General features: G+C 48.3%; 54 protein-coding genes, 2 tRNA genes and 1 pseudogene (2 of these 57 cut by a window edge). 27 read left to right on the top strand and 30 right to left on the bottom strand.

Annotated features, from left to right (window positions below):
* Together sspA and AC4IE7_RS05915 are read left to right on the top strand one after the other, a co-directional pair.
* Positions 1-294, top strand: the end of a protein-coding gene (gene sspA, locus AC4IE7_RS05920; RefSeq protein WP_490775889.1) for a stringent starvation protein SspA. 330 nt of this gene lie to the left of the window's left edge; 294 of the gene's 624 nt are visible here — the last part of the coding sequence; its start codon lies off the left edge, out of view; it ends in the stop codon at positions 292-294.
* 50 nt (positions 295-344) lie between these two features.
* On the top strand, positions 345-743 hold the full coding sequence (locus AC4IE7_RS05915) for a ClpXP protease specificity-enhancing factor (RefSeq protein ID WP_490775888.1): 399 nt from the start codon (positions 345-347) through the stop codon (positions 741-743).
* A 1-nt stretch (position 744) separates the two neighbouring features.
* Here AC4IE7_RS05915 and AC4IE7_RS05910 read toward each other — a convergent pair whose 3' ends face one another.
* Entirely contained in the window at positions 745-1092 is a 348-nt protein-coding gene (locus AC4IE7_RS05910; protein WP_490775887.1) for a DUF3301 domain-containing protein, read from the bottom strand.
* Positions 1093-1169: 77 nt separating this feature from the next.
* Between AC4IE7_RS05910 and AC4IE7_RS05905 the strand changes: the two genes are divergently transcribed.
* Both AC4IE7_RS05905 and AC4IE7_RS05900 read left to right on the top strand, forming a co-directional pair.
* Positions 1170-1685, top strand: a complete 516-nt coding sequence (locus AC4IE7_RS05905; protein WP_490775886.1) for an O-acetyl-ADP-ribose deacetylase — start codon at positions 1170-1172, stop codon at positions 1683-1685.
* Between the two features lie 86 nt (positions 1686-1771).
* Positions 1772-1996 (top strand): RND transporter, encoded by a 225-nt coding sequence (locus AC4IE7_RS05900; protein WP_490775885.1) that lies wholly within the window; start codon positions 1772-1774, stop codon positions 1994-1996.
* A 50-nt stretch (positions 1997-2046) separates the two neighbouring features.
* On the opposite strand, the gene AC4IE7_RS05895 is transcribed toward AC4IE7_RS05900, so the two are convergent.
* The 5 genes from AC4IE7_RS05895 to thiS form a co-directional block, all read right to left on the bottom strand.
* Positions 2047-2850: an ABC transporter permease gene (locus AC4IE7_RS05895; RefSeq protein ID WP_490775884.1), complete on the bottom strand. Its 804-nt coding sequence runs from the start codon at positions 2848-2850 to the stop codon at positions 2047-2049.
* On the bottom strand, positions 2847-3443 hold the full coding sequence (locus tag AC4IE7_RS05890; RefSeq protein WP_490775883.1) for an ABC transporter ATP-binding protein: 597 nt from the start codon (positions 3441-3443) through the stop codon (positions 2847-2849). Before AC4IE7_RS05890 ends, AC4IE7_RS05895 begins: the two co-directional genes overlap by 4 nt.
* The gene (gene trmB, locus AC4IE7_RS05885; protein WP_490775882.1) at positions 3443-4135 is read right to left on the bottom strand and encodes a tRNA (guanosine(46)-N7)-methyltransferase TrmB; all 693 of its coding nucleotides are present in this window, start codon (positions 4133-4135) and stop codon (positions 3443-3445) included. Before trmB ends, AC4IE7_RS05890 begins: the two co-directional genes overlap by 1 nt.
* Positions 4136-4268: 133 nt before the next feature.
* Entirely contained in the window at positions 4269-5063 is a 795-nt protein-coding gene (locus tag AC4IE7_RS05880) for a thiazole synthase (RefSeq protein ID WP_490775881.1), read from the bottom strand.
* Positions 5064-5137: 74 nt separating this feature from the next.
* Positions 5138-5338: a sulfur carrier protein ThiS gene (gene thiS, locus AC4IE7_RS05875; RefSeq protein WP_490775880.1), complete on the bottom strand. Its 201-nt coding sequence runs from the start codon at positions 5336-5338 to the stop codon at positions 5138-5140.
* Positions 5339-5479: 141 nt separating this feature from the next.
* Between thiS and AC4IE7_RS05870 the strand changes: the two genes are divergently transcribed.
* The 3 genes from AC4IE7_RS05870 (at position 5480) to AC4IE7_RS05860 (ending at position 7635) form a co-directional block, all read left to right on the top strand.
* Positions 5480-7297, top strand: a complete 1818-nt coding sequence (locus AC4IE7_RS05870; RefSeq protein ID WP_490775879.1) for an AMP-dependent synthetase/ligase — start codon at positions 5480-5482, stop codon at positions 7295-7297.
* A gap of 17 nt (positions 7298-7314) precedes the next feature.
* Positions 7315-7518 carry a hypothetical protein gene (locus AC4IE7_RS05865; protein ID WP_490775878.1) on the top strand — a complete coding sequence of 68 codons (204 nt, stop codon included), beginning with the start codon at positions 7315-7317 and terminating at the stop codon, positions 7516-7518.
* Positions 7519-7561: 43 nt separating this feature from the next.
* Positions 7562-7635 (top strand) — tRNA-Gly (locus AC4IE7_RS05860).
* Between the two features lie 35 nt (positions 7636-7670).
* On the opposite strand, the gene AC4IE7_RS05855 is transcribed toward AC4IE7_RS05860, so the two are convergent.
* Positions 7671-7922 (bottom strand): hypothetical protein, encoded by a 252-nt coding sequence (locus tag AC4IE7_RS05855; RefSeq protein ID WP_490775877.1) that lies wholly within the window; start codon positions 7920-7922, stop codon positions 7671-7673.
* Between the two features lie 314 nt (positions 7923-8236).
* Between AC4IE7_RS05855 and AC4IE7_RS05850 the strand changes: the two genes are divergently transcribed.
* The 6 genes from AC4IE7_RS05850 (at position 8237) to AC4IE7_RS05825 (ending at position 12816) form a co-directional block, all read left to right on the top strand.
* Positions 8237-8641, top strand: coding sequence for a hypothetical protein (locus tag AC4IE7_RS05850; protein WP_490775876.1), 405 nt, complete (start codon positions 8237-8239; stop codon positions 8639-8641).
* Positions 8642-8771: 130 nt separating this feature from the next.
* Positions 8772-9098 carry a putative signal transducing protein gene (locus AC4IE7_RS05845; protein ID WP_490775875.1) on the top strand — a complete coding sequence of 109 codons (327 nt, stop codon included), beginning with the start codon at positions 8772-8774 and terminating at the stop codon, positions 9096-9098.
* Between the two features lie 3 nt (positions 9099-9101).
* The gene (locus AC4IE7_RS05840) at positions 9102-11243 is read left to right on the top strand and encodes an AsmA family protein (RefSeq protein ID WP_490775874.1); all 2142 of its coding nucleotides are present in this window, start codon (positions 9102-9104) and stop codon (positions 11241-11243) included.
* On the top strand, positions 11240-12373 hold the full coding sequence (mutY, locus tag AC4IE7_RS05835) for an A/G-specific adenine glycosylase (protein ID WP_490775873.1): 1134 nt from the start codon (positions 11240-11242) through the stop codon (positions 12371-12373). Before AC4IE7_RS05840 ends, mutY begins: the two co-directional genes overlap by 4 nt.
* A complete protein-coding gene (locus AC4IE7_RS05830; protein ID WP_490775872.1) occupies positions 12370-12639 on the top strand; it encodes an oxidative damage protection protein in 270 nt (89 codons plus the stop codon). The genes mutY and AC4IE7_RS05830 overlap by 4 nt, the downstream gene beginning before the upstream one ends.
* A 101-nt stretch (positions 12640-12740) precedes the next feature.
* Positions 12741-12816 (top strand) — tRNA-Phe (locus AC4IE7_RS05825).
* Between the two features lie 701 nt (positions 12817-13517).
* Here AC4IE7_RS05825 and AC4IE7_RS05820 read toward each other — a convergent pair.
* Both AC4IE7_RS05820 and AC4IE7_RS05815 read right to left on the bottom strand, forming a co-directional pair.
* Positions 13518-13640, bottom strand: a complete 123-nt coding sequence (locus AC4IE7_RS05820) for a hypothetical protein (RefSeq protein WP_490775871.1) — start codon at positions 13638-13640, stop codon at positions 13518-13520.
* Between the two features lie 5 nt (positions 13641-13645).
* Positions 13646-13813, bottom strand: a complete 168-nt coding sequence (locus AC4IE7_RS05815; protein ID WP_490775870.1) for a response regulator — start codon at positions 13811-13813, stop codon at positions 13646-13648.
* Positions 13814-14435: 622 nt separating this feature from the next.
* On the opposite strand from AC4IE7_RS05815, the gene AC4IE7_RS05810 reads away from it, so the two are divergent.
* Positions 14436-14993, top strand: a complete 558-nt coding sequence (locus AC4IE7_RS05810; RefSeq protein WP_490775869.1) for a hypothetical protein — start codon at positions 14436-14438, stop codon at positions 14991-14993.
* Positions 14993-15349, top strand: coding sequence for a hypothetical protein (locus AC4IE7_RS05805; protein WP_490775868.1), 357 nt, complete (start codon positions 14993-14995; stop codon positions 15347-15349). Before AC4IE7_RS05810 ends, AC4IE7_RS05805 begins: the two co-directional genes overlap by 1 nt.
* Positions 15350-15608: 259 nt before the next feature.
* Here the strand turns inward: AC4IE7_RS05805 and mazG are convergent, their stop codons facing one another.
* The 3 genes from mazG to AC4IE7_RS05790 all read right to left on the bottom strand — a co-directional run bounded on the left by mazG (position 15609) and on the right by AC4IE7_RS05790 (position 18787).
* Positions 15609-16406, bottom strand: a complete 798-nt coding sequence (gene mazG, locus AC4IE7_RS05800; protein WP_490775867.1) for a nucleoside triphosphate pyrophosphohydrolase — start codon at positions 16404-16406, stop codon at positions 15609-15611.
* A gap of 336 nt (positions 16407-16742) precedes the next feature.
* Positions 16743-17531 (bottom strand): class I SAM-dependent methyltransferase, encoded by a 789-nt coding sequence (locus AC4IE7_RS05795; RefSeq protein ID WP_490775866.1) that lies wholly within the window; start codon positions 17529-17531, stop codon positions 16743-16745.
* 62 nt (positions 17532-17593) lie between these two features.
* The gene (locus tag AC4IE7_RS05790; RefSeq protein ID WP_490775865.1) at positions 17594-18787 is read right to left on the bottom strand and encodes a BtaA family protein; all 1194 of its coding nucleotides are present in this window, start codon (positions 18785-18787) and stop codon (positions 17594-17596) included.
* Between the two features lie 335 nt (positions 18788-19122).
* Here AC4IE7_RS05790 and AC4IE7_RS05785 point away from each other — a divergent pair, with 335 nt between their 5' ends.
* Positions 19123-20916, top strand: a complete 1794-nt coding sequence (locus AC4IE7_RS05785) for an alkaline phosphatase D family protein (protein ID WP_490775864.1) — start codon at positions 19123-19125, stop codon at positions 20914-20916.
* Between the two features lie 503 nt (positions 20917-21419).
* Positions 21420-21956: a hypothetical protein gene (locus tag AC4IE7_RS05780; RefSeq protein WP_490775863.1), complete on the top strand. Its 537-nt coding sequence runs from the start codon at positions 21420-21422 to the stop codon at positions 21954-21956.
* A gap of 995 nt (positions 21957-22951) precedes the next feature.
* On the opposite strand, the gene AC4IE7_RS05775 is transcribed toward AC4IE7_RS05780, so the two are convergent.
* The 9 genes and pseudogenes from AC4IE7_RS05775 to AC4IE7_RS05735 form a co-directional block, all read right to left on the bottom strand.
* Entirely contained in the window at positions 22952-23560 is a 609-nt protein-coding gene (locus AC4IE7_RS05775; RefSeq protein ID WP_490775862.1) for a hypothetical protein, read from the bottom strand.
* Between the two features lie 354 nt (positions 23561-23914).
* Complete coding sequence (locus AC4IE7_RS05770; RefSeq protein ID WP_490775861.1) at positions 23915-24589, bottom strand: DUF502 domain-containing protein; 675 nt, start codon at positions 24587-24589, stop codon at positions 23915-23917.
* 7 nt (positions 24590-24596) lie between these two features.
* Positions 24597-25517 carry a polyphosphate kinase 2 gene (gene ppk2, locus AC4IE7_RS05765; protein ID WP_490775860.1) on the bottom strand — a complete coding sequence of 307 codons (921 nt, stop codon included), beginning with the start codon at positions 25515-25517 and terminating at the stop codon, positions 24597-24599.
* A 526-nt stretch (positions 25518-26043) separates the two neighbouring features.
* The gene (locus AC4IE7_RS05760; protein WP_490775859.1) at positions 26044-27084 is read right to left on the bottom strand and encodes a glycosyltransferase family 2 protein; all 1041 of its coding nucleotides are present in this window, start codon (positions 27082-27084) and stop codon (positions 26044-26046) included.
* Positions 27077-27742, bottom strand: coding sequence for a phosphatase PAP2 family protein (locus tag AC4IE7_RS05755; protein WP_490775858.1), 666 nt, complete (start codon positions 27740-27742; stop codon positions 27077-27079). Before AC4IE7_RS05755 ends, AC4IE7_RS05760 begins: the two co-directional genes overlap by 8 nt.
* Entirely contained in the window at positions 27729-28685 is a 957-nt protein-coding gene (locus AC4IE7_RS05750) for a lysylphosphatidylglycerol synthase transmembrane domain-containing protein (RefSeq protein ID WP_490775857.1), read from the bottom strand. Before AC4IE7_RS05750 ends, AC4IE7_RS05755 begins: the two co-directional genes overlap by 14 nt.
* Positions 28686-28689: 4 nt before the next feature.
* Positions 28690-29490, bottom strand: coding sequence for a phosphatase PAP2 family protein (locus AC4IE7_RS05745; protein WP_490775993.1), 801 nt, complete (start codon positions 29488-29490; stop codon positions 28690-28692).
* Positions 29491-30397: 907 nt separating this feature from the next.
* Positions 30398-30904, bottom strand: a pseudogene (locus AC4IE7_RS05740) (ArnT family glycosyltransferase); the annotation flags it as partial.
* Between the two features lie 462 nt (positions 30905-31366).
* Positions 31367-32155: a hypothetical protein gene (locus AC4IE7_RS05735; RefSeq protein ID WP_490775856.1), complete on the bottom strand. Its 789-nt coding sequence runs from the start codon at positions 32153-32155 to the stop codon at positions 31367-31369.
* A gap of 482 nt (positions 32156-32637) precedes the next feature.
* Between AC4IE7_RS05735 and AC4IE7_RS05730 the strand changes: the two genes are divergently transcribed.
* On the top strand, positions 32638-32937 hold the full coding sequence (locus AC4IE7_RS05730) for a DUF1840 domain-containing protein (protein ID WP_490775855.1): 300 nt from the start codon (positions 32638-32640) through the stop codon (positions 32935-32937).
* Positions 32938-33050: 113 nt separating this feature from the next.
* Here AC4IE7_RS05730 and AC4IE7_RS05725 read toward each other — a convergent pair whose 3' ends face one another.
* From AC4IE7_RS05725 to AC4IE7_RS05705, 5 genes are all read right to left on the bottom strand, one after another.
* Positions 33051-33431 (bottom strand): hypothetical protein, encoded by a 381-nt coding sequence (locus tag AC4IE7_RS05725; RefSeq protein ID WP_490775854.1) that lies wholly within the window; start codon positions 33429-33431, stop codon positions 33051-33053.
* Positions 33432-33784: 353 nt separating this feature from the next.
* Positions 33785-34375 (bottom strand): hypothetical protein, encoded by a 591-nt coding sequence (locus AC4IE7_RS05720; RefSeq protein ID WP_490775853.1) that lies wholly within the window; start codon positions 34373-34375, stop codon positions 33785-33787.
* Between the two features lie 192 nt (positions 34376-34567).
* Positions 34568-34720, bottom strand: a complete 153-nt coding sequence (locus AC4IE7_RS05715; RefSeq protein ID WP_490775852.1) for a hypothetical protein — start codon at positions 34718-34720, stop codon at positions 34568-34570.
* A 224-nt stretch (positions 34721-34944) separates the two neighbouring features.
* On the bottom strand, positions 34945-36315 hold the full coding sequence (locus AC4IE7_RS05710) for an ATP-binding protein (RefSeq protein WP_490775851.1): 1371 nt from the start codon (positions 36313-36315) through the stop codon (positions 34945-34947).
* Positions 36299-37033, bottom strand: a complete 735-nt coding sequence (locus AC4IE7_RS05705; RefSeq protein ID WP_490775850.1) for a response regulator — start codon at positions 37031-37033, stop codon at positions 36299-36301. Before AC4IE7_RS05705 ends, AC4IE7_RS05710 begins: the two co-directional genes overlap by 17 nt.
* A gap of 181 nt (positions 37034-37214) precedes the next feature.
* Between AC4IE7_RS05705 and AC4IE7_RS05700 the strand changes: the two genes are divergently transcribed.
* Together AC4IE7_RS05700 and AC4IE7_RS05695 are read left to right on the top strand one after the other, a co-directional pair.
* Positions 37215-37604 carry a hypothetical protein gene (locus tag AC4IE7_RS05700; protein ID WP_490775849.1) on the top strand — a complete coding sequence of 130 codons (390 nt, stop codon included), beginning with the start codon at positions 37215-37217 and terminating at the stop codon, positions 37602-37604.
* 51 nt (positions 37605-37655) lie between these two features.
* Positions 37656-38153 carry a DUF4405 domain-containing protein gene (locus AC4IE7_RS05695; protein ID WP_490775848.1) on the top strand — a complete coding sequence of 166 codons (498 nt, stop codon included), beginning with the start codon at positions 37656-37658 and terminating at the stop codon, positions 38151-38153.
* Here AC4IE7_RS05695 and AC4IE7_RS05690 read toward each other — a convergent pair.
* The 3 genes from AC4IE7_RS05690 to AC4IE7_RS05680 are packed head-to-tail and all read right to left on the bottom strand — an operon-like array spanning position 38137 to position 42830.
* On the bottom strand, positions 38137-38346 hold the full coding sequence (locus AC4IE7_RS05690) for a DUF2452 domain-containing protein (RefSeq protein WP_490775847.1): 210 nt from the start codon (positions 38344-38346) through the stop codon (positions 38137-38139). The genes AC4IE7_RS05695 and AC4IE7_RS05690 overlap by 17 nt on opposite strands.
* A gap of 42 nt (positions 38347-38388) precedes the next feature.
* Positions 38389-39378: an amidohydrolase family protein gene (locus AC4IE7_RS05685; protein WP_490775846.1), complete on the bottom strand. Its 990-nt coding sequence runs from the start codon at positions 39376-39378 to the stop codon at positions 38389-38391.
* Positions 39378-42830, bottom strand: coding sequence for an acyl-[ACP]--phospholipid O-acyltransferase (locus AC4IE7_RS05680; RefSeq protein ID WP_490775845.1), 3453 nt, complete (start codon positions 42828-42830; stop codon positions 39378-39380). Before AC4IE7_RS05680 ends, AC4IE7_RS05685 begins: the two co-directional genes overlap by 1 nt.
* A 136-nt stretch (positions 42831-42966) precedes the next feature.
* On the opposite strand from AC4IE7_RS05680, the gene AC4IE7_RS05675 reads away from it, so the two are divergent.
* The 6 genes from AC4IE7_RS05675 to AC4IE7_RS05650 all read left to right on the top strand — a co-directional run bounded on the left by AC4IE7_RS05675 (position 42967) and on the right by AC4IE7_RS05650 (position 55173).
* Positions 42967-43716 (top strand): helix-turn-helix domain-containing protein, encoded by a 750-nt coding sequence (locus AC4IE7_RS05675; RefSeq protein ID WP_490775844.1) that lies wholly within the window; start codon positions 42967-42969, stop codon positions 43714-43716.
* A 133-nt stretch (positions 43717-43849) separates the two neighbouring features.
* Positions 43850-44203, top strand: a complete 354-nt coding sequence (locus tag AC4IE7_RS05670; RefSeq protein ID WP_490775843.1) for a helix-turn-helix domain-containing protein — start codon at positions 43850-43852, stop codon at positions 44201-44203.
* Complete coding sequence (locus tag AC4IE7_RS05665) at positions 44204-45508, top strand: type II toxin-antitoxin system HipA family toxin (RefSeq protein ID WP_490775842.1); 1305 nt, start codon at positions 44204-44206, stop codon at positions 45506-45508.
* A 169-nt stretch (positions 45509-45677) separates the two neighbouring features.
* The gene (locus AC4IE7_RS05660; RefSeq protein WP_490775841.1) at positions 45678-49316 is read left to right on the top strand and encodes an EAL domain-containing protein; all 3639 of its coding nucleotides are present in this window, start codon (positions 45678-45680) and stop codon (positions 49314-49316) included.
* Between the two features lie 380 nt (positions 49317-49696).
* Positions 49697-51421 (top strand): autotransporter assembly complex protein TamA, encoded by a 1725-nt coding sequence (locus AC4IE7_RS05655; RefSeq protein ID WP_490775840.1) that lies wholly within the window; start codon positions 49697-49699, stop codon positions 51419-51421.
* Entirely contained in the window at positions 51418-55173 is a 3756-nt protein-coding gene (locus tag AC4IE7_RS05650) for a translocation/assembly module TamB domain-containing protein (protein ID WP_490775839.1), read from the top strand. The genes AC4IE7_RS05655 and AC4IE7_RS05650 overlap by 4 nt, the downstream gene beginning before the upstream one ends.
* Before the next feature lie 334 nt (positions 55174-55507).
* On the opposite strand, the gene AC4IE7_RS05645 is transcribed toward AC4IE7_RS05650, so the two are convergent.
* Positions 55508-55708: a hypothetical protein gene (locus AC4IE7_RS05645; RefSeq protein ID WP_490775838.1), complete on the bottom strand. Its 201-nt coding sequence runs from the start codon at positions 55706-55708 to the stop codon at positions 55508-55510.
* A 609-nt stretch (positions 55709-56317) separates the two neighbouring features.
* Here AC4IE7_RS05645 and AC4IE7_RS05640 point away from each other — a divergent pair.
* Positions 56318-57671 carry the 5' portion of an ExeA family protein gene (locus tag AC4IE7_RS05640; protein ID WP_490775837.1) on the top strand. The gene runs 461 nt beyond the window's last position, so only the first 1354 of its 1815 coding nucleotides appear in the window; it begins with the start codon at positions 56318-56320; its stop codon lies beyond the right edge, outside the window.

The following is a 57671-nucleotide window of genomic DNA, read 5'->3' as shown; positions in this document are numbered from 1 at the left end:
TACAGCCTGCTGGATATCATTATGAGCGGCAAGAAGGAGGCGGCGAAAGCCCGCAAGGAACTTCGTGAGAGCCTGATCACTACAGCGCCTGTATTTGGCGCCAAGCCATACTTCATGAGTGATGAGTTTTCACTGGTGGATTGTGCCATTGCCCCCTTGTTATGGCGTCTTCCAGAGCTGGGCATCGAAATTCCTGCCAGCGCTAAAGGCCTCTATGAATACTCCCAACGCCTGTTTGAAAAAGAGTCTTTTATCAAGAGTCTGTCAGAGGCAGAGCAGGAGATGCGCGGGTGAACCTGGATTTCCCGCAAATTCATCTTCAACTGCGGATTTTAGGTTGAACCATGACTGAGATGTCATCCAATCGGCCATACCTTATTCGTGCTTTGTATGAGTGGTTGGTCGACAATGGGAAAACCCCATATATGATGGTCAATGCTGACTTTCAGGGGGCTGTTGTGCCGATTCAGTATGTTGAAAATGGGCGCATTATTCTGAATGTGGATCCATCTGCTGTATCCGGGCTTGAGTTGGGTAATGAGTGGATCAGCTTCAGCGCAAGATTTGGAGGATCAGCAGAAGAGATTATGATCCCCCCCGGTGCTGTGATGGGCATTTACGCCAAAGAGAATGGGCAAGGCATGTTGTTTCCGGATGAAGAGGTCGATAACGACAATGAGCCGGAAGATGACCCCGATCCTAATCCGCCCAGCACTCGTCCGGCATTGAAGGTTGTAAAATAGCTCAGTCGTGCTTCTCTTCTTCAGCTGCCACATTAGGTTGTGGTGGCTGAGGAATATCCATATGAAGACTGACATTGTGAACCCCCAGCATGACCAGGTAGCCTGTCCTGCGGCCTGACCCCTCCAGACTATAGTCAAAGGCGTATACACGACGGATTTTCGGGCCGCTGCGAAGCCAGCGGAGGCCAAGCCGATGCAGGGCAACGGTCTGATCCAGAAGCTGTACACCATGACTCTGGCAGCTTTTTCGGCAGATGCGTATAGCGACTTCCCTGACCCGTAAGCTGTCACGCCAGAACCAGGCGAGTAGCATCAGTAGTATTAATAGATTAAGTGTTGAATAGGACATGATGATGGTGTGTCATTAGAGGTGGCGTTAAGCGGGCCTCTGATTTTAGCAATCAACATGAGAGACAACACGAGCCAATGGGTGTAATCCATATTGTAACTGCAGATATCACTCTCCTGGAAGTGGATGTCATCGTAAATGCCGCAAATACCCGATTATTGGGTGGTGGTGGCGTGGATGGAGCAATACATCGGGCTGCCGGGGAAGAGCTTCTTGAATATTGCAGAACCCTGGGTGGCTGTCCGGTTGGTGAGGCAAAAATTACTCCTGGATTCAGATTACCGGCAAAGTGGGTGATCCATACGGTTGGCCCTGTTTGGCAGGGGGGGAGCTTGGGTGAGCCTAAGCTGTTGAGAGCCTGTTACGAAAAGAGTCTGGCACTGGCGGCAGAGCATCAATTGCAGAGCATCGCTTTTCCGGCTATCAGTACGGGTGTTTACGGTTACCCTAAGCAGCAGGCCTCAGAAGTGGCAATATCGGTGATGCAGGCATGGTGTGACCGATTTGAACGGATCATCGCATGCTGTTTCAGCCATTCAGATGCAGAGCTATACCATGACCTCTGTCCTGAGTGTTTCATGAGTGATGGGTAGTTATCAGGCAGCCTGGCTAGTATGACACAACTAGAATAACCGGATTATCTTTAACCTATAAAAACATATACAGGAAGCAAAACAAGATGTTCAACTGGCTTGACCGAATGCCAATGCATATGATCGCTTTGCCCGCACTGCTGTTGGCAATGGCACCCTTTGTGCCTGAGCCCCATCTGTGGGAGAAGTTGAAAATGTTGATGGATGGGACGCTGCACAGGCCTATCGATATCTTCGATCTTTTGATGCATGGCACCCCCCTGGTGCTGCTTGTGATCAAAGTGATTCGGGGGGAGCGGGAGACGGGCTGAAAGCAAAAAGTCAGTGACTGAGTGAATTGAGTGGGCCTTCAAAGTCCATATCAATCCCGCTTTTTACTCAGTCGCTCCAATCGCAGGCGATGTCGCTCGTCAAACAGCCGTTTTGAGCCTATCCAGACCGCCACAGTCGCACCAAAGCCCGTACCTGCAGCAATCAGTAGCATGATCAATATCTGGTATTTTGAGGCCTCCATAGGCGGGGCGCCGGCGAGTATTTGTCCGGTCATCATACCGGGAAGACTGACTATACCGGCCGCGGCCATGGCATTGATGATCGGGATCAGGCCACTGCGCAAAGCGGTTCTGCGAATATCCCTGATTGCTTCATCCCAAGTGTGCCCCAGGATTAAGCGCGCTTCGATCTCCTGGCGTCTTTGCCAGCCATTCTGGGTAAGGTTATCCAAGGCAATCGCAACTCCTGACATGGTGTTACCCAATAACATCCCCAGTAGGGGGATGAGGTACTGCACCGAATACCAGGGTTCTGCCTGGATGATGATGATCAGTGCAAGAATAGTTACGCTGAAGGAGGAGATAAACATGGAGAGGGTTCCGACGCCAATCCCCCAGATGCCTTTGAAGCGACGTTGCTGTCTGGCCATTACCTCATAGCCGGCAACCACCAGCATGAACATAGCCAGGGAGGCGATCAAGGCAGGATGTGATTGCACGAACAGAAACTTCAACACCAGACCCAGCAGGCTGAGCTGGATCACGGTACGCAGGGCAGCGATCAGTAATTTCCCTTCAATACCCAGTGAGAGCCGTAGAGAGAGCAAAGCCAGGAGTAGCACCAGTGTTGAGGCGATAAACAGATCGAGGGGGGTCAGCTGGATCAGGTTCATTGCTCTCTCCTGAGACGTCCTGAATCGATTACCCAGCTCTGTTTACTGACCCGCTGGCGCTGCTGGGGGTCGTGAGATACCCAGAGAACAGCGACCTGATGTTGTTGGCGCCAGTATTCGATCAATGCCTCCACTTTGGCACTATTCCCTTGGTCCAGGTTGGCAGTCGGCTCATCCAGCAGTAGTACCTGAGGGTGGTTACTCAATAGTCTGATCAGGGATAGTCTCTGTCGTTCACCACTGGAGAGTCTGCTGATCTCCCACTCCACTGCATCATGGGGTATCTCGAGACGATCAAAGAGTTCAGGCTCCGGCCTGCTGAAATGGTCACCGACCCGTTCAGTCCACCAGCCACTCTCTGCCAGCAGAAGCCCGACCTTGTGACGCCACTGGGGGCCTGTGATGGTTCCTTTCTCTTCTTTGTTCAGCCAGACCCTGCCCTGGGAGGGCTCCAGGTCGGCCAGTGCCCGTAGCAGTCGCGTTTTTCCAGACCCTGATGGGCCGTTGATGGTTATGCAGTCACCTGCAGGCAGTTGCAGGTCGATGGGGTCCAGTAGTGGGGATTTGAACTGCTCCAGGGTCAGGCTGCCCATTAGCCCAGACGCTCGAAAATCAGATCCCAGACGCCATGGCCCAGGCGCTCACCACGTCGTTCAAATTTTGTCAGTGGCCTGGTGGCCGGGCGGGGTGAAAACTGCCCATCCCCCGCCTTATTGAGAAAGCCTTTGTGTGAGGAGAGTACTGACATCATCTGTTTGGCATAATCCTCCCAATCTGTGGCCATATGCAGGATACCGCCAGCTGCCAGGGTACGGAAAGCCAACTCAGAAAACTCTTCCTGAACGATGCGTCTTTTATTATGTTTTCGCTTGTGCCAGGGGTCGGGGAAGTAGAGCAGTATGCGGGAGAGGCTTGCCGCATTGATATGGTGGCGAAGCAGCTCCATGGCATCGGTTTTGAGGATGCGAACATTGGTTAACTCGTGTTCGGCCAGCCGTATCATCAGATGGCCTACGCCTGGGCCATGTACCTCGACGCCCAGAAAGTTCTGTTCCGGTTGGGTTTCAGCAAGCTGGCTTAAGGTCTCGCCATTGCCAAATCCGATCTCCAAGGTGACCGGCTGTGTTTGATTGAACAGGTTCGGTAGATCCAGCGGGTCGTTATCCAGTTCCAGGCCATATTTTGGCCATAGCTCTTCATAGGCTCGTTGCTGGCCTTCGGTCATGCGCCCCTGTCTGAGTACATAACTACGAATTGGACGTTGCTTTTGATCGGATTGCGGCATGATTTAAGGGTTTGATCGTGTCGTCAGCTCAGGTAACCGCTGGGTTACAGATTATAGTGTTTGAAGGGCAAACTTCTGTTTGCCCGTCACTTGGATCTACTACTATCAATCACACTTGCCCCAATAACTCAGCTCAGAAGAACAGACCATCCAAGGGTGATGAGGCCGAGGCGAAGCGCTTTGCCGGCATACGTCCAGCAAGATAGGCCTCGCGACCTGCCTGGATCGCCTTTTTCATAGCTGAGGCCATCAGCACAGGGTCCTTTGCTGCGGCAATGGCGGTATTCATCAATACACCGTCACACCCCAGCTCCATGGCTACTGCCGCATCAGAGGCGGTGCCGACACCGGCATCAACCAGAATCGGTACCTTGGCATTTTCTACGATGGTACGGATATTCAAGCGGTTGCGAATACCCAGACCGGAGCCAATCGGGGCTGCAAGGGGCATCACTGCAACACAGCCCAACTCTTCAAGGCGCTTCGCCATAATGGGGTCGTCATTGGTGTAGACCATGACATCAAAATCCTCTTTGATCAAAACCTCGGCAGCTTCCAGGGTCTGTACCACATCAGGAAAGAGGGTTTTTTGATCTCCAAGTACTTCCAATTTTACTAAATTGTGGCCATCCAGAAGCTCCCGGGCGAGACGGCAGGTGCGGATTGCAGTTTTGGCGTCAAAGCAGCCTGCTGTATTGGGCAGATAGGTGAATTCACTGGGAGGCAGGGTTTCCAGCACATTGGGCTCATCCTGATTCTGACCGATATTGGTGCGGCGTACTGCAATAGTCACAATCTCAGCTCCGCTTGCATCAATAGCGGCACGGGTCTCCTGCATATCTTTATATTTACCGGTTCCCACCAGGAGGCGGGAGGTGAATGTGCGTCCTGCGACGCTAAAGCTGTCTGTGTTGTTATCGTTTGACATTGGATTCTATCTTCGAAGGTGAAACAAAAGGTGTGGGCGGGTATTGCAAGTCTAGTGTCGACACTACGATAGACTCAACCACCACCAACGGCATGAATAATCTCAATCCGGTCCATGTCATGTATCGCATGACCGTTGAAGGTGCTTCTTGGTACCAGCTCTTCATTGACTTCGACAGCTATGCGCTGACCTTTCAGTTCAAGCATTTCTATAAGACCTGCCATGTCGAGGGTATCTGGAATTTGCTTTTCCAAGCCGTTTAAGTAAATCTGCATCTGAATGTAATCTCTGTCAGGAGTAGAGTCAGGTTCAATTGCGAATTCTACCTCAACTCAAGGAGACAAAGTATGCGCAGCAGCAAATGATAACAGCCTCCAACCTGGCAGAATGGTAAAAGGGGGCGGCAGGAGGATAATGTGGAGTGGAGTGAAGATCTCATACCTTTGGAACAAGCGGGCACATTGGACGGCCTCTTTTTTCAACGGATGCGGCGAACGCCTGACGTGGTGGCCTATCGCCACTACGAGCGAAACCGGAAGCAGTGGTATGAATTGAGTTGGGGGGATATGGCCCGCCATGTGGAGCGCTGGCGCCAGGCGCTTGCTGGAGAGGACCTGGAGCCAGGCGACCGGGTCGCCGTGTTGCTGCGTAATTGCCCGGAGTGGGTGATGTTTGATCAGGCCGCGCTCTCCCTGGGGTTGGTGGTAGTGCCTCTCTATACCGATGATCGGGCTGATGCCATTGCCTATATTCTGAAAGATGCAGCAGTTAAACTGTTACTGGTACAGGATACCGGTCGCTGGAACCGTATGGCGAATGTGGTTGAGGACCTACCAAATCTACAGCGGGTGGTCGTTCTGGAGACGATGAAGCAGCCAGATGCCAGAGAGGATGATCTGCTGAGAGAGGCTAAAACCTGGTTGCCTTCCCGAGGGGAAGCGTTGCAGAAGCGTAAGGCTGACCCTCATAGTCTTGCTTCAATTGTCTATACCTCTGGCACTACGGGTCGTCCCAAGGGCGTCATGTTGAGCCACTTCAATATGCTCTCTATTGCCCACGCGTCGTTGACGGTGGTGGATTGCTATCAACAGGATAGCTTTCTCTCCTTCCTGCCGCTATCCCACACCCTGGAGCGAACAGGGGGCTACTACCTGCCGATGATGGCTGGGTCTTCAGTCTCATTCGCACGTTCCATCTCTCAATTGGCTGAAGATCTTCAAAAGATACGACCTACGGCGATCATCGCTGTGCCGAGGATATTTGAACGGGTCTATGCCCGGGTACAGGATCAGCTGAAGCATAAGCCCGCCTTTGCACGAATACTGTTCCAAATGGCCTTGAAGGTTGGCTTGAAAGAGTTCGAGTACCGAATGGGGCGACAGCGCTGGTTTCCCGGATTGTTGATTCACCCGCTGCTACGGCGACTGGTTTCAGCAAAGATTCTGGATAAACTGGGTGGACGATTGCGCGTGGCGGTCAGTGGTGGCGCTGCAATTTCGCCAGAGATTGCCAAGGTGTTTCTCGGTTTGGGGTTGCCCATGCTGCAAGGTTACGGGTTGACAGAGACCAGTCCGGTCATCAGTGTCAATCCGGTAGACAACATCAAGCCCGAGAGCGTCGGTGTACCACTGCGTGGCGTGAAAACAAAGATAGGGGATGATGACGAGTTACTGGTGAAAACCCCCGGCATGATGCTTGGATATTGGAACAACCATGCGGCGACTGCTGAGATGATCGATCAACAGGGTTGGCTGCACACCGGTGATCAGGCGCGCATAGATGAGGATGGCCATATCCATATCACCGGGAGGATAAAAGACATCCTGGTACTCTCAAATGGAGAGAAGATTCCACCATCGGACATGGAGATGGCAATTGCGCTCGACCCGCTGGTGGAGCAGGCGATGGTGGTGGGGGAGGGAAAACCCTATCTGGGGGCACTGGTGGTGTTGAACCCTGATTTATGGGGTGGCTTCGCTGAAGAGTTCGACTGTGACTCCTCTCGTGAGGAGAGTCTGCAGAATGAACATATTCAGGGGGCAGTTGTAAAACGGATACGTGCTGCGCTGAAGGATTTCCCCGGCTACGCCAAGATAAGACGGGTTGCTCTGCTGCTCGAACCCTGGAGTATAGACAACGGCTTAATGACCCCCACCTTGAAGATCAAGCGCCAGAAGGTCACTGAGCATCACAAGGCGCTCATCGATTCACTCTATGGCGATGGTCTGGTGTGAGTTGGTTGGGGGGATGAATGACAGCCGATCAACTGAACAAAGCCCGCAACCCGTTATTGCCTGCTGCCATGGTGGCCATTCAGCGGGCAGCAGAGCGGGCGCGGAACGAGGCAGTTCGTACCCATACAGGGGTTATCATTGCTCGGGCTGGCATAATCGAGCGGATTGTATTGAATGATTTGCAGTCGATAGGAAGTAGTACCTCCGAAGAGGTACACTAGAATAGGGCAGAGCAGTTGTGTAGGATCTGAACCAGCCCTCGCTGCGGGTGTAGTTCAATGGTAGAACTGTAGCTTCCCAAGCTACTAACGTGGGTTCGATTCCCATCACCCGCTCCAATTCTGTAATAGACGAAGTGGAACCTGGTACTGCTTCATTCAGTGCAAGCCTGTTTATGTCGCTCAATAGCGGCGTGTCGGCGTTGCGGCTTTCCTTTGAGCGCCTCAATCTCCTTTAGAAGTTGTTCGCACTCTTCTGCCTGGCTCGGTTGCTTGGGTGGAGGCTCGACGAATGGGTGTTCAGTTGGCTTGAACATCACTGACTCGCCACGCTCTGCCATCACTGCGAATGTGGCAAAAAGGAGTAGAAGAGAGAGTAGGACAAGCCAAGATAGGGATGCTTTCATCGTCAGTCTTTTCCTGTGGTCTATTGGTTCGTACCCAGAAATATTTCATGGATACCTAAGTGGAGAATTTTAAAACAGTATATGCCACAAATGGGGGTAAAAAGTACTGATCAGCGGTATCTTTCACTATTTACCTCAGTGTTAGACTACTATAGGTGCGGGGTTTAAATTCACAGAATGTCACATAGACAGAGAGAGGATATGCGCCAAGAAATCTCTTGAGCATGTATGATTCATGTAAAGGAACATAATGAGGTAGCTGGTTGGTAGGTACCACCCGTCTCTCTATCTGAATTGTGTCAGAGATCATCAGATTGAATGTTTTGTTAAACAGCAGGGGGTTGATGGTGGCTAACTGGAAAAAAATATTTGTCCTGGTATTGCTTTTTGCCTTTGTGACATCGGCAGCTGCGGTAGGATTTCGCATGGCTGAGATTATGCCCGCAAAATATTTCACCGAAGAAGACTGGGCGTTGGCTAAAAAAACTGTGAATAACGCGTTGGAAAAGGGAAAGATGGATGAAACCTTTTCCTGGCGAAACGACTCTACCGGACACCGGGGTTTATATCGGGTTTTAAATAGCCTTGAAGTGGATCAGAAGCAATGTCGTGATCTGCTGGTGTTGCACGAGGCAGGTCAGGCTAAGGCCAATGGCAAATATCGCTTTTGCAAAGTTGAGAGTGGTGAATGGAAGACAATAGGCAAGACGCCGGATTAGCAGGCTCGGTCAACAGAAGTCATCCAGGAAATCTGGATAGAGATGGCCTGTTTTGTTCTGTAGCACGGGTAATTAATGTCTTGAGGTGTCCTCTGAATAATGATAGTTATTTCAGGGGGATAAGTTGGCGATGATAGAGCTGTATCAAGCGCAGGACAGGGTTGAAGCTCAAATGTTGAAGGATTTTCTGTTTCAACAGGGTGTCGAGGTGGTTATTTTCAACGATCTTCTTAGTGGTGCGGCTGGTGGGGTGCCAGCTAATATATATCCGACTTTATGGTTGTTGGAAAACCAGGATTTCGAAAAGGCAAAGCAGCTTGCTGAACAGTTTTTTAGCCAGAGCCTGTCGAGTCAGGAGCCTTGGCACTGCAAGATATGTGGAGAACGTATCGACGCCGGGTTTGAGGTATGCTGGAATTGCGGTACACCTGGCCCAAATCAAAATAATAAGGAGTAGAGGATGGGCAAGATCCTGAAAGTGCTTGGTTGGTTGGTGGGGATGCTGGTGGTGCTGGTCATCGCCGCAGTCATTCTCATTCCGATGTTTGTTGATCCGAATGACCATAAAGAGCGAATTGTCGCCGAGGTTAAGAAGGCTACTGGGCGTGATCTGAGCATCAGTGGCGATATCGGCCTATCGGTATTTCCACGCCTGGCCCTGGAATTGAATGGCCTTAGATTAAGTAATGCGCCTGGATTCAACGGCTCTGAGTTTGCTTCAATAAAGCACGCAAAAGTAGGCGTCAACCTGCTACCGCTGATATTCAAACAACTGCTTGAGGTAGACACTGTTCAGGTGGATGGTGTCAGACTCAATCTTGCAAAATCCAAAAGCGGGGCAACCAACTGGGAAGATATGACAGGCAAAAAGGCACCAAAAAAGGTGCCCGGTTCGGCCGAGTCTAAATCTGAAGGGGGAACGAACATGCTCGCATTTACCGTTGGTGGCTTGAACATCAACGAAGCGAATGTGGTCTGGGACGATCAATCCACCGGAGAGAGATACACCATACAAGATATTCAGTTGGAGACCGGCGAACTGGCCCCTGGTGAGCCTGTTGACGTTGCATTCAGTCTGGCGCTTGCGAGTAAAAAGCCTGCAATGCAAGGGAAGTTAGCACTCACTACTGTACTTGTTGTTAACCCTGATAACGAATCCATCAAATTGGATGATCTTGACCTTGATGTTGAAATGACAGGTGAAGGTCTGCCGGAAAAGGGTGTTGTTGTTTCGTTGCAATCAGATGTGTTGCTGAATCTATCCAATAGTACCCTGGATATTCAGGATCTGCTGCTGGAATCGGGAAAAATCAAACTGACCGGCAAGCTGGAAGGGATCGATATCCAAAACAATCCCAGCATGAAGGGTAATATCAAGCTGGCAGAGTTCAGTCTGCGTGAGTGGATGGAGCAGTTCGGTATGCCGATACCTGAAACCGCTGATCCGGATGTTTTAAATAGTCTGCATTTCTCAACCGAGTTTACAGCAAACACTGAGCAGGCTGTGTTGACCAACCTGATGGCTGAAGTGGATCAAACCACGCTCAAGGGAAATTTCGAGATAGTTGACCTTGCATCGCCAACCTACCTCTTTAATCTCGACGTCAACAGCATTAACCTGGATAGATATCTACCGCCACCAAGCGAGACATCCCCAGCGCCTGCTCGCCAGAGAGGCAAACAAAAGGTAGCTAAGGAAGAGCCACTGTTTCCCACAGAGCTGCTACGTGAGTTAAAGCTTAATGGCACTATCCGTATAGGTAATCTGATCGTAAATAATCTCAACTCTGAGGCGATTCTGGTCAAAATCAGAAGCCGGGATGGCAAGCTCAATATCGACCATGAGATCGGGCGTTTCTACGATGGCTTGATGAAGGGTGATGTGCAGCTTGACGTCAATGGCTCAAAACCGGTTTTAAAACTGAATCAATCTGTCTCCAGGATTCTATCCGGGCCTCTACTGAAGGATCTCACTGGAGAAGATACCCTTCTGGGCAGTGGAGATTTGGATATGGCGCTGAGCAGCAAAGGGGATACTGTCAGCCAGCTCAAAAAAGCACTGAATGGTGATGTAACTTTCGATTTTCGAGACGGCGCAGTGAAAGGGTTCAATCTGGCGAAGATGATCCGTGACACAAAAGCCCGTCTTAAAGGTGAGCCGATAACCAGCTTCAATGAACCTGAACAGACCGATTTTTCTGAGCTGACAGGAAAAGCCAAAATTGTTAACGGGGTGGTCAACAACCAGATTCTCAATGCAAAATCACCTTACTTTCGCCTGGAAGGGAGCGGTAAGGCCTACCTGGCAGAAGAGCGACTTAAATACACCGTCCGCCCAGTCATAGTGAACACCTCCACAGGGCAGGATGGTAAGGCGCTCGAGGAGCTGAAAGGGATACCAATCCCGGTGAAAATCAAAGGAGACTGGAATGATCCGGAATTCTCCATACAGCTGTCGAAAATTCTTGAAGAGCAACAGAAAGCCAAACTGAAGAAGAAACTCGACGAAAAGATCGATGAGAAGGTGTCTGAAGAGCTGGAAGAGAAGCTCCCTGAAGAGTTGCAGGATCAGTTAAAGGACAAGCTGAAAGGCCTGCTTTGATACAACCAGGCTCTGATGACGTAGAGGGGCGCCTCTCTACGCAAGAGGCGAATGGATTTTGCAAAAAGGTTCTGGCCTGGTTTGCGCTGCATGGTCGCAAACAGCTTCCCTGGCAACAACCCAGAGATCCCTATCGGGTGTGGGTCTCAGAGATTATGCTGCAGCAGACCCAGGTTGCCACAGTAATCGACTACTTTAACCGCTTCATGGCGACCTTTCCCGATATGAAAACACTGGCTGAAGCTGACGCCGATCAGGTGATGCACCATTGGTCGGGGCTTGGCTATTACGCCCGTGCACGCAACCTTCATCAATGCGCAAAACAGGTTATTGCACAACACCAGGGCGATCTCCCTGATGACCTGGAGATGCTGCAGAGGCTGCCTGGTATAGGGCGTTCCACGGCCGGTGCCATCCGTTCACTGGCATTCGCTAAATTCGCACCGATTCTGGATGGCAATGTAAAGCGGGTGCTTGCACGCCGTTTCGCCATACAGGGCTGGCCAGGGCAGACAGCTGTCTCCAAGCAGTTGTGGCGGCTGAGTGAGGCGTTGACACCCCACAGCAATACCGCTGATTACAATCAAGCGATGATGGACCTGGGGGCGATGATATGTCTCAGGCGCAAACCGCTCTGTCATGCCTGCCCATTGGTTGAGGATTGCCAGGCGTATCAAAAAGGGGATATCGCCAGTTATCCTGGCTCGAAGCCGAAAAAGGAGAAACCTGTACGCAGCACACAGTTACTGATTTTGCGTGATGACGAAGTGAGCGTGCTGCTGCAACAACGCCCTCCCAGCGGAATCTGGGGCGGTCTCTGGAGCCTGCCAGAGTGTCCAACAGAAGAGCGGGCAGAAGTCTGGTGTGAGAGCAACCTGGGGATCTATGCGACTCAATTGCATCAGCTGGCACCCCGTCGCCACAGCTTTACCCATTTCCACCTGGATATCACGCCGGTTCTTCTGCAGGTCGAAAAAACACGCAATCGGATCATGGATGAGGATTCCATGGTTTGGTATAACCTGTCGAAACCTGAGGATCTTGGCCTGGCCGCGCCAGTGTCACGCATCCTGCAAGAGATCGATCCGAATATTCCAATTCTTGAAATGACAAAAGGAGAGGCCGAATGAGCCGTACCGTAGAGTGTGTAAAACTGAAGCGCGAGGCCGAAGGGCTTGATCGCCAGCCCTATCCTGGTGATCTGGGGGCGCGGGTATTTGAAAATGTCTCCAAGGAAGCGTGGCAGGAGTGGCTTAGGCATCAGACCATGTTGATCAATGAAAACCGCCTCAGCCCGATGGACCCAAAGGCAAGAAAGTTTCTGGAAGAGCAGATGGAGCAGTTCTTTTTCGGTGAGGGCTCCGAGCTACCGCCAGACTTCAAGCCTGAGGCCTGAATAGGTGCAAAACAGGAGAAGAGAGAGGTCAGATAAGGGGTTAAAAGCAATGAAACTTGACTCAGAGATGTAACCCCGGTTTAATACGGCCCTCTCACCGCGGCCAGGTAGCTCAGTCGGTAGAGCAGGGGACTGAAAATCCCCGTGTCGGCAGTTCGATTCTGTCCCTGGCCACCATATATATCAAAAGATTAAATTCATCCATATTTGCTTATCCTGGTTTCAAGGAAGCATATTGGAAGCTGTCCTGTTCTGCCGTTTTAATTGTATTTGCCGCAGATAATTTATTCCTGACTCGTTTTGTTGGGGGCTGATGCTCCCTTAATGAATTCCAGGTTCCACCAAGGTGTAGCCTGTATGGTCTGCATCGTAATACACGCTCCCCGGATTACGCTCTACTTATTCCAACCTGTGTAGCCTGGATGGAGTGCAACGGAATCCGGGATTCATGCGCTTCGGAACAGACTCCGCTTCATCCAGGCTACATCGTGAGGTTATTCGGATGGGGGGCATCGGAATTCACGTTCCCCGGATTACGCTCTACTTATTCCAATCTGTGTAGCCTGGATGGAGTGCAACGGAATCCGGGATTCATGCGCCCCGGAACAGACTCCGCTTCATCCAGGCTACATCGTGAGGTTATTCGGATGGGGGGCATCGGAATTCACGTTCCCCGTATTCGGATGGGGGGCATCGGAATTCACGTTCCCCGGATTACGCTCTACTTATTCCAACCTGTGTAGCCTGGATGGAGTGCAACGGAATCCGGGATTCATGCGCCCCGGAATAGATTCCGCTTCATCCAGGCTACATTAAAAAGTGCCAAATGATGTCCTGGTTTATTTCGACCAGGTAGCATTCCTCTCTGACCCTTTTTTTTAAGCGGTTTTTCTGCCAACCACACAGTTCCGCCCTTTGCCTTTGGCGGCGTAGAGCATCCGGTCCGCCTCTTCCAGCAAGATATCCGGCTCTCCACGAAGATCAGCTATTTGGATCGCCACTCACGTTAATTCGTCCATGGCAGAGAGGCTGGCCAATCCGCCTGGGACTTCAATGTCAAGTGGGTGCTAACCCATGCATTTACGATTTCCGGCGAAAACGGCTTGGTAATATAGTCGACTGCACCGGCAGCCAGCCCTTTTGTCTCATCGGTTACATCATCCTGCGCAGTCACGAAGACAGAATTCCGTAACACTCAACGTTTAAAATATTAATAACATGGGGTTATTGCATGTTATCTTTTTGATTATTATTATGTTTTGTTAAATGTAAACGATGAGTATCCCTATCAGTAGCAACAGAAAGATAGGCAGCCTGTTGCCTGAACTATGCCGGAAGGCCAGAAAGGCCGTGGAAAAGGGCGGATTCAGCTGGAAATCCAGAGGATTGAATCGATTTAGGGCAGGTAGTCGGATCTCGCTCTGTGCGGGGATCTATGGCTCTTTTGGGACTGGTCGGGCTCGTGATCAACCCGTGCTGTGAACAACGCCACTGCTGCAGGCTGCCTTGACCCAACTGTGGGAGGGGCTCCGGGCTGTCCGAAAATAGATTGCGTATACATAACCATAGACAGATTCATCAACTATTGAATAAGTAACATAAGAATCTTAATATTTATTGAGCAGTATTTAGGTAGTTAATTTGGCATTAGCAATTTATTAGCCCATCCACAGAATAAAGGCCAACAGAAAGTATAAACAAACTGAAGCCTACGACACTCTTCAACTGTTTTATAAAAAGTAAAACACAACACCGAAATTTGTTGTATGTAACAGAGATATACTAAGGAGATAATTGTGTCCAATATAATTTACAATAGCAGACTTATAAATTATGTAATCACGGAAAGAAAAATCCTTTTGTCTTCCGTAATGCTAATGAATATATTTTTTTTAGTAAGTTGTTCCACACTGATAAATAAAGGGATAATTAAAACCTCTGGTATAACAATTGAGGCGCTTGATGGTTCATTCAAGTATGAAAGTAATAAGGTTTTCAAACCAAATGATTTTGGATCAACAAATCCTTTTTCTGATAATTGCGTACTTCGTGGTAGCTCAAATTCTTTTAAAGGCGGAGTGGCAAATAATATTAAAACTGGACTAAGCAATGGTGCAAAGAAAGTAAGAGTATTTCATCCATATTCCACTAAACCACTTTATGGAGCATTGCTTTTTTGTAAAAAAAGTTCAGTGGCAGCTAGTTCTGGGCCTGATGAGTACTCATTATTTGTGCCAAAAAGTTATATCGACAATGCGATAGCAGGACGAGTATCCGCCGTATATGAGTTATTCACAAACAGTGGTAACGGGCAAATAGCATGGATATTATGGTTATCCAAGGAACCAATCTGATGAATTTAAAATGGCTTAAGATCTTTTGCTTTGTTCAGATAGTCATTATTTTGAGTGGTTGTGCAACAACATGCTACTACGTTGATGATAACGGCAAGCAATACTCTGCTGAAGAAGTAAAACGCTTATCCTGTACTACATGCCCTGCAAATAAACAGGACAAAAAAAGAACACAATCACCAATTATAGGTGGTGATTCTGGTGGTCACAGAGCCCCAATTTTAGGTGGTGATTCTGGTGGAAATGCTGAGCCAATAGTTTCTGGTGATGTTTCTTCAACAAAACAGCCAAACATTGGGGGTGACATAGCAGATGACGATATACAGAAGCGCGGATTTACTAAGGTTTGCAAGTAATTATATCGCTGAGGCAATCAAAGAAAGTAAATGGGGACACTCACCGTTTGCCGCCGCAATTAAACGCCAGGAAACAGGTGGATGGGGACTGGCGGGCGAGTTCTATAGCCTTGTATGCAGAACTCCCTTCAGAGGCTGAGTAGTTAATTTAGATAGTAGTTAAGTGTGAATAGATGATAGTGGGCATGTTTGAACCAACCGGAATGTTTGGCCTGCAAATGTAGGACATAATTGTGTGGGGTTAAAAAGTTTATTCTATCTATTGTTTGGTCTCTCTCTTTATCCTCTCCCATGCATTATCTAGTGTTTCCAATGAGAGTTCTTGAATGTTGGTGATGCCCTCCTCATTGAGTCTCCGTTCCATATTGCGGAATCTTTTTTCAAACTTTTCGTTGGCACGACTCATTGTCTGTTCGGCGTCCAGATCGAGAAGCCTTACGACATTAACGATGGAAAAGAGTAGATCGCCCAGCTCATCCTGCAGACGGTTCTTGTCTGCTCCCTCCATCTCACTTGTGACCTCCTCCAACTCTTCTCTCACCTTGTTAAAAGCACTTTGTGCATCAGGCCAGTCGAATCCCACTCGTGCTGCCCGTTTTTGTAGCTTCTCTGCCCGTATCAACGCCGGTAGGGCCTTTGCTACTCCATCCATATGGCTGGTCTGTGCCGATATATCGTTGCGTTGACTGCGTTCTTCTGCTTTTGTTTGTTCCCATGCATGTCGTAGTTCTTCATCGCTCTGATATTGCTTGTCAGAGAAGACGTGAGGATGGCGGCGTATCATCTTGCTGCAGATGCCGCTTGATACATCGTTGAAATCAAAATGACCATCCTCCTTTGCGATCTGGCTGTAAAAGACGACCTGGAACAACAGGTCACCAAGCTCATCTCGCAGTTCACTCATCTCTCCCCGCTGGATAGTGTCTGCGACTTCGTATGCCTCCTCAAGGGTATAGGGCACGATGGTGCTGTAGGTCTGGCGTAAATCCCAGGGACAGCCCTTGTCAGGGTCACGTAGCTTTGCCATGATTTCGAGTAGTCGCTGCATTGCTTCCATCAGCTTATGTCTCCGAAAGTATAGAGTGGGTATACATTGGTAGAACTATCAAGTAAGCAGGGACACTCACCGTTTGCTGCCTCAACTATATGCCAGGAATTCAGGGGCACTCAACGTTTATAAACAATAATAATGGATTAATTATTGGTATCTTATTTTTTATCAAAATGTTATGCCAAATGTAAATGATGAGTGTCCCGATTGGTCGGTCACTATGTCGAAGGGTATTTATTCAGTGCTGCAGGATGCGCTGAGTAACTAACCGCATCATCCCGAGGCTCTGCGCTTACTGGTTCTCTCTGCGATTCAAAACTCATCTGCGTTGAAAGCAACCCACTACACCTTTTGGCCAATAAAGAGGAAGTAAGGAACGCGTAGTCCGGGTAGATAGGGCACCTTGGCCCGCAACTCATGTACCATTTCCGGGCGCAACCGTTGTTGTAAATAGGGCAACAGATCTTGATTGGGACGCACCCCATCATGGGCAAACCAAGCTGGCCAGAAGTGCCGGGAAAAACCACTATGACGTACTGCACCGGGATTTGGATAGCGACGGGATACGTAGAAATCCACTACACCCAGCCAGCCACCTGGCTTGAGATTGGCAATGGCGTTATCGATTGCTTGAAACCAGTTTGGAATCATGGTTAAAGCGTAAGAGAAATAGATTGCATCCACGGGGGTCTGGGCCTGAAAAGTCGTGGCGTCACCCAGATGGAAATGGACCTGCTCATGCCCCTGCCACTTGCTTCGGGCTCGATCCAACAGAGGTTCACACAGGTCAACCAGGTCGATACGATCAAAATGTTTGACTGAATCTCCCAGGTAGCTGAGATTACGACCGGTGCCCGCCCCCAGTTCAAGTAAGCTGAATGTCGAACCCTGATCCTCGGCCAAGCGCTGCCATAGTCCCTGTAAAAGTTCACCCCGTCCTTGTAACAAGCGCTCGCGGAAAACATCATAATGTGCCGCCTGGGGGCCATAAAAAGCTGTTAGCCGTTCAGCATGATCACTACCGCCAGGTTGGCCACGCAACAGCGACCAGAGCACCTGAGCCTCACTGAAGAGTCCTGAGCTGAGACGCTTTGGGTCAGCTGTAGTTGTTACTTTCTGTTCTGAACTCATACGCAACGACACCAACACTTAAAACCATAATTCCGGGTGAAATATTTTCGTTTCATGCCGGGTCAGGCATTCATGTGGGCAATGTGAAAACCGGCGTAGGTGTGTACCCGATCACGCAGATTCAACTCTTTGGCAAGGTTTTTCTCAAAACCAAGAAGATTGGTCAAACGACCATGACCGGGTAGCTCCAGCTTCTCCAGGTACTCAGGGGTGTGATGGGCGCTGCGGAAAATAAGACGCGCTTCCGGTGTGGCACGCGCCATGATCGCCTGCCACTCTTCGACCAGCGCCTGGGGATAATAAGCGCTCATCCAATCCATATGATCCAACAATACAAAGCGTGAAATCTTCTCATCATGCTGTTGTAGAAATTCGGTGACGGTACAGGTGTGCGGGGAGATGCGATCTGCCAGGCCATTTTTAAGTGCCATGAAATTCTCTGGTTTGAGGTATTCAGGACAGCAGTCCCGAGTATATTTACCGTGGATATAGACGGCCCAGAAATAGTTATCCCCCACCGGTAGCATACGAAAGACATAGTCAATGGCATCGCGCACGAAGCCCGCAATGCCATTAGCATGGCTGCGAACCACTTCCTCGCGCTGGGGATGGGGTACGCCGAGCAAACTCATGGTAATAGGCCGGGAGATAGCCCAATTGACCCCTCGGCTCCATAAAAAGGGTGCGACAGCAGCATCATATCGCTCGCGCTGGTCATCAATATCCGAAGCTTCGTACAAAGAGTGGATACCCGAGCGCAACTTGGGCCTCATCTTGAGATAGCGGCTGAAAGCCCGTGCCACCAGACCAGACAATCCATAGTAGAAAAAGCTGCTGCCCTTGGGATCGAACCACTTTATGCGCTTATCCCAGTAGTCTCGGGCAAAGGGGGATAGGTCAGCTCGCAAGGCATCGTAATAAGCCTCGGATGCATGCTGATGTGTCCCTTCACCAAAAAAGCTAAAGAAATCGTCAAAATCGAGATGGCGAATCGTGCTCAGCTTCAACTCCAGTAGCGCAGTCTGGCGGGGATTGGCATCCACTGCATCAATATGGCTGGGCGCGCAGAGGGCGTAATCCAGCACATTGCAACCTGCACTGGTGATCACCAACATGCGATCATCGCTGCCGATGCGCAAGGCATCACGGTCGACCGCCGGGTCTTCCCAACAGGTGTTATAGACCAGGGAGCGCTGGTATAGGGAGCTGAAGATTTTCTGATGGAAACGGTCGGAAATAGCCGGTTTCGGAGTCACGGAATTACCTCAAAAAGATGGCAGTTGGGGCCAAGAGAAAGCCAGGTTAAGATCCAAAAATGGTGCCTTATACCATATGAATGTTTAACTAATTTGACTTGGCAGCGTTTCTCGGTAAAGGCAGCTAAATCAGATGATCTGCATCATTCTTTTTGTCTGGTGGTTCAAATAATCGAGGTAACGATATAGTTCGACCCCTCCAAACGATATACAGGGGTGTTGTGGTTATTTTTTACTTATACTTCATAGTTCCGTCTTCTGGCAGACATAAATAATTCATACATTACTATTAGACTCCGCTCGCACTCTTTTCTGTACACTTCTGCGAGCAAACTATGAAAATAAACCGCCGGGACCTGCTGAAGCTGGGTGCCTATTCCACCATCCTCATAACCTCATCCGGCCTGCATGGTTGTAATAGTGACGACTCAGACGACTATAGCTTCAATCATGGTGTCGCCAGCGGCGATCCGCTTGAGGACGGTGTTGTGATCTGGACCCGGGTTACCCCAGGTAACGCTAAGCGCGTGACGGTCAACTGGCAGGTGGCGACTGACGAGGATTTCGAAGAGCTGGTGAATGAGGATTTCGCCGAAGTGGATGCTAATCGTGACTTCACCGTCAAGGTGGATGTACAGGGACTCGAATCCAACCGGGTCTATTACTACCGTTTTATGGCGGGTAGTGTCGATTCCCCGGTAGGTCGCACCAAGACTTTACCGAATGGCAGCGTCGATCAAGCTGCGTTTGCCGTACTTTCCTGCTCTAACTATCCGGCTGGCTATTTCAATGTCTACCGCGAGTTGGCGAATACCGAGGGGCTGGATGCCGTCGTCCATTTGGGTGACTACATCTACGAATATGGCCGTACCGACGAGGAAGGTGAACCGGCCTATGCCAGTGAAGATGCCGCGACCCTGGGCAGAGAGGTGGAGCCTGCCACCGAACTGCTATCACTGTCGGACTATCGTACCCGATATGCCCAGTATCGTACCGATGCCGATCTGCAGGCGGTGCACGCCCGGCACCCCTTCATCGTAGTCTGGGATGATCACGAGATTGCCAATGATGCCTATGTGTCTGGGGCTGAGAATCATGATGAAGCAACCGAAGGGAGCTTCAGCGAGCGTAAACAGGCCGCTATCCAGGCCTTTTTCGAGTGGCTGCCCTTAAGGCCACTGACACCGGACGCCGAAGGACGGATCTATCGGCGTTTCGAATTTGGTAATCTTGTTAATCTAATGATGCTTGATACCCGCATTATCGGAAGAGATATTCAACTGAACTACGCAGATTATATCGATGCTACGACAGGTGAATTTGACAGCGAAAGCTTCACCATCGATATGAGCAGCAGCGATCGTACCCTGCTTGGTGCCTCTCAACTCGCCTGGTTGACAGACAACATGAATCAATCCACAGCCACCTGGCAGGTATTGGGTCAACAAGTCTTGATGATGAATATGCAATTGCCGGCTGTTACCCTGACGCCAGATCCGGCTGCGCCCACTGTCTCTCTGACCGAATATGGCGAGATAGCGACTGCCGCTATCACCTATCAGACATTGGTTGAGAGTGGTGTGGACGGCACAGATTCGGCAGCCCTGATAGCAGCTGGTATGACAGCCGAACAACTCGAGATCGTAAACGATCCTGTGCGTATGGCCTATCTTGACAGTCCGTTTATCCCCTATAACCTGGATGCCTGGGATGGCTACGCCTATGAGCGTGAGTTGTTACTGGCCAATGCCAAGGCAGGGCAGAAAAATCTGATCTCCCTGGCTGGGGATACTCACAATGCTTGGGCCGGTCGGCTGACCGATAGCGTTGGGGATAGTGTCGGTATCGAGTTTGCCACCACCTCGGTCAGCTCTCCCGGACTGGAGGAATATTTGGCGATTGAGACCGCCGAGGAGGTCAGGGGATTGGAACCTGGCGTCACCCAACTGGTGAGTGATCTCGACTATTGCAATCTGCGAGAGCGTGGCTTGATGATCATGACTTTTACCCCTCAACAGGCGACTGCCGAGTGGCGCTTTGTGGATAGTATCAAGCAGCAGGACTACCAGATTGTCGCCGATCTGGGCAAGACACTGACACTGGCGGCTGGCAGCACAACCCTGACCTGAAGAATCTATGATATAGATGAAGGAGCCTCTGAATAAATCAGAGGTTCCTGTCTTTCTATATCACTTAGCAACCAGTGTCTAACATCTCAGCAATATTTTCGAGACGCTAAATTGTCTGGCATCCTCTTCTGGCTCGTCGCCTGACGCGGAAGTCAGTGGCCGTGTAAGGTTTGTAATCAATAGCTTTCCATTATTGATTTCCAGGCTGGCGGGGAATAGCAGACCTTTATTGATACCGCTTTCACTGACACCGTGAATTCCGCGATTCCGGGGAATTCCGGGACACTCAACGTTTATATGATGGCTCACACTATATGTCGGTGGAGGAGTTTCTCGATCAGAATTTGAGTTTCTGGTTGGGGATCAACCAGATTTAACCACCCTTTTTGTGTTGATTGGTAGGGCCACAACCACTTGTTTATCTCTTTAAATGGAACTATGTTAAAAAGTAGCTAATTTCATCTTTCAAATTGGCCAGATTAAACAGACAGTTATCGGTAGTTATGTCCAGCAAAGGCCTTACCATCTACGAATTGGATGCAGAAAACAAAATATGCCACGTCGATGGTGACTGGGATGAGTTTCTGCAGGCAAACACCGATGAGCATCAAAATCATGATTGCCTGAACAGCAGAGAAGTCATCGGTAGCAAACTCGAAACTTATGTTCAGGACAACACCACAAGGATGCTACTCTACACCGTATTCGAATATGTCAGACGGACTCAGCAGACCAAGGCACTCCCCTATCGATGTGACTCTGCTGACCAGAAACGCTATATGTCGATGCAGATCGAACCCCTGGTGGATGCTGGGCTGCGTGTTTCCCATGCCCATTTGCGCTCCGAACCCCTGGATCCTCCTGTAGTCATCAAACCGCTTACAGAAGCGGATAGGGATGTAGTCTGGCGCTGCAGCATCTGTAACCGGATAGAATCTGACCAGGTATGGCTGGAACCTGATGAAGCCGCACAAGTATGGAGTAGGCAGGAATTTAATGTTGCATACACCGTCTGCCCGGTCTGCATGAATTCATGCTGACTAGGCCAACAGTTTAGAACTGTGTAAAAATATTAGTTGTTTCACATCAATATGCATTCTATTTTGATAGGTATAATCGGCTTGGGATTCAATACTCAAACCAACCCCCATCAGTTATCGATATGAATAGCACTAAACGGGCACTAAACGGGGACACTCACCGTTTGCTGCCTCAACTATATGCCAGGAATTCCGGGATACTCAACGTTTAAAAACATTAATAACATGGGATTATTCCATGTTACCTTTCTGATTATTAATATGTTTTGTTAAATGTAAATGATGAGTGTCCCGATTAGCCCTTCGTCCCGATTAGCCCTTCGACCTTTCGCGTGACGTCATTGGCCGACATCTAACATCCAACCAAATCAATGTAGGGTGCCGCCCCTGGCGCACCTGGCCGCTCTATTTTCTGTGAATCTCAGCTGAAGGGGTAACTGCAATAGTCTCCACGGGGATTCAGCGACGCTCAACGTTTAAAAACATTAATAACATGGGATTATTCCATGTTACCTTTCTGATTATTAATATGTTTTGTTAAATATAAGCGATGAGTGTCCCGATTAGTCCTTGTCCTTAGTCCTTAACCACTGATCTAGTTATCACAAACATGGGGTGTCCCACACAAACATTCGCACAAACAAACTGACAGAAAACTTGGCCGGGTGGTGGCCATGCTCTATCACGACCGGGAAGCAGTACGTGAGGCGGCTCAGGAAAAACTGGCCAACCTGATCGAGACCCGGGTGGTTACTCAGGCCCTGGGAGAAACCGAGTGGCTCAGTCCTTAGGCTGTAATTACTCTGCAACCAACAGAGAAGAAAATAAAAAGAAGGAAATAGACCCATTGATTGAATAGAGAATGTTCAATCATCACCAGTGTGCCAATAGATAGGTGTCTCTAAATGTCGAGATGTCTTCGGAAGAGCTGGATGCAGTAACGCCGCACGTCCGATTCTATGAGGGCGAAGTACTGTAATGTATGAGCTACACAACTAGGGACGTGGAGAAAAAGCGTTACGCATGTAATCCATAGGGTTGGAGAAGGACTGCACACCACGATGCATGCTATAGCCCATGCTGTTGACCGCGGGTGCCATCGCCTGCACTGAAGGCCCGATATCCTGTTCTAGGGTCTGATCAATACCCAGGATTACATTATCGATATTTTCGATGTCGTCGCGCATGTTATGCATATCAAAACGCATTTTCCCCATATCTGATGACATCAATTCCATGTAGCCTCTCATGGGTTGAATAGAGTCTTTCATGACCAGCATGGAGCTATTCATTGTCTCTATATTGCCTTTCATACTACTCATGTCATTTTGCATTTTTGCCATAAAAATACCCATGCTGCCCATTGTCAATGCCATGCCCAGCCAAGAGCCAAGCACAATCACGGGTACCCGATTGAATGTCTTATTCAGCCATTGCTGAAAACCGTCGGGAAGAAATACCAGAGCAACGAATACACCTGCGAAAACAGCCACCAGAATTGTTACGGCTTGCGGTATCTGGGTTTGTTCCAAGGCAAAATATATAAGCAGCGCCAGGGCAGCCACTACCAACAAGCCGACAAGGTTTTTTATTTGGCTGGACACGAAATCCTCCTGGATGCTTAGAGATACAATACTAGGTTAATTGGCTGTGAGACACGAGTTCATGGACACTCAACGTTTAATAACATGGGGTTATTCCATGTTATCTTGTTGATTATTGATATGTTTTGTTAAATGTAAACGATGAGTGTCCCGATTTGTTTTCCGCAGACGATTACTCGGTTAAAGCGTCTCGTCATAGTGGATACGCGTGTTAGGAATCAATTAAATACTATAAGTACAGACTTGACCCCTTAATCTTAACTTAACTCTTATTTTACTTATACTTTTGCCAGTAATAGGAAAATCGCAATAATTAAAAGGAGCTAACTGACAATGAATAGACGAAGATTAGCGCTATGCTTTGCCTGATTGATTTTTTGTATAAGGCACAGTATCCGGCGCCACCGCACCCCCTGAGATGATGAAGCTCATCGCTTCATCGATACTCCAATTCGTCGACACAAGCTTCTCAATCGGTACTATCTCCAAATAGCCCGAGGTGGGATTCGGCGTGGTTGGCACATACACCGCCGCCAGCTCCTGACCACTATTGTTATCCACCATGGTACGTGTCACGAATCCTACCGTCTTCATCTCGGGGGATGGGAATTCGATCAACACCACTTGTTGTATATTTTCCGGTTTATCCCCTAAAGCCGAAATGAGCTTCTTCACCAAGCCATAGACATTCTGAATCACTGGCAGGCGCTGCACGGTCGATTCGAAGATGTTGAGGATTCTCCGCCCGATCATTCGACTCGCGAACCAACCGACCAGATAGAGACCCACCAGCATTAGGAAAACGGCCAGGGTGTTTTGAAACCATGGTTCAAGTAGCCATTGAGCAAGGGACGGATACTCGTTCCTGATACTGTGAGAAAGCATCTTGACCCAAGGCGCCCCCAACTTTGAAAGCTGATTGAATACATATTTGAAGACCAGCCAGGTGACCCAAAGCGGGATAAGGGTGATTACGCCGCTGATAAGATAGCGCTGGATATGCAGCGGTCTCGATTTTATCTCAGTCATAATAGGTTCAATATCGCTTAGGTACGTAGAGTGATGACGGCAATACCCGGCGCTCGTAATTGGGATTGAAGACACGATCCGGCAAGGTAATGGCGTCGTTGGGAACATCCTTGTAGGGGATCTGGTCGAGCAGGTGGTGGATGCAGTTCAATCGCGCACGTTTCTTATCGTTGCCCTCCACGATGAACCAGGGCGCCTCGGGGATATTGGTGCGTGCAAGGGTCTCTTCCTTGGCCTTGGTGTAATCCTCCCAGCGCACCCTTGACTGGAGATCCATGGGGCTCAGTTTCCACTGTTTGAGGGGATCGTGGACACGCATCAGAAAGCGCAACTGCTGCTCCTCGTCCGTGATGGAGAACCAGTATTTGATCAGGCGTATTCCCGACCTGACCAGGGAACGTTCGAAATCCGGGACATCCTGGAAAAACTGTTCCACCTGCTCTTGAGTCGCGAATTCCATCACCCGCTCGACCCCTGAGCGGTTATACCAGGAGCGATCGAACAGGGTGATCTCACCTGCTGACGGCAGGTGGGCTGCGTAACGCTGGAAATACCATTGGGACTTCTCCTTTTCCGTGGGCTTGCTCAAGGCCACAACGCGGCATACCCGGGGATTCAACCGTTGCGTGATACGCTTGATCACACCCCCCTTGCCGGCAGCGTCCCGCCCCTCGAAGACAATAACGATCTTCTCCCCGCTATGTTCAACCCAATCCTGTAGCTTGATGAGTTCCGCCTGCAGGGTCAGCAGCGCCTTGAAGTACTCCCTCCGATCCAGGGTCGGCGGATGTATTTTTTTATAGATGCGGCGCAACTCCATGGATAGGGCAGGCTCTGACATCTCAAGTTCATAGTCCTCGTCCAGGGCATCCTCCAGCTCCGCCCGGAGCCAATCCATGCCTTCAAATTGGTTGTCTCTATCTGTCATCTTGTTTCTCCTCAGTCATGAGATAAAAATATCACGGCATCTCCTGGGGACTATTACAATGTCATTGCACATATTACCTAAAGTACTATGTGGTACCGATAATGAAAGATATTCGCGTCAGCACCCATAAAGATAAACAAGGTACCTAATCCAACACCCCAAATTCAAAATCTAACAACCCGCGCGCATCAATGAACAAGATGGTTGCTCGATCTATCACTGATATTTAAGTCATGCCGCTTTTATGCGAGAAACGGCGTGATAGTCGGAGATGAATAGTAATTTTTAGACTGTGTTTGCACAGTGCAAGACGGGGTTGTACCTCAATTTTTGCTGATGCAGACGGTTTTAGCTTGGTAAGTATTATTTACGTAAGCATTAGTCGTGCAGCCTCGAGATTTGGCGTTTATCGATACTTCAATCTGCGGCATACTGCGGTGGGCCAGTGACTCATACCAACAAACCCTTTGAAGGGGCTCTCGAGATGAGTATCCCGATTTGTTTCGTTATTATTTGGTGGGTGCTTTTAGGTGATAGGCTGACTCTTTTCCTGAGTATTGATTGGAAGTTGATCTGCATCTGAGGTTTCCTGCTCGATTATATCGCTACGCAAGAGATATGAGCGGTTTCTGTTCGAAGCATAATAGGTTCTGGTGGAGAGTTCGCTGAGTAGACCAGTCGTGAAGGTTTGCACGCCCATGAGCACCAGCATGATGGCAATTATCAACATGGGCCGGGAGCCGATATCTTCCTGTAAGACAAATTTTACTACTCCGAGATGGATTAGCATAGCGCTACCTATACCACCCATCAGTAGACCAATTCTTCCGAAAAAATGTCCGGGTCTGGAGAGAAAACGAATAAAAAAATAGACGGAAAGCAGATCAATCATGACTTTGAAAGTGCGCCCAATTCCATATTTTGAGCGGCCATGTATCCTGGCTCTATGGTTGACTACTGCCTCGCGGATTCTTGATGGGGAGGTGTACATCGACATCCAGGCAGGGATGAACCGATGCATATCACCGTATAGCCTCATCTTCCTGATCAGGCTGCCTCGATAGATCTTCAGGCTGCAACCATAATCATGCAGGCGAACGCCGGTAACCCTGCCGATAAGAATATTGGCGATTTTGGAGGGGAATCTTCTTAGCAGAAGATCATCCTTTCGTTGCTGGCGCCATCCCACAACCAGATCCAGTTCATCATTGATTAATAGATCAACCAGGCCAGGTATATCAGCAGGATCATTTTGTAGATCACCATCCATAGTTGCAATATAACGCCCCTTGCTATGGTCAAAACCAGCCTGTATGGCTGCAGTTTGACCGAAATTTCGCTGCAGTGTTACGAGTTGATAATTACCGCTGGTATCTGAGAGAGTTGCTTTTATATTGCTATTTGTTTCGTCTGAACTTCCATCGTCTACCAGGATCACTTCCCACTCATAGTGGCAAATGCGTAAAGCTCGATCAATCTCAGAGATGAGTGGCAGGATATTCTCTTGTTCGTTATATAAAGGAACTATTACAGATAGATGGGGTTTGGTGGCTTTCCTGTCAAGCATGATTCGAAGCCTCCCGTAGTTCTGTTCTTTTCACTCTTTTGATGAAATTGGAGTGCGCATTGTCATAGCAAGGAACCAGGTTTGTAAAATTAATAATTCGAACTAGCAAAGGTCTGAACCAGGATTTAGCCTGGTAGAGCAATGCAGCGGTTACACCGATGTTGATGCCAAGAAACATACCGGCAACAACTTGGCTTGGATAGTGTTTTGCAAGGTAAATTCTGGAAAGGATTGTTAATAGTGCTGTTGTCAGCAGTATGGTGTGCCAGCCCCACCAGTTTCTGCGTGTTAAGATAACAAACAGACTTGCAGTGTAGAAGGTCAGTGCGTGATTCGAAGGCATGCCTTTGGCAACGCTGCTGCAGGTATAATCACTGTCTGCCTGTAGAAGCTCTAACTGATCAGCGCAAGGTCGAAGCTCGGAAAATAGTGCTTTCAATAGATTACCGAACTGATCACCAATTGCTACAACAATGATGAGTGCAAACCACCAGCCTACGCCATGCCATTTTTCCTTTTTAAATGCGCTAAAGAGTAGTGCCAGCAATATCGGCATTGAGAATCCACTTCGACTAGAGATCCATTGGAAGATTGTGTCACTGTATTGGAAAGATAGTTTGGTTTGAAACCAAACCAGGAGTACTTCATCGGGCGACATTTTTTCTATTTCCTATCAGGAGGCCGAATCCGGCACTGAGTGAAGTGGTAATTAACAAAAAAAGATGGAGATTTACTGCAGCTGTAATTGCAGATGTTTGATCGATTCCGGCAGGTAGTAGAACAGCTGCAATACCACCTTCGAAGGTTCCGATTGCTGCAGGCGTATAGAGCGGAATGCCACTTGCAAGTTCGCCACTCACAGCTGAGGCTAGAGAAAGAGAAAAACTGATATTGATAAATGAACCGATAATCAAAGTATATGCGGTTAATTTTATCGCCCAGACCATGAGGGTCCATAAAGACAGTCTCAATATGTCGCTGGGTTTTCTGGGTATACCTTGTTTGAATTTATTGATTGGATTTTTAAGGTTTGGCCAGTGTTTTGTGAGCTGATGAAATAGATTGGGTAGCAGTAGGCCTATCACTGCTACTGTCAATAAAGCTACCAACAGTAGTTGTAAATGGCCAGCTAGATGCATGCCAAGTACAAGGGTGAGTATCCCGATGAGCGCTAAAGTTAAGAGGTCTAGTAGTCTAAAGCTGACTAAGGCTGCAGTGCTTTCTGTCAAATCGATGGAGAAACTCTGTCGTAACAGAATGGGAAAGCTCGCTTCACCGACTCGCATCGGCACCAGGTAGTTATAAAAGTTGTGATGCAGTGCAATTCTCAGGCAAAGATCAAATCTTCCTTCTGTATGCGGCAGGAAGTGGTGGTATATACGTCCTCCGCGAGCGATATGGCTTAGCAGTATCAACAGAAAGCAGAGGGTAAGCGAATCAATTCTAAGGTTTTGCCAGCTAGAGAGGCTTTTAGATGCATCGAACTCAGATGCGAGAAACAACAATATAGCAACTGTTGTCACCAATCCAAGGATTATGATTAGGCTTGATGGCTTGTTTCTGCTTTTGATCGCTGTTTGTAGGGATGTCAACATGGTCATGGTTTCAGCTTGTTGCTGGAAGAGCTTTTATTGTTGGATGTTCTAGATGCTGTAAACAGGTGATGCCTAGCAGCAGCAGAGCGATACCATGAAGTATTGGTTGTGCGTTGAAATAACCAGTCTGGTGAAATAACAGCAGGTATAGGGTACACAGGGTAAGGAAGCGACCTAACCAATTGACTGCCTGCGGGGTAGTGGATATGCGCTGGGTCAATGCACTGCCGATAAATGCAGATATCCAACCTAAGGTTGCGCCGATCAAAATATCCAGCGGCCAGTGGGCGCCCACTGCTATACGGGAGAAGGCTGCGAAAATGGCTACGACGGCCAGGATTGGTAGTAGATTTGTCAGATACTTGATTTTGATCCAGAGTGTAACGCTGCCTAGTAAAGCGAAAATGGTTGCTGTATGACCTGATGGAAAACTGCCTTGTTTGAGAATCGGCCCGATGATGGTGATTGTATCTCTGTCCAAGCTTGCTGCCGGGCGTGGGATAGGGAAACCTGCTTTGAGGAGATGTATCAAGATTGCTGCGATCAGGCCAGAAATTATGGCCGCGATGACGGCTTTGGGGTGATGCTTGTAAAATGGGAGAAGCAGTGTTAATGCCACTAGACCGTCCCCTAGAATGGTGAGTGTTTCCCACAGGGCGGGACTCAGGGTTGGTACTACCTGATGATTTATCCAGAGAAACAGTGAGGTATTGAGTTGCGTCTGATGGAGCCAGAGTGCGCTGCATAACAGTAATACTGGAATCAACCAAAGGCTCAAGTGGCGTAAGGGGATGGGTTGGTCCTGAAACATCGATATGTTCCTCTGTATCAAGCAGAGCCAGGGCTACTCCCTGGTGCTCATAGAGTAGTTGATGGCTTGGTAGTCTTTTTAGGTGTCGGCTTTTCGTTAGAACAATTTCTCCCTCATTGGGTTTACGCTTGGGTGTGATGCGGCCACTGTAAACACTGAAGCTAGGGTTGTTTATTCGCCACATTACAGTGGTTTGTTTGTAATTACGTGCGAGGTTTCCGGCTTCGCGTATGGGTGTTTGTTGAATTCTGCCGACTATAGGTATCAATAATTCAGAGGCGATAAAAATAGTGATTATGCCAGCGCTAAGCAGTCGTCCCTGGATCAGCCATCGATGATCATTGAATAACCAGATTATACTAAGTAGCACAACACCAAGAATTAAATAGTAATTAGCTGGTAGGTAATTGCTTGGTTGGCTGAGGGTTTCACTGAGAGAATGATTGTCCAGCTCTGTAATAGAATAAGAGATCAGCTGTGGCAAGGCTAACATCAATACTACAAAGAACAATAATGGTAAAAATACAGGTTTTAAGTTTGTTTCTCGATCGATATGTATTGCGCCAAGAATAAACAGCGGGGTCAGGCCGTAGAGTATGTAGTGTGGTAACTTGGTGGCAGATAGTGAAAAGAAAACCAGTACCAGAAGAAACCAGATAATCAGGAATCGATTAAGTGGTTTTGTGATGACATTTTTTACATTCAGAAATGGTCGCAGCAAGGTATAGCTGAATGGAAACGCCATCAACAATAGCATTGGCAGGTAGTACCACCATGGTCCTGAGTGACTCTCCATCGCCTGAGTGAATCGTCCAATGTTATGCGTGCCGATAAACCCCTCAATAAATCCTGAGCCCTCTTTCAGGTAGTTAATAAGGTACCAGGGTAGGCCGACAGATAAAAAGACCAACCATGCTGATGGGCTGAAAATGATTCTGATCCAGTCCTGAAATTTACCAATGGAGAGTGAATAGATCAGACTGACCAGGCCAGGTATCAATAAGGCTATTGGCCCTTTGGTTAGAAATCCAAGTCCGGTAAAAAAGGCTGCGGCGAGCAGATAGCGGGTTTGTCTGGTGGTAAAATTGAAATAGAGACTGAAAAGTGTGCCAGCTAGAAACAAATTGAGCAGGGCATCCGCTGTCGCGGCTTTGCCAATAATGCCTGTGCCCAGTGTGCCGGCCATGAGTATGCCGGCCTTCAGTGCTATGCTGGGAGTTGTCAAGCGCCAGGTGAAGATGACAATCAGTAGATTCCAAAGGGTTGCTGCAATTGCTGAAGGCAAGCGAAAAGCGAATTCGGTGACACCAAAGACTTTGACAGAAAGGGCTTGAAGCCAGTAGGTCAAGATTGGTTTGTCGTGGCGGGGCTCACCATTCAGATGGAGGGTAAGATAATCATCTCTGAGCGCCATTTCACGGGTGGCTTGAGCAAATGCACCTTCATCGATATCAAATAGAGGTGTGCCTTGCAGGTTGTAAAAGAAGGCCATCAATACCGTTAACAGCCATAGCAGTTTCAGGCCGTGGGTTGCATTGATGTTGGTGTACTGCATGGCTGGGTGGTGGTGTATGGGTAGAGATGGGTTCTGCTGTCTCGTTGTATTTAACCCTGTATATTCTGAGCTATTGATGTTTTTGATCTGTTATCAGTTTGTTATGAGTATTTTAAAGTTTTATTAGATTCTGATTATATGTGCCAGTTTATACTGGTTGGCTGAAATTCAGACAAACTTTGATATCCATAAAGAGTTGAAAGCCGTATGGGTCGTTGAATCTGCAGCGGTGAAGGTCAGTTAAATCTGTTGTGTATAGAGTTTGGGAAGAGACAGGAATCTTGAATATCCTCAAATGTCCACTTTCGTTTGTTGAGTCCTTCAACGTAGTACACATCTATCCTGCTGTTTACGATACGGATCGTTACATTTCCAATCGGAACCGGAATAATCCAGGTGGGCATTCTCTGGAAGATTAATCGCGAGACAGCTGTTACTAGTTGCAATAAATCCACGTTCACACTTCCAGCCAGATCCGTATGAAGACTCTACTAAATACCCATTTGGAGGAACATCAATAGCTATACAGGCATCCTCTGTCGCTCGGTAGCCTCGGTCACAGCTCCAGCCGTTACCATGTGAAGCATTTGTTAAAAAACCATTCTCAGGCACTTTGATAGCAACACAAGTTGAGTGAGTTGATCGATATCCGCGATTGCAAGTCCAGCCGGTTCCGCTTGATGATTCGGTTAAATATCCTTTTGCAGGTACATTGATGGCAACACAGGAGTTGGTTACTTTTCTGTAACCACGAGCGCAACTCCACCTACCAACCCCAGAGGAGTTTAGATAGGCATTCGCGGGTATTTGAATAATGATACAGCTATTGCCCTTTTCACGGTAACCTCGGTTGCACTTCCAAGGGTTACCATAAGAGTTATTGGTCGAGTATGCATTGGCTGGTACCTTGATGCGAATGCATTGCTGATTTTGCTTTTGAAAGCCGTAATCACACTGCCAGCCACTTCTATATTTATTTGCTTTAGCATTTGCTGGTATTTCGATCTCTAGGTCCTTTGAAAAGAGTTGCCCTGCCACTAATACCAGTAGTGAGAAAGTGACCATAAGGAACACGGGAGTAGTTAAATATCGATTACCTGGCTTGTTCATGAATCTTTTTTTACCTATCGTAGATAATCTGCTCATATTTGTATTTGGTTTGAGCGAGACGATGTGGGCTCTATTCCTTTGATGCAGTGCCAAAGAAACTAATAATTAGAAGCGATTGCCGTCATCTGACGGAGGAGGAACTCTGGGAGCAAGCCGGTATTCGGATTTCTAACCTATATGTTAAGTGTAGCTTAAGGCTGAAAAAATGTCCTGGACATACTACGTTTATAAATAATAGTAACCTTAGGTTATGTTATAGTATCTAGCTGATTATTAATAAGTTATAACAAATATAAACAATGAGGGTCACGATTTGTCCACTCTTGAGAATGGAGCAACCATTATGCTTCAGCTCATGCCTTGCAGCTACGCGCTCCAGATCACGCAGAGGCAATAAGCAATTAATAGAAATGCCCTTAATGTTATAATTGTGGGAGTTGGTGAGGAGTGAAGTCCAGCTGACCATTTAGGAGAACGCAGCTATGCTAGTAACTTTTTCGACGCCAGCCTATGCAGACATTACCCTGTTCGGTGACGTGGCAGTCTCGCTGCTAAAAATGATGGGGCATAGTGGCACAGTACCCAGTGCTCTCCTTGCTGAAGATGTACAAGCTGCGCTTGAGCAGCTGCAGGCAGCAATCGAGCGTGAAGGTCAGCATTTAACGACAAAAGAAGATGATGATGAAACTGCTGTTACACTTTCGCAACGTGCCTTGCCGGTAATCGAATTACTTAAAGCAGCTAAAAAGGAAAAATGTAATGTTATGTGGGATAGATACTGAACACTACCTGGTAGACTGACCCGGGATTTTAAATCTGTAGTAGAAATCGGGTATTGTGGGGTTTACTCTGATTGGATTATTCTTATCTAAACTCACTGCTATTCCATTAACTCTCAATCACTCAAAAGCAGGCATTCAAGCCCCTCGCCCTTGATGGGAGAGGGGTGCGTCAAGCGCTTAATGAAACTGAAGCGTATGCGGCACGATCCGATCAATCCTTGCCATACTGAGTGATGACCTGGATGATTGTGCTGTTTAAACTCCCCCTCTCCCCCAGCCCCTCTCCCGCGAGGGGAGAGGGGAGTAAAAATATTCCAGCGCACTACGCTCATATCAGGCAGCTCTTCCGGCCCATCGAATGAGATTCGTGGAACCTCGGCATCTGCTTCCAACTCACCACGCAAAAGGTAGAGGCCTGTGTCGTAGTCTTTGCTGATGTAGGTTGGTATTTTCTTCGCCATAAAGCGGAATAGGAAAGGCATTTTGCCAGCCATGTTCCAGTGTACCAGGGTGGTATTCTCTCCCTTTGGTTTAAATTCCCACCAAACCCTGCTCACAGATTTGAAGGGGCGGCTGAAGACAACATACTTAGTCGCCGGGTTAATAAGTAGAGTAGAGGGATGGTAATGATGATAGTGAGTAGTATGATTGCGATTGTCATGTCAAGGCTCTCTTCAATATAGGATTTATTGACTCATTTGAGATACACAGTATACCGAGTATAGGATTCTGCCCATTTTAAGGAATAGCGGTTTATGAGTTGAGTGTTGGATAGTTCTATTAAACGATTTTATTCATGTCCAGTGACAGATAAGGTCAGCTCTGAAGATGGCTGTCAGGAAAAATCTCAACTGGCTGTATTTTCAATTATTTTGTAATACTCAATATTCAGGCTGGTTATATCTTTGTATTTAAGAACGAACCTATCGCCGGAAATCTCGTAGAAGCGATTTGTTTCCGCAGGCATGCTTTTATCATCCTCAGGCAGAATGGCATCGTCTGCAGTCAGCTTGCGTCTGACAACAGAGGAGAGAACAATACGCTCAAGGTTGCCTGAGTCGGTAAGAAAAAAATCCTCCAGAATACCGTAGTAGAGATAGGTAGCCTCTACCTGTTGTACGGTAACAGCTAACTTTACAAAATCGGCTCCATCACCCTCATCGTTAAAGCCTTTGAAGAGATAGAACCAGGGGGTGTCGAAACGAAAGAACTCACTTAGAAGAGGATGCCTGTCCAGCTTGTATTTAATCACCAGTTTCTGTGCTGATGTGCCAAGCAGATAAGCGCCGATATAGATTGTCATCAGATAGGTGATAAAGGCAGGCGTATGGACTGCAGATCTGTTGATGGTAAGTTCAAGCAAATCGCCACGGGCAGCAGTAAAGAGGGTCAGAAATATCTGGTAGTCAATCGATATCGGTGAGAATACTTTTACCATCTGAAGCCAGATGGTGTGCAAGAGGATCGCTAAGATCAGACTTTTAACGGTTTCGGAAGTGAAGGGTCTGTTGTCTAACTGAGTTCTTTCGGACCTTGTAAAAGCGCCGCGAAATATAAACCCTGGGAGAATCAGGAGGAAAGTAAGCAGAGCAGGAAATGCAAGGTTCACGCTATCAGCCTGGGAAGGTGATCAGTCTGCCTTTTTGTTGTTGCGTACGGGTACTATGCGGATTCTCTTTTCGCCTTTTTTGACAGTATCTGACTTCCCGGCAATCCAATCATGGAATGCGTCTGGATTTGTCTTTCTCAGCTTGCGAAAGTTGTCTGATTGCAATGCCTTCATAGTTAGCTTTCCCAGTCTCAGTATGCGTCCTTAGTTAGACAAGTATAGCGGGTTATCATGTTGAAAAGTAGTTTGAGAAATAGCTCCTGTAGTTGATATGGGGTGTCGATTATGAATTTAAAAACATATGTATCTCAGGGTATATGAAATGCTAATATCGATTTTGAAGGGTGAGGTGCATACTAACTGATTAAAAAATGTAGAAATAATTGCGAATTAGGGTTTTATCTGGCTTGCAGTTTATTCAATATCACCCTGACTCTAAGTCCCCCCTCAGGGCGGTTACTGAGTGACAGCTCGCCGCCATGGCCGAGCACAATAGTGTTGGCGACCGCAAGACCTAATCCCGTGCCTCCTGTATCCCGGTTACGGGAGGCTTCAAGCCGGAAAAACGGAGCCAGAACAGCCTTCAGGTGTTGATCTGCTATACCTGGGCCATTGTCTTCGATGTCGATGATGACCCGCTCCGAGGAGGAGGTTAATGTTGCAACTGCACTACCCCCATATTTAAGAGCGTTATCGATCAGGTTGTTAAAGGCTCGCCTCAAGGCAACGGGGCGGCAGATAAAGTTGAGCCGTTCTGGTCCCTGGTAGCTCGTCTCGCCACCTAAATCGGCATGGTCGTCGACAAGGCTCTGTATTAGAGCGGCCAGATCTGTGCTGCGGGCCTGTTCATCAGCTGCTTCATCACGAGCGTAGCTGAGTGTATCGGAGAGAATGGCTTCCATCTCTGTAAGTGTGGCCAGGGTCTTCTCCTGCATCTCAGGATCTTCGATATATTCTGCTCGCAGCCTGAGGGTGGTAATAGGGGTTTTTAAATCGTGGGATACAGCAGCCAGCAGTCGTGAACGGTCGCTGATCTGTCGCTCCAGGCGCTCCTGCATAAGATTGAAGGCATGAATGGTTTTGCGTACCTCCTTTGGTCCCTTTTCAGGGATTGGGGGTTGAGGTTGTCCCAATCCTAATCGTTCTGCTGCTCCAGCCAGTTGGGCCATCGGGTTTGCCATCCGTCGTGCGATCAGCAGGCCAATAGTGATGAGCAGAACCAGATAGAGAAAAAGTAACTGTAGGGTTTTACTCTCCCAGGGGGGTACGTTTTTGAAATGATTGGTGCTGAAGTTCAGCCAGGTTTGATCCTTCAGTCGGATCGATATGTCGATTGATTTTAGCGGTCTTCGTTTTGGGTGAGGGGTGTTCTCTTCTGTCTTGGCTGCTTTCGCCTGCTGATCGAAATCAATACGTACTCGTATTGCGGATTTAGTCTTCAGATTTAGTGCTCTTCTCAGGTGATGAGCAATCTTCTTTTCAATCGGATCGCTGGGCTGGCGATCTATCCGCGGCTGATTGGTGAGACTTATATCCTCATGCTTCTCTGCAATCCGCTCGATGATGCGTGTCCGTTCATTCTCATTGGCATCACTCAGAAGGCGTGCCACAGTGGCAACCCTTTCTAGGTGGCGGAACCGGTTATGCTCATCGAAGCGCTTGCTGCGTTCATCGTGCAGCAGTACGGCACTGCCTAAAATAAGCAGTAGTGTAGTGCCAATGAGTAGCGCAAGAGTGCGCCCTGCGAGTGAATCAGGCCAGAGACGCATGACTTGAATCCACTTTAGGGGCAAACAGATAGCCGCCGCCACGTACGGTTTTAATGATCTGTGGGTTACGGGGCTGGTCTCGAAGCTTACGACGCAGGCGACTTACCAGGGTGTCGATGGCACGGTCAAAGGCACGGGCTTCCCGTCCTCTGGCCAGGTCGAGCAGTTGGTCGCGGGAGAGTACCCGTCCTGGACGGGTTACAAGCGCCATGAGTAAGGTGAATTCTGCAGTACTCAAGGGTACCAGGGTCTGCTCCGGATCGATCAGCTCACGCGCTACGGGCAGCAGTGTCCACCCAAGAAAGGTAAGTCGTTGCGGCGCCTCCTCATGAGTCTGCTCAGGTATAGAGCTCATTCGGCGTAATACCGCTTTGATACGTGCCAGAAGCTCTCTTGGATTAAAGGGTTTTGCCAGGTAGTCATCAGCCCCCATCTCCAGGCCGATGATTCGGTCGGTCTCTTCGCCCATTGCAGTCAGCATGATGACAGGCGTGTTCGACTCAGCGCGTAAGTTACGACACAGGGTCAGGCCATCCTCACCCGGCATCATCAGATCCAGGACGATAAGATCAATGGCGGCATCCTTGAGACGTTTCTTCATCTCAGTTCCATTGGATGCTGTAGTAACCCTGAGGCCGTGATCGGTGAGAAAGCGCTGCACCAAGGTGCGGATCTCCTGGTGATCATCGACAACTAAGATGTGTGGTTGACTTTTCATAGGCTCAGTTTAAGGGAAGAAATCCCTAGCGGAAAGAAGATTTGTGACAGTTTGTGTCAACAGCCAGATATGCCACTGCTTGTTACAAAACAGAGGTTTTCTGCCAATGAAGCGACACACTCTTCGTCTTAAATAGAAGTCGTCAACAAGACAAAGTAACTTCAACGATGAGGAGTTTGAAATGAACAAAGGTTTAAAAATTACCATTATTTCTGCAGTAGTCGCTACTTCTGGAATGTTTGCACTAGCCTCCTCGGCCGATGCTGGCTGGGGCGGTAGAAAAGGCAATTGTGATCGTGGGGCTATGAGTGGTGCTCCAGGAATGATGCAGGGAAAAGGCAATTTCGGCCCTGCAATGGATCGTGACCTGGATTTGACAGCGGACGAAGCAAAAACCCTGGTAGCCGCAAGATTGATCATGCGAGGCAATGATCGTTTGAAAGTCGGTCAGGTCACAACGCAGGATGAGGATACTTACCTGGTGGATATCGTAACCGTAGATGATTCACTGGTCCGTCAAGTGGAAGTCGATCGTGACAATGGTCTTCCACGTCGTGGTGGCAAACGTTAAGTGGTATACGACCCGCTTTGCGGGTCGTAGTAATAACAGAGTGAGTTATCAATGAAGAATATAAATACCCGAAAATGGTCGACACCTGTAATTATCGGGGCAGGCCTGTTTGTAGCCGTCTCTGGCGTGCTGATGTTTTTTGGCATACATAATCCGGTAGAGCTGGCTCATGAGTGGATCGGTTTACTGTTTGCTGTAGGTATTGTGTTACATGTACTTAATCATTGGAGCGCCTTTAGGAACTATTTTACTAAACGAATGGGTCTCTCATTGGTAGGTGCTGTAGCGATTGTCAGCAGTGCATTTATTGTTGTCTCTTCAACCCAGCAAGGCGGTAGTCCAATGATGAGAATTGTGAATAGTCTTGAGGCTTCGCCGCTATCGGAAGTTGCACCACTTTTGGATGAGACTACTGAGAGTGTTGTTACAAGATTTCAAGCGGCAGGCTTTAGAGTGGATGGATCTGAAAGCACTATAAGAGAGATAGCTGTAGTCAATGGAAGTGAGCCAAGAGCATTGATAAAGCTGTTGTTTAGTGAAAAGAGTTAGTGGATTGTTGTTGCAATAACTTTACCTGGTCAGCAATGACCTTCAGTTGAGCACTTGCCTGAATTGCAAGCATCTCGTCGGCCTGGCTTATCTCTTGCGCCAGGTCGACAAGATTGAAGGCTGGTGCAAGTCTGCTGACTGGATAGGGTGAGAGATTGTCGGGTCTGCCGTTCTCGTCGTTTTTTTCATTCATAAGTCAATTAATCCAGATGGCGTCTCAAATCATTCTGGCATTTTACAACATCAGCAGTTTTTCGTGGTTCTTATAGATTTGGCTATCTTCTGAAAAGTAGGCCAGCATGGCTGTTGTGTAGCGATCGAAAGGATTATCTATTCGATTGATCTCTATTCGTTGCGCATGATTTAAGTCGTAGGTGTTGTAGCGGATTGTGAAGGGGACGGGATAATCGCTGCCAAACAGAATTTTGTGATGAATCTCTGTTTGCCCGGATAGGTGGCGTAGTGCACGGGCTCGAAGTGGCGCCAGAATTGCTGAGATATCAGCATAGAGGTTAGGGTGAGTTTTCAACATCTCCAGCAGTTGGAAGTAGTCGCTGTCGAAATGGCGTGGATCCTTCGAGATGTTTCTCCATGGTTGAAGTTTGTGGTTTATTCGCCCCAGGCCCATATGCGCTGCGATTACCGTGACGCCAGTTGCCAGAGGCAGATCCAGCATGTTGATTCGTTCATAGCTTGCATGAGAGGTGATGCTGTATTCACTTCCGATGTGGATGATGAGTGGTAGCTGATGTTGTTTCAGCTTTTCATAGTAGGGGATAAAATCTTCATCATTCAGGTCAACTCCCCAATAGTTTTGTAAGAACTTGGCACCCTTGCAACCTCGTTCCACTTGTTCATCGATCAGTTCAAGGGCATTGGCTCGTCTTGGGTTGATGGAGAAGAAGGGAATAAACTCATTTGGGTGTTTATGCACCACATCCAGTACGTCCTGGTTCATGGCGCAAACAGTTTTATTGCGTTCGATCTCTCTGCCTCGCTGATCAAAGCAGGCATCAACACCAAACAGGCAGGCTCTATCCACCATCTTCGATTCGCGGATCGAGGATGCCATGGCTTCCACATAAGTCTCATAGGGTCTGGCTCTTAACTGCGTTGGATTCACTCCGAGCCCCTTGGCAAAAAAGCGCAAGGCGATCTTGTCGTAGAGTCGGTCGAAACTGACACTTGGATTGAGCAGATGGGTGTGGATGTCTATAGTTTTCATCAGCCCATGGCCTCCAGTGCGATCGATTTGGCCTGAGTAAAGTCACTCTTGCCGCTTCCCAGTTTGGGTATTGTTTCTACAAATAGTAGTGCAGCCGGTTTCATCAAGGGATTGAGTGATGAACTGTTGATCAGTTTTTTCAGCTCATCCAATACGATGTTGCCGCTAAATAGCAGTACCACCTTTTCTCCTTTCTTCTCATCGGGCAGGGCCATGGCCAGTATCTCGGTATCTTCCGGGAGCAGGGCGCTGATTGATCCCTCAATCGCCCCCAGACTGATCATCTCTCCACCAATTTTTGCAAAACGGGAGTAACGGTCGACTATGGTTAGGAATCCGTCTTTGTCCAGATGGCCTTTATCTCCCGTTTTATACCAACGTTTGTTGTCTCGCTCGAGGATTACCTCGGAGCTTTTAGCGGGATCATTCAAATAGCCCAGCATAACTTGCGCGCCTCCAAACAGAATCAGACCATCTTCACCTGTAGGGAGTGGTTGCAGTGATGCCGGGTCGACGATACGGAAACTCCCTCCAGGCAGAGGCAGCCCCACCGTACCCGACTTGGAGCCCTGCTGTATCTGCCAGGTTCCGGGGGCGATGCGATCGGGAATGTTAACGCTGGCCACCGGGGTGGTTTCTGTGGCGCCATAGCCTTCATAGATCTCTTTATTGAATTTTAGCTTGAAGCTCTCTCTGACATCGGGGTTGAGCTTTTCCGCGCCTGCCACGACGATCCGCAGCGATTCAAGCATCAGCGGATGGATGCGTCGATTGCGTATAAAGAGCCTGAGGAAGGTTGAGGTGCCACAAAAGATAGTCGCCTTATAGCGGGCTATCGCTTTGGCGATGGTCAGGGCATCCGTTGGGTCTGGATGACAGATTGCTGGCATACCTTCGACCATGGGCATTAGACCTGTCACAGTCAAACCAAAGGCATGGAACAGTGGCAGGGAAGCCATTACCACATCCTCATGACGACTATCGAGCACATCAGAGACCTGTCTGATATTGGCCATGATGTTTCGATGACTCAGCATCACCCCTTTAGGCTCTCCTTCACTGCCACTGGAGAAGAGAATGGCCGCTGGTTGCTCAAGATCGATCCGTGATCCAAAGAGGCTAAACAGGATCGGGGCCGGCAGCAGCACAGACAGGGTCAGCAGTGACAGCTTTTCGAAGCTGCTGATCTTATCTTTGAGGTCTTCAAGATAGTAAACACTTACTTTTTCTAGAACCTCTGTAAGATCAATACCCTTCTGTTTAAGTTTTTTGATGAAACGGCGTGAGGTGTAGATGGTTTTCAATTCTGCCTTTTCGGTGGCTGAATTGAGGGCTTTCAGGTTTGCCGTGTAGTTTAGATTGACCAGGGTTTTTCCAGCCAGTAGCGCCGCCATATTGGCGATCGTGCCTGCACTGCTGGTTGGCAGTAACAGACCGATATTTTGCTCAGGGCTGTGTCTGCGAATCAAACGTGAAAAAGCAATCACACTGGTGAGGGTTTTGTAGCCTGAGAGGTTCCCTGAACCCTGGGCGTCGGCCAGACTGAGCTGGCTGCCAAGCCGCTTTGCACTGCGCATCCATGCCTGAGGAATGGAGTCCAGCTGCTGAGTATGTTGTTCCCAGGCATCAATGGAGAGTTCCAGAACCTTCTGCTTTAGCTGATGGGCTGGTGTCTGCAAAGGCAGGGGGTTGCCGAAGGCTACAATGATATCGGATCTCAAGCGGTTGTTACGATTCTGTTGGAGTTTTTCGCTTGAGCGTGAGAATCGGCTGCCCCAGAGGCCTCGCAGATAGAATGGAAGGATCACTCCATCGACACCTTCGACACATTTTTCATAGCCTTTTTTGAATTCACCAAGTTGCCCGTTGCGACTGATGGAGCCTTCAGGAAAAAGACAGACCACTTCGCCGTCCTGAAGCAATTTATTAATACTGGCCAGGGCCTCTTTGCTGTGTCCTGATGCGATCGGAATGACCCCGAACAGATCAAGGAACCACTTCAGATACCAGCGTTGATAGATCTCCCGCTGCATCACAAAGCGTACTGGTCTGGGGCTGGCTATTTGAATCATTGCCCAGTCAAGATAACTGATATGGTTGCCGAGCATCAGTACGCCACCCTGGGCGGGTAGATTTTTGAAGCCCAATATCTCGATCCGATGAGTGGTGGCGAAGGCCTTGGCAATGATAAACCGAACCAGGGATTGGGGTAGGTGATAGATTGTGTAGAGTGCACCTGACAGAGCTGTCAGAGTGAGTAGGTGGAACAGTCCCTGGCTATTTATGCCTTGGATTGCAAAGAGTACGGTCAGTCCAAGGAAGCCGAGCATTACCAGGTTCTGCACCAGATTGTTCCCGGCAAGAATGGTACCCAGCTCACTCTCCTCCGCATGAAACTGAATCAGGGCGTTGAGCGGTACAATGAACATACCGCCTGCTGCTCCAAGCAAGAGAAAATCCAAAGCCAGCAATGAGGGGGATTGCAGCTGGGGTAACAGCAGCAGCGAGACCACAATGCCGAGTGCACCAAGGGGCACCAGGCCGGTTTCTATATGGTGGCGGGAGCTGCGTCCGGCAATCAGAGAGCCAATTATGATACCGATGCCGGAGCAGGCCATCAGACCCTGGATCACCAGAGTATTCTCCATGCCCATGGTCTCTTTTGCGAAGGCCGGAAAAGCAGCCAATACCACCTGGGAGATTCCCCAGAAGACCGATAGCCCGACGATTGAGAGCCAGATTGCGCGCTGTGAAAGCAGCTTGCTGAAATTACTGCGTAAATAGCGTCCTTTGGCGTAGTCGTCCCAGTCAAATTGTTTATCTGCTGCTACCGCTTGGGTGGGTTTAAGACGCAGTGTGAACCAGAATTCCAGCACGGCACTGATAATCAGTATCCACCCGATTGGTGCTATGGCCTTTAGCAGGGTTGCTTCATCCTGGTAGGCAACGCCACTAAGGCGTGTTTCAAACAGTAGGGAAAAGATAAAGATGCCGGAGAGAATGGCCACAATAGTGGTCGCCTGTACGATCGCATTGCCGTGGGCGAGACGCTCGGTACCGGTCAGTTCCTTGATGTATCCATATTTGGCAGGGGAGTAGAAAGCACTCTGCATGGCCAATAGAAAGGTCAGGCCAAAGGAGATTTCAAACCAGCCCAGATAGTAGGAGAGGGTGATCAGCAGGGTCAGTCCTACTGCCAGGGCGGCACTGACCTGCATCACTTTGGGTTTCCTGAATTTATCAGCAAGAAAACCAGCGGGTGTGAACAGCAGTATAAAAGGCAGCAGGATCAATCCATTGACTATTGCGGTGAGGATAATCTGAGTCTGGCCCTCATAGATCTTGAATATCGCATTTTGGATCACGATTTTGTGCCCCAGATCGACAAAGGCGTTCAAGAAGATAATGGTGAGGAAAGGGATGAATCCGGTGGTTTTGAAAATCTTGTCCATGATATCTGGCCTGAGTTGATTCTAGATGCGGCTAGCTTAGATCAGCGTATCCTTACGTACTACGAAAAAAGTAGAAGTTGTATTACACTAACCTAATGGTATCAAAATTTAATACCATGATCTAAAATTCTATTCCATGGCACAAACATCTCAACTTATAGAAGCCCTGAAAAAGAGCCTTAAGGCTCATGGTCTGACTTATGCGGATACTGCTCGCCATCTGAATCTATCCGAGGCGAGTGTGAAACGTCTCTTCTCTCAGAAACGCATTACACTTCAGCGCCTGGATCAGATCTGTCAGTTGATGGAGATGGAGATTACGGACTTGACGAGGATGCTCAATGAGGAGGCTTCAGCGCAGATCTCAGCGCTTACCCTGGAGCAGGAGCGTGAGATTGTTGCCGACCTGGAGCTGCTGCTTGTCGCGGTATGTGTGTTGAATCGCTGGACGCTGGATGAGATTGTCGACTACTTCGAGTTGTCTGAGGTGGACTGCATCAGACAGCTGACTCGTCTGGACAGACTGAAGATGATCGAGCTGCTGCCCAATAATCGTCTGAAGCTACTGGTCTCACCTCGTTTCAAATGGCTGGAAAATGGACCTATTCAGCAGTTTTTTCTTGAGAGGCTCCAATCAGATTTTTTTGGTTCCCGATTTAACCAATCAAGAGAAGAGCTGATTGTGGTCAACGGTATGTTGGCATCAAGCTCGTTTGATGTTTTTCAGCGTAGGATGGCGCGTCTGGCCAAGGAGTTTGACGAGCTCTCCAGTAGTGATGCTTCTCTGCCCTTGCAGGATCGGGAGGGTACAACGGTAGTGATGGCGATGCGTCCCTGGCGTTATGGGTTGTTCAACCAATTCAAAAAGCAGCACAAATTACGTTAACTAATCGTCAAAATAGACGAATTATAGCTGATAATTAAAATATCTCGCCAAATTTGACGTATTTGATATTAAATTTCTTGTAGTCGTAATAAATGACGATATTATTCACTATATGGATAGTAACTCGTAAATTATGACGATTATGAAAATTACAGACTTACTAAGTGATCAGGCGTTACTGAGCGAGATTGGACTCAGGTTTGCCCAGCTACGACTTGAGCAGGGTCTGACTCAGTCAGACTTGGCTGAACAGGCCGGTGTGGCGAAGCGCACTGTGGAGCGTATCGAGGCGGGGGCTTCGGCACAGATGTCGAATATGGTCAGGGTAATGCGTGTACTTGGCTTGCTGCAAGGGTTGGATCTAATGATTCCTGAGCCTGCAGAGCGACCGATGGATCTGTTGCGGCGAAAAGGCAAGACCAGAAAGAGGGCCAGTTCAGCCAAAACCAAGAAAACTGTTGAGGAGCCATGGAGCTGGGGAGAGTAGATGGGGATTGTAGCGGAAGTGAGGATGTGGGGGAGAACCATAGGCGCTGTCTCTATCGGTGATGGTGAAGTGATAGCAAATTTTGAATATGACTCCGCCTTCGCTCAGAGTGGTATTGAGATATCTCCATTGCATATGCCCCTCTCTAACCGTATCTATCGCTTTCCTCAACTATCCCGTCAGACTTTTCATGGGTTGCCTGGTCTGCTGGCAGACGTGCTGCCAGATCGATTTGGTAATGCTTTGATCGATGCCTGGTTGACGTTGCAGGGGCGCTCTGGCGACGATTTTAATGCAGTGGAGCGGCTCTGCTATACCGGAAGTCGGGGTATGGGGGCGTTGGAATTTGTGCCTGTCATTGGAGTGGCAGATAAACAATCGAGTCGTATCGAGATCGATAAGCTGGTTGATTTAGCCTCAAAGGTGCTTGTGAGTCGAGGTGACTTGCAGGTCAACTTCAATGCCTCGGATAAGTCACAGGTGTTACACGATATTCTGCAGGTGGGTACTTCAGCTGGTGGTGCCAGGGCAAAGGCGATCATTGCCTGGAACCCTCAAACCAGTGAAGTCCGATCAGGGCAGGTCAAAGCGCCACAGGGTTTTGAATATTGGCTGCTTAAGTTCGATGGGGTAAGTGGCAATCGGGACAAAGAGCTGGCGGACCCCCAAGGTTACGGTGCTGTCGAATATGCCTACTATCAGATGGCCAGAGATTGCGGTATCGAAATCAGCGAATCCCGGTTGTTGGAAGAAAATGGACGCCGACACTTTATGACCAAACGATTTGATCGCTTGGATAGTGGTGAAAAAATGCATATGCAGTCTCTTGGTGCGTTAGCCCATTACGACTTCAATATGGCTGGGGCCTACAGCTATGAGCAGTCGTTGCAGGTGATGCGGCAGCTGGACCTGCCGATGGCATCCATCGAGCAGCAGTTCATGAGAATGGTGTTCAATGTGGTTGCCAGAAACCAGGACGATCATGTGAAAAATATCGCCTTTCTGATGAACAAAAAAGGTGAGTGGTCGCTCTCGCCGGCCTATGATCTGACCTACAGTTATAACCCGGATGGTCTCTGGACCGGAGTTCATCAAATGAGTCTGAATGGAAAGCGGGATAGATTTTCACGAGATGATTTTAAGTCTTGTGCTCAGTCTGTCTCTATGAAGCGCGGAGTTGCAGATGAGATATTGACCCGGGTAAGGGATGTGGTTAGCCGCTGGAAGGTCTATGCTGATGAGGCCGGAGTGCCAAGCGGAATAGAGGAGAAAATCGCGCGCACGCTTCGTTTGGAGATTTTTTAAGCTGTTTGAGCAGGCAACCTTTATGTCTGAATTTGATCAGAAAAGTCGATTTTCTTCAGACTCCACAGTCGATTGCTCGTTACTCTGTTCAGCACCAAGAGATTGGCTGTTCCGTCGATAATAGATTCCCAGGTTAAAGGCTACTCAATAACAGCCGATAATTGATTCCATGCGCACACTCTTGCGACATTTAACCCCTTTGGGAGATATGCTGATTACAGGCCTGGTGCTTGTTCTATTGGTATATTGCGCCCCAGCTCTCAGTAGTGAAACCAGGATAAATAGCAATCTGGCCAGCGAAAAGGTGGTTCTGCAACTGAAATGGAAGCATCAATTTCAATTTGCCGGCTATTACGCGGCCAGGGAAAAGGGCTTCTATGAAGAGATCGGGCTTGATGTGGAGATACGAGAGCATCAAGGGAGGTCGCCGATCAAAGAACTGCTTGAAGGGGATGCGCAATATGCAGTAAGTGGTGCTAATGCCTTGATCCATCGTGCAAAAGGATATCCGGTGGTAGCGTTGGCTGCGATCTACCAACACAGTCCCTACGCCTTATTGGTAAGAGCCGATTCAGGTATTTACAAAGTAGCAGACTTGGCTGGCAGACGAGTGATGCTGGGAAGTGGTACTCAGGATGCTGCACTACATGCCATGTTGAAGCGAGGCGGGCTGACCAAGGAAGATTATATAAGACTGCCCAGCAGTTTTGATGCGGCGTCACTGATCACCGGTGAGACAGATGCCTTCAATGCTTATGAAACCGACCAGGGTTATCTGTTAAATAAGGCAGGTGTAGTTCCCCGATATATCAAGCCAAAAGATTATGGTATCGATTTCTACGGTGATGTGCTGATCACCAATGAGCAGCAAATATCAGAAAATCCTCGACAGGTCGAAGAGTTCCGCAAGGCAACCTTGAAAGGATGGGCCTACGCATTGACACACCGAGATGAGATGGTCGATCTTATCTTTGAAAAATATAATAGTCAGGGTATGACACGTGAGCACCTGATCTATGAAGCGGAAGCATCAAAACAGTTGATACAGCCCCTATTGGTTGAGATAGGCTATATGAATCCACAGCGGTGGAATCATATCCATTCGATCTTTATTGAGTTGGGAGTATTAGGTCCAAATAGCACAATTGAAGGCTTGATCTACAGCTCTACAGTTTCCGTGCCTGACTGGTTGAGCTGGTCGATAAAGCACTACATCACAATGCTGATCGGTTGCCTGGTGATATTAGGGCTGCTTCTTCTCATGGTGAATATTCGTCTGCGACGCTTGGTGCGAAGGCGTGCTGCTGAGCTTGCAGAAAAGGAGCGACGTTACAGAACAATCTTTGATGCTGCTCCCGAAGGTATGTGGTTTATTGATCATGAACGTAAGACTGTGGATGTCAATGCGCGCTTACAAGATTTGCTGGGTTATGACAAAGAGGAGATGCTGGGCAAGACGCCGATGGATTTTGTCGATAACGATAACAGGCAGATTTTAATCGATCAGATCAGTAAGAGAAAAGAGGCTGAGCGGCGTAGTTATGATATAGCGGTTCGTCACAAAGATGGACACAATATTGCAACACATTTTAGTGCGGTCACGCTGAGACACTACGATAACAGTATTATAGGTTCAATCGCTTTTGTTGAAGATATCACTGAGCGAAAACATCTCGAGGCGGAATTGCGTACTGGTGAACAAAATTTACGTCGTCTGGTGAATTCTCAACCAGCCTGCGTAAGTACCATCGGAGCTGATGGTAATCTGCTCAGTATAAATCCAAAGGGACTGGAGATGCTTCAGGCTGACTCGATTGACCAGCTTTCTGGCAGCCTCATTTATGAGTTGATTGATGAGCCTTATAAGAAAGCGTTCAAGCAGCTGAATATTTCTGTATTTAGTGGTCAGAGCAGTTCTTTGACATTCAGTCTCACAGCATTGAAGGGCAAGCAGGTTTGGCTCGAAACTCATGCTGTTCCAATTATGGATGCAGATGGTCGGGTCATCGAGCATCTCGGACTGACTCATGATGTTACTGATCGCCTGAATATGGAGCAGCAGGTCTATAGTGAAAGAGAGTTTTTACAGACAGTTATAGACAATATAAGCGATTCAGTGATGGTGATCGACACTGATTTTCAGATCCAGTTAATGAATAGAAGTGTTAAGGAGTTGTTAAAAGGCTTTGCTGTCGAGGGTGAATTTTCCAGTTACTATTTTGATTTGCCCTATGTCTCCCATCCAGCTACGAGTGATGAGATACAGGAGTGTCCGGTACACAAGGTTTTGGAAAGTGGCAAACCTGCCAGTGCGATCCTGACCCGGCCTGTTTCTGTTGAAAATTCCAGGCTGGTGAGAGTTGAAGTCATTGCATCACCTCTTATGAACAGTGACGGCACACTACGTGGTGTTATCGAAGTCGCCAGAGATATTACTGAACACCTGGAACTACTGGATGAGGTGAAGCAGCAGAAGGATGATCTACAGCATATAGCGCACCATGATTCACTCACTAATCTACCAAACCGGGCGCTATTTCTGATGCGTCTCAAGCAGGCTATCAGTAAAGCAAAGCGCACTGACATGCAGATGGCGGTACTGTTTGTCGATCTGGATCGTTTTAAAGAGATTAATGACAGCCTCGGGCATGCAGTCGGTGATATGGTGCTAAAGGAGGTTGCGAAACGATTCAAGAAGAGTGTGCGTGAGGAGGACACCTTGGCCCGTTTGGGTGGGGATGAGTTCACATTTATCTCTGAGGGGCTGAAAAAACCCCAGAATGCTGCAAGTATGGCGCAAAAGATTATTGCTTCACTGGAGTTGCCCTTCGAAACGAATAACCATCAGTTCTTCCTTACAGCGAGTATCGGTATCAGTGTCTATCCACAGGATGGCAAAAGTGCTGATACATTACTGCGTAATGCTGATGCTGCAATGTATAAAGCCAAAGACGAGGGTAAGAATACATTTCAATACTATACCGCTGATATGACTGAACAGGCTTTTGAAAGGATCTTTCTTGAATCAAGTCTACGGCGGGCATTGGCTGAGGATCAGTTGGTGGTTTTCTATCAACCGCAATTCAATACAGCAAGTGGGCGACTTATAGGTGTTGAAGCGCTGGTTCGCTGGGTTCATCCGGATATGGGGATGGTTGCACCTTCAAGGTTCATACCGCTGGCGGAGGATACCGGATTGATCATACAGCTGGGTGAGCAAGTGATGCGTATCGCCTGTAAGCAGATGACTGAATGGGAACGTGAGGGAATCCGCCCGCATCGCCTGGCAGTCAATCTTTCGGTAAAACAGATCGGCAGTAGCAGTTTATTGCCTTCTATTGCGACGATTTTGAGTGATACTGAATGTAATCCCGAATGGCTGGAATTTGAAGTCACTGAAGGTTTCTTGATGAAAGACCCTGAGTTATCAGTATCAATACTGCAGAAGCTGAGAGATATTGGTGCTGAGCTGGCAGTTGATGATTTTGGAACTGGTTACTCATCGTTGGCCTATCTAAAGCGGTTTCCCCTGACTCGTCTGAAGATTGACCGCTCATTCATTCACGATGTGCCGGATGATCCCGATGACTCGGCCATTACCCGGGCAATTATCGCAATGGCAAAGAACCTGAACCTGAATGTATTGGCCGAGGGGGTTGAGAACAATGAACAGCGGTCATTTCTGGTAGATGAGGGGTGTGATGAAGCACAGGGTTTTCTCTTCGGGCGGCCACTGTCTGACATAGAGACAACAAGATTATTGAAGGAGAGGTGGGCTCAAAGTAAAGATGCTGTAAAAAAAGGATAATGTAGAGCCAGACATAAAAGTGTAGGTTAGGTTGAGTTTATTGAACGAACTTACAAGGTCTTTAATTCTGCAGGTATATCGGGAACTCTTGCCCGGAAAGGGTATCTTACATTCAGTTAATAGGTCATGGCCCGATATATTACTGTAGAGCGCCATGCAGGTTTATGAATGTAAGCTGTTTGCTTCGGATTAATAATATTAATTGATATGCTCTAGTCATCCTTGCGGTACACTACTATGAAGCACCACACTAGGGCCTGATAACACTAATCGAATTTTAGTCAATTGAGAGCGATGGTGTGTTGGTCTCCAGGCAGGTCACATCACTCTTTCCACAGTTTTTTCGTAGGGTTTTCCCAGTAAGTTCATTAGCGATGTATATGTTGCGATCTATTCTTATACCGATGGTGCTATTGATCTCCTTTCCGGTATTTGGTTTGGAGGTGCAGGTTAATGTTAAGGGGTTGGCATCGGATCTTGAGGAAAACGTGCTTGTTTACCTCTCTGTGGAGCAGGAGAGATCACGGAAGTCCCTGAATGAAGCCAGGCTCAGGTTGTTGCATAACAAAGCAGAAAATGAGATTCGTCAGGCGCTGCAGCCCTATGGTTATTTTCAACCGAGCATAAGCAGCAGTCTGACGAAGCAAGATCATGGTTTTGTGGCAACCTATGAAGTCCAGCCCGGTGCCCCGATGAAAATAGTCGAAATCGATTTTCAGGTGTTTGGGGAAGGAAGTCAGGATCTCAAAATAACTGAAGGGTTTCCACTTCAATCCGATATGGTTTTGAATCAAAGCGACTATGATGCGGCGAAACAGAACTTACTCTCTGAGACCATTCAACGTGGTTACCTCGACGCTAAATATACTCATCACCAGATTCTGGTAGATCTGGAGAGTAATTCGGCTACGATTAAATTGCATCTGGATACCGGGGCGAAGTTGAGGTTTGGGGAGGTGCGATTCAATCAGAAAATCATGGATCCTGAATTCCTTGCCAGGTATGTTCCCTTCAATTCTGGAGATCCGTTCAGCCAGGATGCATTGCTGAATCTGCAAGGGCAATTGATCGATAGTGAGTATTTCAAGCGGGTCGAAGTGGTCAGTCGTCGGGATCAGATAAGCGGTGACAGAGTGCCGATCGATATCGATCTGAAACCTAACAAACGTAACAGATACAGAATCGGTTTGGGTTACTCGACAGATACCGGGCCGAGGCTGAAGCTGGATTGGAAAAACCGGCGGGTTGGGCGCAATGGACATCGAATGCGCACAGAGTTTCTGATTTCAGAACCGATCGGTAGTCTGAGCAGTGAATATGTCATTCCTCTAGAACGGCCGACTGTGGATTATATCCGCTTTGGCGCCTCCCTTGAGCACTCCAATTCAGATACCAACCAAGGGGATCGTGCACTACTCAATGCCACTCATTCAATAAGCCTTGATCGAGGCTGGCGGCGCAGTCTCGGTTTGGAATACTCCTATGAGGATTTTAAGATCGGTGAGCAGGAGGATACTGCACGATTGCTTGTACCCAGTATCGACTGGTTACGTATTAAGCGGGACAGCAAAACCCGGATTCATCGTGGCAAACGTTTAAACTTCCGCATTGAAGGGGCTTCTGATGCGGTATTGTCGACTGCCAGTTATTTTCAGCTCTATGCCAGCGGTAAGTTTATCGATGGATTTGGAAGTAAGGATTGGCGACTTTTGAGTCGGATTGAGCTGGGAGCAACCTGGACCGAAGATCTGACTGAGTTGCCACCGAGTAAACGGTTTTTTGCCGGTGGTGACAATACCGTGCGTGGCTTTGGTTATGAGGATCTTGGGCCTGAAAATGAGTCGGGAGATGTGGTGGGTGGCCGCTATCTGGCGGTAGGCGGCATAGAGTTGGACCGGCGAATCAGTGATAGTTGGAGTGGTGCCCTATTTGTTGATTTTGGTAATGCCTATGATCCTGATTATGACTCTGAAACTGCGTACGGTGTAGGTTTCGGAATACGCTGGCATTCACCTGTCGGCCCGGTACGGTTTGATGTCGCCTCCGGTAGTGTTGGGGAAGAGCGTCAGTGGCGATTGCATGTCGTCGTGGGGCCAGAGTTATGATTGTTATAAAGCGCATAGCGCTTGCTCTGGGTGGCTTACTGGGTCTGCTCCTTTTCTTAACACTCTCTCTTCTGATCTATATTGGCTCCAGTCAGGAGGGTACGCACCGTGTTTTTGATCTGCTTCAAAAAGTAGTACCAGGTGAGTTGAGTGTAACCAAACTGGAAGGGCGCCTGGCAGGGCCGCTAATGATTAAAGGTCTGGCCTATCGTCAAAATGATGGATTGGTTATAACAAATGATCGATTGAGCTTTGATTGGCGTCCCTCTGCTCTATTTAAAGGGCGACTTGAGATCATTGAGCTGGGGTTGAGTGATACGACGTTAACCCTTCCCGAATCTCAATCCGAGACAGCAGCAACCTCAGAGCCCTATGAGGGTGTGAGCTTGCCGCTGGGAATTACAATTGAGCAGTTTGTCAGCGATAGTTTCCAGGTTTTATCAGCAGATGGTGCTGAACCGATTGTCATCGACCATCTCGATTTCAAGGCGGCCACCGAAGGTGATCGTCTGCATGTTGATGAGCTTAGCTTTGATGGATTATCTGCCCAGCTGAGTCTGGACGGATCTCTTGGGTTGGATGAATCCTTACCTCTGTCATTGAATCTGGACTGGCGCTACCGTCTCCCCGATGGCCTGGTAGTGAGTGGTGAGGGTGAGATTCAGGGGGATGCACAAAAGCTGCAACTGCATCAGCAATTGGCAGCGCCGCTTACAAGTGTCATCGATATCGATCTGCGCGACCTTTTAGGGGTGCTGTCATGGCAGGCCAACTGGAAACTGGAAGAGATCAGGTTGGTAGAATTTATACAAGGGTTTCCGGCTGTAGTGAAGGGGAGTCTCTCAGCTCAAGGTGATCTTGAGCAGGCTGATCTGGATAGTAGCATTCAATTGAATGAACCCACTTTAGGCGCGCTGAGCAGTGAAGTGGCCGCACGCTATAGTGATGGTCAGGTCAATATATCTTCGCTGAAGTTAACCAATCCTCAGGCACTGTTGATTGAGGCTCAGGGTCTCTATCGTCTGCAGGATAAGGGTCTCTCCGCGCAGATGAAGTGGCAACAATTAAGTTGGCCACTGAATGGAGAGCGAGCGGAGGTTCGTAGTAAGCAGGGTAGTCTCAACCTGCTGGGGAGACTCGACAACTATGACTATCAGCTTGCTATGGATATTGCAGGCGAAGGGTTGCCGGTGATCGATGTTAATGCTCAGGGCAATGGTGATCTGACAGCACTTGCTCTGGAGCAGCTGGCCCTGATTCATGAAGAGAGTCGGATTGAAGGTCGGGGACGGGTAGGTTGGTCACCAGATGTGACTTGGCAGATGACCTTGAATGGAGAGAGATTCAATCCTGGGTTGGTGCATCAGGCTTTTCCCGGACAACTGGCATTCGAATTGTCGAGTGAAGGATCGCTAGTCGATGAACAGCCTCAAGCTGTGTTGTTGATAAAAGAGATGAGTGGCATCTTGCGAGACTATCCTGTTGAGGCGAAGGGAGAGATTCGATATCAACAAGGGGTTGCAGATGTCGAGACCTTATCCTTCAGTTCTGGTCCCAATCAGATTGATGCAACAGGAGAGGTAGGGGATAAGTTGGCATTGGACTGGTCGATTACGGCCCCCGACCTGGCCGGTCTCTGGCCTGGGCTGTCTGGTGAACTGAATGCTGAAGGTAAGTTAAGTGGAGAGAGTGAAACCCCTGCATTAGCACTAAACCTTAAGGCCAGGGAGATAGCCTTTCAGACCTTTGGTATAGAAAAAATTGACGCTGTGATCGATTTGAACTTGGCAGGTAAGCAGCCGGTTAATATTTTATTGGATGGGGCTGGATTAGTTGCTGAAGGGAAGCAATGGGATAGTTTGAAGCTTGAAGTAGATGGCACCTTACCTGAGCATAAACTGAATCTGGCAATCAAGGGAGATCGGGTGCCACAAATTGAACTGGCCACCACTGCTGGATTGGACGGCGAGGGACGCTGGCAAGGGTTGGTGCAACAACTCATAGCTGACTCTCCAGAGCTGGGAACGTGGCAGCTTAGAGAGCCGGCAGAATATCTACTCGGCAGTGCCAGACAATATTTGAAACCTATCTGCCTGGTTTCGGGTGAGGGCGGGCTTTGCACAAGTTTTGTGAATCAAAGTGGTAAGGACTGGAAGGCAGAAATAGAGCTTACTGAGTTTGATCTTAAAAGCCTGCAGAGTTGGTTGCCCGATGAAACTGCACTACAGGGAAATCTGGGGTTGGAGGCTGGTCTTAGCGGTTCTGAGAATGGTGAGATCCAGGGTTTGGTTAATATGACTATTCCTACAGCAGGGTTGAAGTTCATCTATGACGAACAGAACCATATTGTCGACTTTTCAGGCAGTAAACTGACTGCCAATCTGGATCAAACCGGTGCAAATGCTGTTATAGAAATGCCTCTGCAGGATCTGGGCGGAATTAACGGGCGGCTTTTACTACCGGGTTTGACACTACCAGAGTTTGATCTGAAGACTCAGCCTGTGGAAGGTAAAATCACTGGCGCTATCGAAAATCTTACGATGGTTTCGAGTCTGCTACCCAAGCTACAAAACAGCAGCGGAAATCTGGCCATCGATTTTGATTTGGCTGGCATGCTTGCCGAGCCTCGGTTAAAGGGGCAGGCTAAGCTCGCAGGGGGCGCCAGTGATATACCTGAGTTGGGTATCGAGCTACGGGATATTAACTTGCTGATAGAAGCTGTGGAGCTGGACAAGTTGAAGGTGACAGGTGAGGTGAGCTCTGGAAAAGGGCGTTTATCACTGCAAGGAACTACCCTTCTCAATGCAGCTCAAGGCTTTCCTTCTGAATACAAAATTTCTGGCAAGGATTGGCTGGCGGTGGATATCCCTGAAGCTGAAGTTCAGCTGTCACCGAATATCGTCTTCACTCATCAGCAAAAAGGTGATGAATTGAAGGGACAGATCAAAGTGCCCTATGCACGCCTGCGCCCAAGGGAATTACCGCAGACTGCAGTCTCTGTCAGTTCTGACATGATTGTAAAACAGGTTGAACAAAAACATCAGTCAAAAAATGACGCGCCATTCAATGCTGAGATTCGACTCTCACTGGGTAAGCGAGTGAGTTTCGATGGCTTCGGACTAAGGGGTAACTTTACAGGAAATCTACTGATCATTGATGAGCCTGGTCGTCCAGTGTTAGGGCGTGGCCGTCTGGGTGTTGTTGATGGTGTCTATCAGGCCTATGGGCAGGATCTTAAAATAGAACGGGGCTATGCGCTGTTTGCCGACAGCCCAGTTGATAATCCTGGTATCAATGTTCGAGCAGTGCGTGAAGTCGACGATGTGACAGCCGGATTGCGGGTCAGTGGAACGCTGAAGAAGCCAAATTTGGATCTTTTCTCTACCCCCGCAATGTCTGAAAGTGATGTCTTGACCTACATATTGACTGGCCGGCCCCCAGGGGAGTCATCGGGTCAAACTGTAGGGCTTGCTGCAGCGTTGAAAGCCAGTGGCGCCAGCAATCTTGCCTCGGAGCTGGGGCGGCGCTTTGGTCTGGAAGAGTTCAGGCTTGATACTGGGAGTACCCTTGAAGAGGCGGCATTTGTAGCAGGTACCTATCTTTCACCAAAGCTCTATGTGCAATACATCAACGAACTCTCAAGTTCTGAAAGTAAAATGCGTTTGCGTTATGACTTGACTGATCGCTGGCAGCTGGAGGCAGAGACAGGTAAGACCCAGGCTGGTGACTTTTTCTATACCTTTGAGCGCTAACTCTTTTGAAGTGCCAGAAAGAGCATAGTGACTCTATATGTATAGAGCAGTTTGATGGCGGTAGATACTCAAGGTTGGCAGCATCATATACCTGAAGATTCCTGTCGTCTGTTCAGGTGGTGTGGATGTGTTGTGGGATTTGCGCAACTTGAGGCGCTGAATTCGGGGCAGGTGAGGTTGTCTGCTGCTCTTATGAGGGCGCGCAGAAGACCGCTAAATCAACAACTGAAGCGTAGTGGCAGGCTCTGCTGAGAACTCGACCGGATGACAAGGTTTCAAATTCCAGTCATCCAGGGCCTGTTAACAGGCCCTGGTGAACTGTCAGTAATCTGATTCAATTACTGCTGCGAACAGCGTCAAAATCGTCAGCAATCAGAAGATTAGTCAGGAAAAAGGCCTTTGCCTTGGTCTTTTTCTGGCGCTGCATCTTCTCTTTCTGGATGGGGCATTCATGGGGTTGCCAATCACATGCGGTTCCGCTGATAACCAGGTGGGGGCACTCCTGGCAGATCTTTGATTTGTAGAGTCCAGTCATATCGGTGATCTCAGTATGTTGCGTGTTTACAACTAAAAAATTAGCACAATAACAGTAGATTACAACTACAATTTCGGGCTATTTGACTAAAATGCGACACTAGTTAACAAATTTGGCCAAAAACAACATGTCATTGCATTAGTAAAACTTATAAGTACTTGAGTTTCAGGTGGTTACTCCGAGATGGGTAGCGGCCTTGGTGACTCAATATATAGATCGGCAATTTCCGACCAATGTTTACTTTTGTGACAACCAAAATTAGGATTTTTTTGATTTTCAATAGAAGAAAATGAAGGTTTTCGATGGAAATTGGTCAGAAATGTGTAAAGCTTCACACTTTTGGGTCGCCTAGGGGTTGAGTGGAAGTTAGTTATAGGGTCTTACAAAGTGCAATGTAGCGGTGAGCAGACACTGTAGCATTTTCTTTTTACCCAACCTCTCTGACTTGAAAGAGGATAATCTGTTATGCAGCGGGTATTTCTAAGATGCTGTTGTGATAATGGGTCTGTAGTAAGGTGTGTCTGTATCATCCTATGTGGAACACCATATTAGGATTCAGGTTGTTGTTTCTCTGTTCCATTGAGCCATCAAGAGTAATAAGCTGCTGTTATGTTCCAGGATTATTTTGGAATCGCCGAAGATCCGTTCTCAATAACACCGGATCCTAAATACCTCTTTCTGAGTGAGCGCCATCGAAATGGCTTCGCCCATCTGCTCTATGGTGTGACCCAGGGTGGGGGATTTGTCCAGTTGACCGGTGAAGTGGGTACAGGGAAGACGCTACTGTGCCGTAAGTTGCTGGCCCAGTTGCCCCGCGCGGTGGATGTGGCATTTGTTTTCAACCCTCGGCTGAGCCCTTTGGAGCTGGTTGCGACGATCTGCGATGAGCTCAAAGTGCTCTATCCCCTCGGTTGCAGTAGTATCAAAGAGATTGTCGATTTTTTAAATGCTTATCTGCTGGAGTCCCATGCCCAGGGCCGGCGTACTGTGGTCATTATCGATGAGGCGCAGAACCTCAGCTTTGAATCTCTTGAACAGATTCGCTTGTTGACCAATCTGGAGACTGCCTCAGAAAAGTTGTTGCAGATCATACTGGTCGGACAGCCGGAGTTACGAGCGCTTTTAAAGCGACCAGAGCTCAGGCAATTGGCGCAGCGGATCACTGCCAGATACCACCTGACCCCTCTGTCTCGCGCTGAAACCCGAGCCTACATATTGCATCGTTTAAAGGTAGCAGGGATAGAGAGGCCTCTGTTTACTAATGCTGCGATTCGTCGTGTTTTTAAGCTCAGTGGTGGTGTTCCCAGATTGATAAATATCCTTTGCAGTCGGGGGATGTTGGCTGCCTTCGGAAAGCGTAAAGGTCAGGTGACCCGGAGCATGTTGTCTCAGGTGGCAAGTGAGCTGCGAGGCGAAGAGAGTGGGGTTGGTCATCTCAAATCCTGGGGATGGTTATTGGCGGGAGTGAGTGCAACTTTGTTTATTCTTGCGCTGCTACCGACCATCAATCTATATCATCTGTTTGCAAATCCCAGTCAGGAAGCTGACCTGGTTACCCAGTCAAAACCTGAAGTGAGTGAGGTGCAGGCTGTATCGATACAATCCACCTTGCAAACAGGCCTGGATAGTCAGGCGAGTTCAGTGGCTGATGATGTGAGTCTCTCTAAAAAGTCAGAGAATCATTCTGCAGAGCCTGTTGGTTTGAATAGAGTTCCAGATGTTACAAAATTGGATGGTGGAGTAGATCAGCGGCGATCCAATCTACAGGATTCAATTCCAGAGTCTCAGACTAAGCCATCAACCACACAGGGCCTGGCTGGTTTGTTGGGCAATGAGAATAGTGCTTTCGCGACACTCTTCAGTTATTGGCAAGTGGCCTATCCTGTGGGGGGTAAGAATAGAACCTCCTGTGATAAGGCTGAGGAAGTTGGACTGAGTTGCCTCTTTGGTCGGGGCTCTTGGA

This window comes from Candidatus Thiodiazotropha sp. AKAK3, from assembly GCF_058244645.1.
This window is presented reverse-complemented; position numbering and strand designations above follow the sequence as displayed.

What these genes read in the sequence shown, in the direction of transcription:
- AC4IE7_RS05915 (WP_490775888.1), top strand. Translation starts at nt 345, where the DNA reads ATGACTGAGATGTCATCCAATCGGCCATACCTTATTCGTGCTTTGTAT.
- AC4IE7_RS05910 (WP_490775887.1), bottom strand. Translation starts at nt 1,092, where the DNA reads ATGTCCTATTCAACACTTAATCTATTAATACTACTGATGCTACTCGCC.
- AC4IE7_RS05905 (WP_490775886.1), top strand. Translation starts at nt 1,170, where the DNA reads ATGGGTGTAATCCATATTGTAACTGCAGATATCACTCTCCTGGAAGTG.
- AC4IE7_RS05900 (WP_490775885.1), top strand. Translation starts at nt 1,772, where the DNA reads ATGTTCAACTGGCTTGACCGAATGCCAATGCATATGATCGCTTTGCCC.
- AC4IE7_RS05895 (WP_490775884.1), bottom strand. Translation starts at nt 2,850, where the DNA reads ATGAACCTGATCCAGCTGACCCCCCTCGATCTGTTTATCGCCTCAACA.
- AC4IE7_RS05890 (WP_490775883.1), bottom strand. Translation starts at nt 3,443, where the DNA reads ATGGGCAGCCTGACCCTGGAGCAGTTCAAATCCCCACTACTGGACCCC.
- trmB (WP_490775882.1), bottom strand. Translation starts at nt 4,135, where the DNA reads ATGCCGCAATCCGATCAAAAGCAACGTCCAATTCGTAGTTATGTACTC.
- AC4IE7_RS05880 (WP_490775881.1), bottom strand. Translation starts at nt 5,063, where the DNA reads ATGTCAAACGATAACAACACAGACAGCTTTAGCGTCGCAGGACGCACA.
- thiS (WP_490775880.1), bottom strand. Translation starts at nt 5,338, where the DNA reads ATGCAGATTTACTTAAACGGCTTGGAAAAGCAAATTCCAGATACCCTC.
- AC4IE7_RS05865 (WP_490775878.1), top strand. Translation starts at nt 7,315, where the DNA reads ATGACAGCCGATCAACTGAACAAAGCCCGCAACCCGTTATTGCCTGCT.
- AC4IE7_RS05855 (WP_490775877.1), bottom strand. Translation starts at nt 7,922, where the DNA reads ATGAAAGCATCCCTATCTTGGCTTGTCCTACTCTCTCTTCTACTCCTT.
- AC4IE7_RS05845 (WP_490775875.1), top strand. Translation starts at nt 8,772, where the DNA reads ATGATAGAGCTGTATCAAGCGCAGGACAGGGTTGAAGCTCAAATGTTG.
- AC4IE7_RS05840 (WP_490775874.1), top strand. Translation starts at nt 9,102, where the DNA reads ATGGGCAAGATCCTGAAAGTGCTTGGTTGGTTGGTGGGGATGCTGGTG.
- AC4IE7_RS05830 (WP_490775872.1), top strand. Translation starts at nt 12,370, where the DNA reads ATGAGCCGTACCGTAGAGTGTGTAAAACTGAAGCGCGAGGCCGAAGGG.
- AC4IE7_RS05805 (WP_490775868.1), top strand. Translation starts at nt 14,993, where the DNA reads ATGAATTTAAAATGGCTTAAGATCTTTTGCTTTGTTCAGATAGTCATT.
- mazG (WP_490775867.1), bottom strand. Translation starts at nt 16,406, where the DNA reads ATGGAAGCAATGCAGCGACTACTCGAAATCATGGCAAAGCTACGTGAC.
- AC4IE7_RS05795 (WP_490775866.1), bottom strand. Translation starts at nt 17,531, where the DNA reads ATGAGTTCAGAACAGAAAGTAACAACTACAGCTGACCCAAAGCGTCTC.
- AC4IE7_RS05785 (WP_490775864.1), top strand. Translation starts at nt 19,123, where the DNA reads ATGAAAATAAACCGCCGGGACCTGCTGAAGCTGGGTGCCTATTCCACC.
- AC4IE7_RS05780 (WP_490775863.1), top strand. Translation starts at nt 21,420, where the DNA reads ATGTCCAGCAAAGGCCTTACCATCTACGAATTGGATGCAGAAAACAAA.
- AC4IE7_RS05770 (WP_490775861.1), bottom strand. Translation starts at nt 24,589, where the DNA reads ATGACTGAGATAAAATCGAGACCGCTGCATATCCAGCGCTATCTTATC.
- ppk2 (WP_490775860.1), bottom strand. Translation starts at nt 25,517, where the DNA reads ATGACAGATAGAGACAACCAATTTGAAGGCATGGATTGGCTCCGGGCG.
- AC4IE7_RS05760 (WP_490775859.1), bottom strand. Translation starts at nt 27,084, where the DNA reads ATGCTTGACAGGAAAGCCACCAAACCCCATCTATCTGTAATAGTTCCT.
- AC4IE7_RS05755 (WP_490775858.1), bottom strand. Translation starts at nt 27,742, where the DNA reads ATGTCGCCCGATGAAGTACTCCTGGTTTGGTTTCAAACCAAACTATCT.
- AC4IE7_RS05750 (WP_490775857.1), bottom strand. Translation starts at nt 28,685, where the DNA reads ATGACCATGTTGACATCCCTACAAACAGCGATCAAAAGCAGAAACAAG.
- AC4IE7_RS05745 (WP_490775993.1), bottom strand. Translation starts at nt 29,490, where the DNA reads ATGTTTCAGGACCAACCCATCCCCTTACGCCACTTGAGCCTTTGGTTG.
- AC4IE7_RS05735 (WP_490775856.1), bottom strand. Translation starts at nt 32,155, where the DNA reads ATGAACAAGCCAGGTAATCGATATTTAACTACTCCCGTGTTCCTTATG.
- AC4IE7_RS05730 (WP_490775855.1), top strand. Translation starts at nt 32,638, where the DNA reads ATGCTAGTAACTTTTTCGACGCCAGCCTATGCAGACATTACCCTGTTC.
- AC4IE7_RS05725 (WP_490775854.1), bottom strand. Translation starts at nt 33,431, where the DNA reads ATGGCTGGCAAAATGCCTTTCCTATTCCGCTTTATGGCGAAGAAAATA.
- AC4IE7_RS05720 (WP_490775853.1), bottom strand. Translation starts at nt 34,375, where the DNA reads ATGGTAAAAGTATTCTCACCGATATCGATTGACTACCAGATATTTCTG.
- AC4IE7_RS05715 (WP_490775852.1), bottom strand. Translation starts at nt 34,720, where the DNA reads ATGAAGGCATTGCAATCAGACAACTTTCGCAAGCTGAGAAAGACAAAT.
- AC4IE7_RS05710 (WP_490775851.1), bottom strand. Translation starts at nt 36,315, where the DNA reads ATGCGTCTCTGGCCTGATTCACTCGCAGGGCGCACTCTTGCGCTACTC.
- AC4IE7_RS05705 (WP_490775850.1), bottom strand. Translation starts at nt 37,033, where the DNA reads ATGAAAAGTCAACCACACATCTTAGTTGTCGATGATCACCAGGAGATC.
- AC4IE7_RS05700 (WP_490775849.1), top strand. Translation starts at nt 37,215, where the DNA reads ATGAACAAAGGTTTAAAAATTACCATTATTTCTGCAGTAGTCGCTACT.
- AC4IE7_RS05695 (WP_490775848.1), top strand. Translation starts at nt 37,656, where the DNA reads ATGAAGAATATAAATACCCGAAAATGGTCGACACCTGTAATTATCGGG.
- AC4IE7_RS05690 (WP_490775847.1), bottom strand. Translation starts at nt 38,346, where the DNA reads ATGAATGAAAAAAACGACGAGAACGGCAGACCCGACAATCTCTCACCC.
- AC4IE7_RS05685 (WP_490775846.1), bottom strand. Translation starts at nt 39,378, where the DNA reads ATGAAAACTATAGACATCCACACCCATCTGCTCAATCCAAGTGTCAGT.
- AC4IE7_RS05680 (WP_490775845.1), bottom strand. Translation starts at nt 42,830, where the DNA reads ATGGACAAGATTTTCAAAACCACCGGATTCATCCCTTTCCTCACCATT.
- AC4IE7_RS05675 (WP_490775844.1), top strand. Translation starts at nt 42,967, where the DNA reads ATGGCACAAACATCTCAACTTATAGAAGCCCTGAAAAAGAGCCTTAAG.
- AC4IE7_RS05670 (WP_490775843.1), top strand. Translation starts at nt 43,850, where the DNA reads ATGACGATTATGAAAATTACAGACTTACTAAGTGATCAGGCGTTACTG.
- AC4IE7_RS05665 (WP_490775842.1), top strand. Translation starts at nt 44,204, where the DNA reads ATGGGGATTGTAGCGGAAGTGAGGATGTGGGGGAGAACCATAGGCGCT.
- AC4IE7_RS05660 (WP_490775841.1), top strand. Translation starts at nt 45,678, where the DNA reads ATGCGCACACTCTTGCGACATTTAACCCCTTTGGGAGATATGCTGATT.
- AC4IE7_RS05655 (WP_490775840.1), top strand. Translation starts at nt 49,697, where the DNA reads ATGTTGCGATCTATTCTTATACCGATGGTGCTATTGATCTCCTTTCCG.
- AC4IE7_RS05650 (WP_490775839.1), top strand. Translation starts at nt 51,418, where the DNA reads ATGATTGTTATAAAGCGCATAGCGCTTGCTCTGGGTGGCTTACTGGGT.
- AC4IE7_RS05645 (WP_490775838.1), bottom strand. Translation starts at nt 55,708, where the DNA reads ATGACTGGACTCTACAAATCAAAGATCTGCCAGGAGTGCCCCCACCTG.